The 57,671-nt window shown below is 40.7% G+C and carries 30 protein-coding genes and 4 tRNA genes (2 of these 34 cut by a window edge); 19 read left to right on the plus strand and 15 right to left on the minus strand.

What is annotated here, in order from left to right; translation table 11 throughout:
• Positions 1–629, plus strand: partial view of a M48 family metallopeptidase gene (locus BTO08_RS07770; RefSeq protein WP_105060557.1) — the 3' portion only. It extends 166 nt beyond the left edge of the window; only the last 629 of its 795 coding nucleotides appear in the window; the start codon falls outside the window, past its left edge; the stop codon is at positions 627–629.
• Positions 630–681: 52 nt separating this feature from the next.
• Here BTO08_RS07770 and BTO08_RS07775 read toward each other — a convergent pair whose 3' ends face one another.
• Positions 682–1,551 (minus strand): LysR family transcriptional regulator, encoded by an 870-nt coding sequence (locus BTO08_RS07775; protein WP_105060558.1) that lies wholly within the window; start codon positions 1,549–1,551, stop codon positions 682–684.
• Between the two features lie 98 nt (positions 1,552–1,649).
• On the opposite strand from BTO08_RS07775, the gene BTO08_RS07780 reads away from it, so the two are divergent.
• The 3 genes from BTO08_RS07780 (at position 1,650) to BTO08_RS07790 (ending at position 6,268) form a co-directional block, all read left to right on the plus strand.
• Complete coding sequence (locus BTO08_RS07780; protein WP_105060559.1) at positions 1,650–2,261, plus strand: LysE family translocator; 612 nt, start codon at positions 1,650–1,652, stop codon at positions 2,259–2,261.
• A gap of 329 nt (positions 2,262–2,590) precedes the next feature.
• Complete coding sequence (locus BTO08_RS07785) at positions 2,591–3,817, plus strand: NRAMP family divalent metal transporter (RefSeq protein WP_105060560.1); 1,227 nt, start codon at positions 2,591–2,593, stop codon at positions 3,815–3,817.
• A gap of 294 nt (positions 3,818–4,111) precedes the next feature.
• The gene (locus BTO08_RS07790) at positions 4,112–6,268 is read left to right on the plus strand and encodes a hypothetical protein (RefSeq protein WP_105060561.1); all 2,157 of its coding nucleotides are present in this window, start codon (positions 4,112–4,114) and stop codon (positions 6,266–6,268) included.
• A gap of 134 nt (positions 6,269–6,402) precedes the next feature.
• Here BTO08_RS07790 and BTO08_RS07795 read toward each other — a convergent pair.
• Positions 6,403–6,493: transfer RNA gene (locus BTO08_RS07795), tRNA-Ser, on the minus strand.
• Between the two features lie 29 nt (positions 6,494–6,522).
• A tRNA-Ser gene (locus tag BTO08_RS07800) sits at positions 6,523–6,610 on the minus strand.
• A gap of 223 nt (positions 6,611–6,833) precedes the next feature.
• On the opposite strand from BTO08_RS07800, the gene mscM reads away from it, so the two are divergent.
• From mscM to BTO08_RS07840, 8 genes are all read left to right on the plus strand, one after another.
• Positions 6,834–10,124, plus strand: a complete 3,291-nt coding sequence (gene mscM / locus BTO08_RS07805; RefSeq protein WP_105060562.1) for a miniconductance mechanosensitive channel MscM — start codon at positions 6,834–6,836, stop codon at positions 10,122–10,124.
• A gap of 331 nt (positions 10,125–10,455) precedes the next feature.
• On the plus strand, positions 10,456–23,268 hold the full coding sequence (locus BTO08_RS07810; RefSeq protein ID WP_431356669.1) for an Ig-like domain-containing protein: 12,813 nt from the start codon (positions 10,456–10,458) through the stop codon (positions 23,266–23,268).
• Between the two features lie 384 nt (positions 23,269–23,652).
• Positions 23,653–33,423, plus strand: a complete 9,771-nt coding sequence (locus BTO08_RS07815; RefSeq protein ID WP_105060564.1) for a type I secretion C-terminal target domain-containing protein — start codon at positions 23,653–23,655, stop codon at positions 33,421–33,423.
• A gap of 7 nt (positions 33,424–33,430) precedes the next feature.
• Positions 33,431–35,611, plus strand: coding sequence for a type I secretion system permease/ATPase (locus BTO08_RS07820; RefSeq protein ID WP_105060565.1), 2,181 nt, complete (start codon positions 33,431–33,433; stop codon positions 35,609–35,611).
• A complete protein-coding gene (locus tag BTO08_RS07825; RefSeq protein WP_105060566.1) occupies positions 35,601–36,920 on the plus strand; it encodes an HlyD family type I secretion periplasmic adaptor subunit in 1,320 nt (439 codons plus the stop codon). Before BTO08_RS07820 ends, BTO08_RS07825 begins: the two co-directional genes overlap by 11 nt.
• Before the next feature lie 67 nt (positions 36,921–36,987).
• Positions 36,988–38,298: a TolC family outer membrane protein gene (locus BTO08_RS07830; protein ID WP_105060567.1), complete on the plus strand. Its 1,311-nt coding sequence runs from the start codon at positions 36,988–36,990 to the stop codon at positions 38,296–38,298.
• A gap of 2 nt (positions 38,299–38,300) precedes the next feature.
• Entirely contained in the window at positions 38,301–38,909 is a 609-nt protein-coding gene (locus BTO08_RS07835; RefSeq protein WP_105060568.1) for an OmpA family protein, read from the plus strand.
• 10 nt (positions 38,910–38,919) lie between these two features.
• Positions 38,920–39,846, plus strand: coding sequence for a PstS family phosphate ABC transporter substrate-binding protein (locus tag BTO08_RS07840; RefSeq protein ID WP_105060569.1), 927 nt, complete (start codon positions 38,920–38,922; stop codon positions 39,844–39,846).
• A gap of 109 nt (positions 39,847–39,955) precedes the next feature.
• Here BTO08_RS07840 and BTO08_RS07845 read toward each other — a convergent pair whose 3' ends face one another.
• The 4 genes from BTO08_RS07845 to BTO08_RS07860 form a co-directional block, all read right to left on the minus strand.
• A complete protein-coding gene (locus BTO08_RS07845; protein ID WP_006646970.1) occupies positions 39,956–40,399 on the minus strand; it encodes an L-alanine exporter AlaE in 444 nt (147 codons plus the stop codon).
• 330 nt (positions 40,400–40,729) lie between these two features.
• Positions 40,730–41,941 carry an L-lactate MFS transporter gene (locus BTO08_RS07850; protein WP_105060570.1) on the minus strand — a complete coding sequence of 404 codons (1,212 nt, stop codon included), beginning with the start codon at positions 41,939–41,941 and terminating at the stop codon, positions 40,730–40,732.
• 182 nt (positions 41,942–42,123) lie between these two features.
• Entirely contained in the window at positions 42,124–42,858 is a 735-nt protein-coding gene (locus BTO08_RS07855; protein WP_277949261.1) for a LytR/AlgR family response regulator transcription factor, read from the minus strand.
• A gap of 10 nt (positions 42,859–42,868) precedes the next feature.
• Positions 42,869–44,494, minus strand: coding sequence for a LytS/YhcK type 5TM receptor domain-containing protein (locus BTO08_RS07860; protein WP_105061325.1), 1,626 nt, complete (start codon positions 44,492–44,494; stop codon positions 42,869–42,871).
• A 244-nt stretch (positions 44,495–44,738) separates the two neighbouring features.
• On the opposite strand from BTO08_RS07860, the gene BTO08_RS07865 reads away from it, so the two are divergent.
• The 6 genes from BTO08_RS07865 (at position 44,739) to BTO08_RS07890 (ending at position 50,960) form a co-directional block, all read left to right on the plus strand.
• Positions 44,739–46,388 carry an ABC transporter permease gene (locus BTO08_RS07865; protein WP_105060571.1) on the plus strand — a complete coding sequence of 550 codons (1,650 nt, stop codon included), beginning with the start codon at positions 44,739–44,741 and terminating at the stop codon, positions 46,386–46,388.
• Between the two features lie 18 nt (positions 46,389–46,406).
• The gene (locus tag BTO08_RS07870) at positions 46,407–47,057 is read left to right on the plus strand and encodes an ATP-binding cassette domain-containing protein (protein WP_105060572.1); all 651 of its coding nucleotides are present in this window, start codon (positions 46,407–46,409) and stop codon (positions 47,055–47,057) included.
• Entirely contained in the window at positions 47,047–47,652 is a 606-nt protein-coding gene (locus BTO08_RS07875; protein ID WP_105060573.1) for a CDP-alcohol phosphatidyltransferase family protein, read from the plus strand. The genes BTO08_RS07870 and BTO08_RS07875 overlap by 11 nt, the downstream gene beginning before the upstream one ends.
• 212 nt (positions 47,653–47,864) lie before the next feature.
• Positions 47,865–48,530, plus strand: a complete 666-nt coding sequence (locus BTO08_RS07880) for a hypothetical protein (protein ID WP_105060574.1) — start codon at positions 47,865–47,867, stop codon at positions 48,528–48,530.
• Positions 48,531–48,606: 76 nt separating this feature from the next.
• Positions 48,607–49,755: a hypothetical protein gene (locus BTO08_RS07885; RefSeq protein ID WP_105060575.1), complete on the plus strand. Its 1,149-nt coding sequence runs from the start codon at positions 48,607–48,609 to the stop codon at positions 49,753–49,755.
• A gap of 38 nt (positions 49,756–49,793) precedes the next feature.
• Positions 49,794–50,960, plus strand: coding sequence for a hypothetical protein (locus BTO08_RS07890; RefSeq protein ID WP_105060576.1), 1,167 nt, complete (start codon positions 49,794–49,796; stop codon positions 50,958–50,960).
• 318 nt (positions 50,961–51,278) lie between these two features.
• On the opposite strand, the gene BTO08_RS07895 is transcribed toward BTO08_RS07890, so the two are convergent.
• Positions 51,279–51,369 (minus strand) — tRNA-Ser (locus tag BTO08_RS07895).
• A 29-nt stretch (positions 51,370–51,398) separates the two neighbouring features.
• Positions 51,399–51,486, minus strand: a tRNA-Ser gene (locus tag BTO08_RS07900).
• Between the two features lie 260 nt (positions 51,487–51,746).
• On the opposite strand from BTO08_RS07900, the gene BTO08_RS07905 reads away from it, so the two are divergent.
• A complete protein-coding gene (locus tag BTO08_RS07905) occupies positions 51,747–52,319 on the plus strand; it encodes a UPF0149 family protein (protein ID WP_105060577.1) in 573 nt (190 codons plus the stop codon).
• A gap of 99 nt (positions 52,320–52,418) precedes the next feature.
• Here BTO08_RS07905 and nadA read toward each other — a convergent pair whose 3' ends face one another.
• From nadA to tolR, 6 genes are all read right to left on the minus strand, one after another.
• Complete coding sequence (gene nadA, locus BTO08_RS07910) at positions 52,419–53,480, minus strand: quinolinate synthase NadA (protein ID WP_045082665.1); 1,062 nt, start codon at positions 53,478–53,480, stop codon at positions 52,419–52,421.
• Positions 53,481–53,643: 163 nt separating this feature from the next.
• Complete coding sequence (gene ybgF, locus BTO08_RS07915) at positions 53,644–54,366, minus strand: tol-pal system protein YbgF (protein ID WP_105060578.1); 723 nt, start codon at positions 54,364–54,366, stop codon at positions 53,644–53,646.
• 21 nt (positions 54,367–54,387) lie between these two features.
• Positions 54,388–54,927, minus strand: coding sequence for a peptidoglycan-associated lipoprotein Pal (gene pal, locus BTO08_RS07920; protein WP_105060579.1), 540 nt, complete (start codon positions 54,925–54,927; stop codon positions 54,388–54,390).
• A 58-nt stretch (positions 54,928–54,985) separates the two neighbouring features.
• Positions 54,986–56,314, minus strand: a complete 1,329-nt coding sequence (gene tolB, locus BTO08_RS07925) for a Tol-Pal system beta propeller repeat protein TolB (RefSeq protein WP_105060580.1) — start codon at positions 56,312–56,314, stop codon at positions 54,986–54,988.
• Between the two features lie 35 nt (positions 56,315–56,349).
• Positions 56,350–57,438, minus strand: a complete 1,089-nt coding sequence (gene tolA, locus BTO08_RS07930; protein ID WP_105060581.1) for a cell envelope integrity protein TolA — start codon at positions 57,436–57,438, stop codon at positions 56,350–56,352.
• A 9-nt stretch (positions 57,439–57,447) separates the two neighbouring features.
• Positions 57,448–57,671 carry the 3' portion of a protein TolR gene (gene tolR, locus BTO08_RS07935; protein WP_105060582.1) on the minus strand. Its footprint extends 220 nt past the window's final position, so 224 of the gene's 444 nt are visible here — the last part of the coding sequence; its start codon lies beyond the right edge, outside the window; the stop codon is at positions 57,448–57,450.

The following is a 57,671-nucleotide window of genomic DNA, read 5'->3' on the forward strand; positions in this document are numbered from 1 at the left end:
AAGCCAGTATTTTTGGTAATGCCGTGCACGTTAATAAAAACCAATATACAAACTTAAATAATATGGCTGACGAAATAGCCACTGCGCTAGATATGAAAGAAAAGCCTGAAATGTTTATTGTAAACTCTCAAGGTTTAACCAATGCATTAGCGGTGAAATTTCTATCTCGTAAATACACGCTACTGTTTAGCGATTTAGTTGATTTATTATGGGAAGAGAAAAAACAAGATCAACTGCGTTTTGTTATTGCTCATGAACTTGCTCACCATGCTGCAGGTCACGTAAATTTCTGGATTAACTTATTAATGAAGCCAGCAATGTTTATCCCTTTCTTAGGTTCAGCTTATAGCCGTGCTTGTGAATTAACCTGTGATCGCATTGCTGCTGAAATTATTAATAATAAATCCGCCAGCATTAATGCCCTCATCACTCTAGCATCAGGAAGCCGAGAACTAGTGACTGCAACCAATAATGACAGTTTTGTACAACAAGAGCTGAGTGTGCCTACCGTATTTGGTTTTTTACAAGAAATTACCTCAAGCCACCCACGTATGACAAAACGTGTTATCGCGATTAATAACTATCAGCTTGGTGAGCAAGAATCGACTCTGATCGCTCGTGAAGCCTAACAAATCATTGCCATAGCCAAAAGCCGCTTTAAATTAGCGGCTTTATTCATTTTTAGCACTTCGGTATAGCCTGCGATAAATTATCCACTAACCAATCAGCAAACAATTTTTCTTCACCGACTAAATTTGCTTTATCACTCATCAGAATATAATCACACCCCGACGGCACAAAACCAAATGGCGCGACTAACACACCTCGTTTGATGTCATCCATGACAAAAGGATATGACCCCATTGCAGCCCCTAGTCCATCAATAGCCGCTTGAATACAAAAATAAAAATGACCAAATGTCTGCTGCGAGTGGTGAGTAAAATCAGTTGCTGTACCGCTCATTTGCTGCCAGTTTTGCCATGCGCTAGCTCGAGTTGCACTATGAATCGTCGTGATACTACCAAGATCGTGCTTCACTTTTTCCCAATAATCGGGCGAGAAAACGGGACCCACCCACTCTTCAACTAATGACGTTTTGTAGTAATCACGATGACACTCAAAATCATCACGACGTATCGCAAGCGATAAGCCATTTGTCCCTAATTGAACAGCCCCACCAGCTGTCGATAAACGCACATCAATACCTGACGATTCATAAAAGCCACTTAATCTAGGCATTAACCAACGCATGGTTAATGTTGGCTCACATGACACCTCTAACGTGTGAAGCCTTGACTGTCGCAACTCATTGACAGTGTTTTCCAATACGTTAAACACTTGACGGGTAGACACTTTTAACTTTTCACCTTCCTGCGTTAAAAAGACGTTACGCCCTTTTTTATAAAAAAGCGCAACGCCTAAATACGTTTCTAGCGTCTTGATCTGTTTGCTCACTGCACCATGCGTAATGTTCAATTGCTGTGCCGCTTCACTAAAACTTGAACACGACGCTGACACATCGAATACATGAAAAGCTTTAAGATGTCTCATCTGTGAATTTTTCTCACATGTTATTTCACTTCTTTTCGATTAAAACATAGCCATCGCACGCATACAATATCGCCATAAAAAACTTGCTGGAGAGACAAATGGAACTAATTAGCTTAGCTATTTTGGGATTATTGATTGTAATAAGTCCCGGTGCTGATTTCGTATTAGTGTTAAAAAACAGCCTCAATCACGGACGTTCCGCGGGGATCTGGACTGCAATCGGTATTAGCCTTGCGATCACCATACACATTTCTTACTCATTATTGGGGATCAGTTACCTTATCTCACAAAATGAAATGCTATTTAATGCCATTCGCTATGCAGGTGCTGCCTATCTAATTTATTTAGGGATAAAAGGGATCTTTTTTTCTGACAATAAAACCGATCTACAAGGTGCAACTAAGCCGAGTAAAAGTAGCCAACACTTTGTAGCACAAGGCTTTCTTTGTAACGCGTTAAATCCTAAAACCATGCTGTTTTTCTTAAGCGTGTTTAGCCAAGTCATTTCTACTGATACAAGTAATAACCATATCGCTTTGATATATGGTGGTTACATGATTGCGATGCACTGTTTATGGTTTAGCCTTGTTGCGATCCTATTTACATCAAAAGCACTGCAAACACGTTTATTGAATATGAAGAAGCGACTAAACCAACTCTGTGGCGTAGGACTGGTTACCTTCGGAACTGTGCTGACATTAAAATCTTAGCGCTTGAAACTCAACGTCGCCGATCATCATTCGGCGACTTTCTTTTTATCACCTCCAATATTTCTACAAAATCCAAACGACTTAGTGAAAAGTTCTCACTAAACACCTCTTACGGAAATAAATCTCGAAAAAATAAGTAAAGTCTCATTTTTATTCTAACTTTTCGTTGACATCTTTACTTCATATCACTAATATCCGCGTCAAAGCAAACGATTACATTTCGTAACTATCTGTTTTTACGTTTTTTTTCTTTTCTTTGAGTCAGCTGATCTCGGTCAGTTGTCTTTCTTTTTTCTATAAAAGAGAGAGACAACATTTTAGAGACCAACATGACAAAGATTACTTCTATAGCACCTACCAGTACTCAAGACACTTCTTGGCAAAACAAAGCAATTTTAAGTGTAGCTTTCCTAATGGCTACGACCTCTGTTGGTCCGGGCTTTTTAACCCAAACTGCCGTTTTTACTAACATCTATAAAATCGACATGGCATTTCCTGTTTTTGCATCCATGTTTATCACCTTCGGTATTGTGATGAACTTGTGGCGCATTGTAGGTGTATCTGGCTTACGTATCCAAGACATTGCTAATCGTGTTGCACCGGGGATGGGCTATGTTGTCGGTATTCTACTTGCGCTTGGTGCAGTGGCGTTTAACTTTGGTAACGTCAGTGGTGCTGCGTTAGGTATTAATGTTCTGACCGGTGTCGATACCACATGGGGCGCATTGTTCACAGGCGTTGTCGGTTGTTTACTGTTTGTCGTTCATAATGCCTCGAAGCGCATGGATCAAATGGCGCGCTACCTTGGCTTGTTTATGATTGTGCTGATTGCTTATGTGGCAATGACTAGCCTTCCACCTATGGATGAAACACTAAAAGCGGCTGTGATACCAACAGATATGAGTAACCTATTACTGCCAACGTTAACCATAGTTGGTGGTGCTGTCGGTGGTTACTACACAGGTGCGCAGCGATTAGTTGATGTTGGCTTACAAGGTAAAGAAAACGTAGGCGCAATTAAAAAAGCAGCATGGGCTGGCATTTCAATCGCCGTTGTTATTCGTATTCTGCTGTTTTTAGCAATATTTGGCGTGATTGCAACGGGCGCAGTATTAGAGACATCAAATCCAGCCGCTGATGCTTTCCGACAAGGTGCAGGTGAAGTGGGTTATTTTATCTTTGGCTTGGTGTTGTTTGTTGCTTCAATCACTTCAGTTGTTGGCAACTCTTACATGGCAATCTCGCTGATTAAGACCCTATTCCCTGTGGTTGCGCGCAATGAAAAAGCATGGTGTGTGGGCTTTATTATCATCACCAGCCTTGGCACTGTGACCATGAACATGCCTATTCTGCTGCTAATGTTGGCCGGTCTTATCAACAGTATTATTCTGCCAGTGGTATTAGCCATGCTACTTGCAGCGACTCGCCGCAAAGACATCGTGGGAGATTACAAACACCCGATGTACCTAACCGTTACAGGTGTCTTAATTGTGGTGGTAATGGCAGCGGCTAGCCTTTCAAACATCAGCAACTTTATGACAAAGTTTATGGGATAACCCCAACACTTAGTACCGCACAATAAAGGTCTAGTGATAGTGCTAGATCTTTATTAACTTAGCCATCATTAGAATAAATGCACTTAATCGAATGCAGATATAATTATACATAGTGACGGGGATTACAAATCAAGCATATCTTTCATTGACCACATTCATCCTACCCATCTATAACGCACAATAACCTTAAAAAATTAATGGTTGTTGAGACAGAAAAATGGCAACATGCCTAATATTTTGTACAGAAAATAGATAATAAATGATCTGTAATAACAGATACATTGAGGATAAATAATGAAACTTAAGCTTGATTTAAGCAATTGCTATGGGATTAACAAATTATCTAAAGAATTAGACTTTAATAGTGGCATTAACTCACTCTACGCTCCAAATGGAACTTTAAAGACATCATTAGCAAAAACATTCAAAGATATTGAAACAAACAAGAATACAAAAGATCTCATCTTTCCTGATCGCATTACTATAAGAAATATCAAAATTGATGGAGCCGATATTTCTGCTGATCAAGTAATGGTGATTGACTCTTATAATGAAAGCTACAGCTCTCAACAACTATCAACTTTATTAGTTAACGAGGAGCTGAAACAACAATATGATACGGCTCTAAAGGAAGTTGATGGAAAACGCACAGCTCTAATAAATGGGATTGCTAAAAAATCGGGCAAACGAGATGTACCGAGTCTATTTAAGGAAGCTTTTGGGATTCCTCAAAAAGAACTATTAGGATTACTTGTAACCCTTTCTGAGCAGGAAAAAGCTGACTATACCCAATATGGAGAATATAAGTACGATACTTTGTTTAATCCAAAAGTTCTTCAACTTATTACCTCGGAAGGATTCAGTAAAGATCTCGCAGACTATGTCGACACTTATGATAAATTAATTGAAAACTCTACCGTTTTATCAAAAACGTTTAATCATCAAAAGGCTGATGTCGTATCAAAAAGTCTAACAGAAAATGGTTTCTTCAATGCGTCGCACAGTGTCAATATTTCAGTCGACGGTTCTAAGCAAGAAGTTTCTTCAAAAAAAGAACTCAACGATTTACTTCAATTCGAGCGGGACAAAGTATTACAAAATACTGATTTAAAAGAAAAGTTTATCCGTATTGATAGCAAATTGAAAAACAAAGAAACTCAAGTTTTTCGAGATTTTATTTCAGAACATCAAGAGCTACTGGGTGAATTTTCGGCTGTTGCTGAATTTAAGAAAAAAGTTCTAATCGGGTACTTACAATCTAATCAAGCTGCTTGGGATGAATTAGTTTCAACATATAAGTCTAATCAGGAGCTAGTAGCAACTATTGTTCATCAAGCACAGCAACAAAAAACAACTTGGGAAACCGTCGTCGACACTTTTAATAAACGCTTCAAGGTTCCATTTAAACTTAGTGTAGAAAATCAGGATGAGGTGATTCTAAACAACGCAGCCCCAGCTATAAAGTTCGAATTTGATGACGGACGAGGTGAGTCAGAAATCGTTAGCCAATCAAGTTTGGTAAACGCTTTGAGTCAAGGCGAAAAGCGTGCACTTTATATTCTTAACGTTCTTTTTGAAATTGAAGTGAAACAAAATAATATACAGCCACTCTTGGTTGTAATAGATGATATTGCTGATTCTTTTGACTACAAGAACAAGTATGCAATTGTTGAGTATCTCCGTGATATTGCAAAAGTAACTCATTTCAGCTTGCTACTACTTACTCACAACTTCGATTTTCATCGAATTGTGAGTAGTCGACTCGGCGCGAAACGTCAGAATCGTCATATGGCAACAAAGTCATCAATTGAAATTGTTCTAAAGCCAGAAAAATACCAAAAAGACGTGTTTAATGCTTGGAAACAAAACTTAGCGACAAACGAAGCGTACCTATTAGCTAGTATCCCATTTGCTCGAAATCTTGCAGAGTATTGTGGTCATGAAGATCACTACAAGCGTTTAACTTCTCTTCTGCACCTAAAAACAGATACCAAAGACATCAAAGTTAGCGATATGCAAACGATGTATCGTGAGATCTTTAAAGATCAATCCACGCTAGAGCTGCCAAACAGTGACTCGTTGGTTTTTGATAAGATAATAGAGCATAGTGATGCGCTTGTAGTTGATCCTCAAGAATCACCCGAGCTTGAATGTAAAGTTATTTTGGCTATGGCTATCAGATTGCAAGCTGAGCACTTTATGATTACCAGAATAGCTGATCCTGCATTTGTTGAGGGAATTACTTCAAACCAAACTCGCGCACTTTACGACAAGTTCATTGAGCTACACCAAGCTGAGCAATCCACAATTAGCTTGCTTGATCAAGTTAACTTGATGACTCCAGAGAACATTCATTTGAACTCATTCATGTATGAACCTATTTTGGATATGTCAGCACACAGTCTTTATCAATTGTATTCAGATATAAAGCAACTGATAAACAGTTTATAAACGAACTTACTATCAGAACAATTTGATATCACCATCAAAGTATAATTGATGTTACAAGACACTACTGATGGTGTCTTGTAATAAAGCCAAACGCAAAAAAGCCGCTAACTTTCGCTAGCGGCTTTTTCTAAATATGGCGGAGAGATAGGGATTTGAACCCTAGATACGCTATAAACGTATGCCGGTTTTCAAGACCGGTGCTTTCAACCACTCAGCCATCTCTCCTAAATTGTAATCTCTTATTAAATAAGAGATGGCGGTGAGGGAGGGATTCGAACCCTCGATACGTTGCCGTATACACACTTTCCAGGCGTGCTCCTTCAGCCACTCGGACACCTCACCACATTGTTGCTGAACCGCTATGCGTTTCAACGGCGGCTAATGTAATCACTTATGCGATATCGGTCAAGGTATTTTCCTATTCTCTTATTCATTCGCCGACTTATAGATCAATTAGGTCTATTCTCATACCAATCTATTGTTTTTCATCAATTTCAATTACTGTAACATAACGCTGATATACCTTGCTGTTTATGCATCCGTAGTACTCAATTACAGGTTTTTTATGCGATTTTTCTCATTTTTTTATCTCTTCTTATTCTTTCTCATTTCCACCCCACTATCTGCTGAAGAGAACGCATCACACGAACATATTATTGCCAACAAGATCAGTCAGCTTGAAGCTCAACAAAAAACACCTGAAATAATCAAACAGCTTTCTGCCTATCAAACAGCGGAAAACCAGCTTGAGAAAACTAAAAACTTTAATCAAGCAACACGTAGTTATGAAAAATTAATGAACTCCTATCCAGAAGATAAGGCAAGAGTTCAAGATCAAATAGCGAATTTTAGCGCAACAGAATTTCCAGCATCTAACGACTGGGATCACGACCAGCTTACATTAGAAATTGCAGAGCAAGATACCAAGCTGATCCAACTAGAGATAGCACGCCAGTCATACCGCAATATTTTAATTGAAATTGAGCATGGTATTGACGATTTTTCATACCAAACCAATAAGTTAAGAACACAAAAACAAAGTATCACTAAAGAGCTAGCTCAAGCGCAACGAGGCAATAACACAGAAGCTATCATGCTGCTTCAAATCGCCGAGCAATATACGACTAGCCATTTATTTATGCTGGAAGCTGAACAGCTAAGTGCAGGTAATCGTCGTGCGTTAGCAAAATTAAACCTGCAATATGAAAACTTACAAATTGAAGCACATCAGGCATATCGTAATAACTTACAAAATACACTTAATCGTGTTTTACGCTCTAATGTTTCAGAAAATGATGAGCAAAACCAAGAGCTACAAGCCGATATTCAAAACCAGCCAGAAGTGATTAAACAGCAGTTAACGTTAAATAAGCATTTATCTTCTGAGTTAGCTGCGCTGACATCAAATATTGAGCAAACACAGCAATCTATTAGTACAACCAATGAGCAGATCGCTGAAACCACACAAACAGCAGATGCATTAAGAGTAATGGCTGATTGGCTTAAAATAAGCCCAATTATTAGTGAGAATCTTCGTAACCGATTACAAAGTTTACCGTCAAATCCACCGATTGATAAACTTAATCGTGATGTCGCCCGTAATCAAATTCGCCTCTATGATTATCAACAACAGTCTGATCTACTGAAAAATAACAAAGAAAAAATCAGTACAAGTAACCTATCACAGCAACAAATTGATCGTTTACATGCGCTGATACAAGATAATCTCAAACTATACAGCGATATTAATAAAGCGTCTGAAACGTTAATTTACCAACAAGCCAAGCTTAAAGTTATTTTCGATCGCTTAAATAGCATGCTGATCAAGATTAAAAATGAATCAGCAAAATTACTTTTTTGGGCACCCAATACTAACCCACTCAGCTTTGATGTCATCAAACAAATGGGTGAAAAGATCAAATGGTTCTTTTCTCCAACACAATGGATAGGTCTTGTTAAAGTACCGCATTTTATTAGCCCTTACTCATTGTTTGCTAGTGTTTTTGTCATTGCTTCACTGCTTGCATTTCTATATTTTGCCAAAAAACATTGGGTACTTTATTTAGAAAAAACCAGCAAACGAATTAATCGTGTCACTGAAGATAAATTCCGCTATAGCTACACCAATGTTGCTATTGCCTTCCTCCTTGCATGGCCAATCCCACTCATCATATTTATTGTTGGTTATACTTTAAGCCTTGCTTGGCAGTTACCCTTTGTTTTCCATTTAGGCCAAGCCCTATCGCTACCTTATGCACTGGTTGTCTTCTTTTTCATTAGAGAGTTATGCCGCAAAGATGGACTTTTCATCAGTCACTTTGGTTGGTCAGAAGAAATCACCAATAAAGCATTAGATAATTATCGACGTTTAATGATGGTGTTTATTCCTGCACTTATTTTGCAGCAATTCACTATGCTAACTAGCGAACTCGATACAACAGCGACCCTTGGGCGATTAGCTTTTATTATTTCTAATATCGCTATCAGTTTTTTCCATTGGCGATTGTGGAAGCTCAAGATGCCTATGACCTATGGTGAACTGCCTGAAGGAAAAGCCCATATTGGTCACCATATCTTTTGGTGGGTACTTATCATTACCCCACAGGTGCTCAACTATGCCGCACTCAATGGATACTTAGCTACATCACAAACCATCATGCTTCGTATTCAGCAAGGTGCCGTGATTGGTGTTGTAGTCTTACTGGTGTACTTCTTAATAAAAAGATTGATGTTAATACAAAAACGTCGATTAGCATTTGAACGCGCAAAAGCAAAACGCCAAGAAATCATTGCTCAGCGTCAGGCAGAAATGTTGGAAGATAAAGACGAACACCACATAAGTAATGATCTCAGCATTGATATTGAAGAGCCGAAAGTAGACTTAGATAAAATCAGTGCTCAATCATTACGTTTATTACGCTCGCTATTATCACTGATTTATCTGTTTATTTTAAGTTGGTTGTTTTCCGATTTTTATCAAGCAACGTCACTATTAGAAGGTGTTACGTTATGGGATGTAACCAATACCATCAACGGTATTGAAGAGCTACATACCATTACATTACAAAGTGTTTTACTGGCGGTATTTGCTTTTGGTTTAACGGTTATTTTGGCGCGCGATTTACCCGGTGCTATGGAACTGCTTATTCTGCAGCATCTTGATTTAAGCCCAGGTACGGGTTATGCGATAACTTCTGTTACTCGCTATCTAGCCATTTTTATCGGGATTATTGTTGGCTCTGCATTAATTGGTTTTGACTGGAGCAAAATGCAGTGGCTAGTCGCAGCCCTTGGTGTCGGTATTGGTTTTGGTATGCAGGAAATATTTGCCAACTTTATTTCTGGCTTAATTATCTTGTTTGAAAAACCAATTCGTATTGGTGATACAGTAACAATCCGTGAGCTCACAGGTGTAGTCGCGAAAATAAAAACCCGCGCAACTACAATTGTAGACTGGGATAGAAAAGAAGTAATCGTGCCTAATAAAGCCTTTGTTACTGAGCAATTTATTAACTGGTCATTATCCGATGCGATAACCCGAGTAAATCTTTCAATCAATGTGAAATTTAAAGCCGATCCTGAGCTAGTAACACAATTATTATTTGAGGCGGCAGAGGAATGTGAACTGGTACTCGATAATCCAGCACCTGAAGTATTCTTCTTAGGTTTAACCGCTAATTGCCAACAATTTGAATTGCGTGCTTATGCCGCAGAAACGGGGCATCGCTTAAGCTTAACCCATGATCTCCACTGCCGAATTAAGAACAAATTCATTAAAAATCATATTGATATAGCATCGCCGCAGTTAGAAGTAACAATGAAAGGCCAGCAATATCATCCCGCCAGTGGCAAATAACATTTAATCATATCTTCACGTACTGCTATTAAACCGATAGCAGTACGTCTATTAAGAACCTCTCTCGTTTCACTTCCCTTTTAGAACCCTCTTAATATATCTGTTAAAACAGAACAACATAATAACAATCACATTACCTTTTAGCGAAAAATCATGAACTAAGATCACAAAAAGTAGTTACTGATAAAACTATTATGTTAATTTAATGTTTTTAAGATATTTTTAACTCTAATATAGATATTTGTATCAATAGTTTTTTGATACAAATACTTATCAAAATATTGATTTTACAATAAGAATAAAAAGACAGGGGCCAAGGATGAAGCCAATGATGTATGTTGTTATTGAAGGCATTATCTGGAAAATTACAGATTCAGGTGAATGGGTTCAAATTCCACCTTCAGAAATTATTGATCAGTCGATTCCTTTCATTAAAGAAAGAGCCTACATCAATGACATTCTAAAAACACAAACCAACCAAGATGACGCCCCTGTTATCGAGAGCTCTTCGCATCGTACCCAGTTTTTTCTTGATGCCAACGTTGACCAAGAGCCGCTATCAAGCAACAGCGCTTCTTTTATTTCTCAGATAAAAGCCACATTAGCTGAAACCTTACCCAAAGCGGGATTTAGTACACGTTCAATAGCATCTGTTCAAAAAACAGAAAATGAATCTATTGCAGATGCTATCCCATCTCTTAAAGCTTCTGCGACGTTATCAGCCTCCATTATTGATGGTAACGATGGTTATAAAAGCCGATTTGAAACACCATCAGCAACGCTATTAGGTAACGCTATTGATATTGAAGATGGCAGAATTGTCATAGTTAATGTGACTGATATTAACGGCAAAGTATTCACTGCCAGTGCGATAGTACAAAATCAAAAATGGATAGTTAATAATCAAGACTTGAGCTCTCTTGCTGAAGGTGAGCTTTCTATTTATGCCTCTGTTACTGACTTCTACGGCAATGTTGTCGATGCTAAAGACACAACAATCAAAGATACCTTTGCTGAAATAAACGCAAAGATTGACGGCAAAGGTGATAATTACTTAAACCTATCTGAAATTACAAATAGTGATTTATTAGGTGAGATAAATTTTGTTGAAAGTGATCAACCAATATCAATCACAATCACCGACAGCCAAGGTAAAACGCTACGTTTTGAAACCGTCAATGATGCTGCTGCTTGGCAAATAAATAATGCTGATCTTTCTTCTCTTGCTGAAGGTGAACTCACTGTTCTGGCAGAAACTGTCGATATAGCGGGTAATCCAGCTTCCGCCACCAGCACTATTATTAAAGATACCTTAGCCACTATTACGGCTGATTTTGACGGCAACGGTGATCGCTTCCTCAATCAAGCCGAAGTCTCAACGACTGGGCTGTTTGGCAGTATCGCGAATATTGAAGATGGACAAACCGTTACTATTACTGTCACTGACAGCAAAGGCTTCGAGAAAACCTTTGAAAGTACTGTTAGCGTTGGGAAATGGACAGTTAGTAATGCTGACTTCACCGATTTAGCAGACGGTGAACTAACCGTTCTCGCTGAAACTACCGATATTGCTGGCAACCCAGCCTCTGCTACCAACACTATTATCAAAGATACTGCGGCAAATATTACGACCAGCGTTGATGGTAAAGGCGATGAGTACATCAACGCCGTTGAAACACCCATAACCGATTTATTTGGCGCTGTTGAAAATATAGAAGACGGACAAACAGTGACTATTGCTATCGCAGATAGCAGCGGTGCCGAGAAAATTTACACCGCCACTGTTAATAATGGTAAATGGACAATAAATGACGCAGATCTAACATCGCTCGCTGAAGGTCAACTCACCGTTACGACTACAGCCACCGATATTGCAGGTAATACAACATCGGCCACTAACACCATTATCAAAGATACCCTTGCTGAAATTACAGCGAACTTTGAAGCTAATGGCGATAGCTTTTTAAATAAAGCCGAAATCGACACTAAAACCACCCTGTTTGGTGACATTGATTTTGTTGAAGACAATCAACCAGTCACAGTAAAAGTAACAGATAGCAATGGTAAAACCATCACCCTGACTACTACAGTCATAAGCGGTGCATGGCAAATTGATGATGTTGATTTATCTGCACTTGCAGAGGGCGAGTTAACCGTTACTGCTGAAGTTATTGATGTTGCAGGCAACCCAGCGTCTACTACCAACACCATTATCAAAGATACCCTTTCTACCATTACGGCTAACTTTGATGGTAAGGGGGATGAATATCTTAATCGTGATGAAATCTCTGTGACTGATCTTTTTGGCTCAGTATCCAATGTTGAAGATGGTCAAACCGTTGAAATTAAAGTCACCGACAGTAACGGCCTAGAAAAGTCGTTTGAAACCACTGTGATTGATGGCAAATGGACAATAGAAGATGCCGACTTAACCAATTTCGCTGAAGGTGAACTGACGGTCATCGCTGAAACAGTTGATCTTGCCGGTAACACATCGTCTGCTTCCAACATCATTATTAAAGACACATTCACAGGTATTAGCGCCGATTTTGATGGTAAAGGTGATGAGTATCTCAACCACGTTGAAATTCCAATTACCGATTTATTGGGTAAGATCGAAAATGTCGAAGATGGACAGTTCGTTACCATTACCATCACCGATAGTAACAGATTAGAAAAAATCTATACCACGACCGTCATTAATGGCAATTGGACAGTTGATAATGCTGACTTAACAGGACTTAGCGAAGGTGAGCTCACTGTCATCGCTGATACTGTTGATATTGCAGGTAACCAAGTATCAGCCACAGACACCATCATCAAAGATACCTTAGCGACTATTACGGCGGATTTTGAAGGCAACGGGGATCGCTTCCTTAATCAAGCCGAAGTCTCAACGACTGAGCTGTTTGGCACTATCGCAAATATTGAAGATGGACAAAAAGTTACTATTACCGTCACTGACAGCCAAGGCTTAGAGAAAACCTTTGAGAGCACTATCAGCGCAGGTAAATGGTCAGTTAGTAATGCCGACCTAACCGATTTGGCTGAAGGTGAAATTACCGTTCAGGCTGAATCTACCGATATTGCTGGCAACCCAGCCTCTGCCACCAATACTATCATCAAAGATACTACGGCAAATATTACGACCAGCTTTGACGGTAAAGGCGATGAGTACCTCAACGCCGTTGAAACACCCATAGCCGATTTATTTGGCGCTGTTGAAAATATAGAAGACGGACAAACCGTGACTATTACCATCACAGATAGCAGCGGTGCCGAGAAAATTTACACCACCACGGTAAATAACGGAAAGTGGACAGTGAATGGCGCGGATCTAACAACGCTCGCTGAGGGTCAACTCACCATTACGACCACAGCCACCGATATTGCAGGCAATACAACATCAGCCACTGATACCATTACCAAAGATACCCTTGCTGAGATCACGGCGAACTTTGAAGCTAGTGGCGATAGTTTTTTAAATAAATCAGAAATCGACGCTAAAACAACCCTCTTTGGTGACGTTGATTTTGTTGAAGATAATCAAAACGTTGATGTTAGTGTCACAGACAAAGATGGGAAAAATCTCACCTTTAGCACAACTGTTCTTAATGGAGCATGGGTCGTTAAGGATGCAGATTTATCGACATTAGCCGATGGTGAACTGATCATTACATCAAAAACCAGTGATATTGCAGGTAATCCAGCGTCTATCACCAACACCATTATCAAAGATACCCTTTCTACCATTACGGCTAACTTTGATGGTAAGGGGGATGAGTATCTTAATCGTGATGAAATCTCTGTGACCGATCTTTTTGGCTCGGTATCCAATGTTGAAGATGGTCAAACCGTTGCAATTAAAGTCACCGACAGTAACGGTATCGAAAAGTCATTTGAAACCACTGTGATTAATGGCAAATGGACAGTAGAAAATGCCGACTTAACCGATTTCGTTGAAGGTGAACTGACTGTCATCGCTGAAACAGTTGATCTTGCCGGTAACACATCGTCTGCTTCCAACACAATTATTAAAGACACACTCTCAGGTATTAACGCCAATTTTGATGGTAAAGGCGATGAGTATCTCAACCGCGTTGAAACCCCAGTCACCGATTTATTAGGTAAGATCGAAAATGTCGAAGATGGACAGTTCGTTACTATTACCATCACCGATAGTAACGGATTAGAAAAAATCTATACCACCACCGTCATTAATGGTAATTGGACAGTTGATAATGCTGACTTAACAGGACTTAGCGAAGGTGAGCTCACTGTCATCGCTGATACTGTTGATATTGCAGGTAACCAAGTATCAGCCACAGACACCATCATCAAAGATACCTTAGCGACTATTACGGCGGATTTTGAAGGCAACGGTGATCGCTTCCTTAATCAAGCCGAAGTCTCAACGACTGAGCTGTTTGGCACTATCGCAAATATTGAAGATGGACAAACCGTTACTATTACCGTCACTGACAGCCAAGGCTTAGAGAAAACCTTTGAGAGCACTATCAGCGCAGGTAAATGGTCAGTTAGTAATGCCGACCTAACCGATTTGGCTGAAGGTGAAATTACCGTTCAGGCTGAATCTACCGATATTGCTGGCAACCCAGCCTCTGCTACCAACACTATCATCAAAGATACTACGGCAAATATTACGACCAGCTTTGACGGTAAAGGCGATGAGTACCTCAACGCCGTTGAAACTCCCATAACCGATTTATTTGGCGCTGTTGAAAATATAGAAGACGGACAAACCGTGACTATTGCTATCGCTGATAGCAGCGGTGCCGAGAAAATTTTCACCACCACGGTAGATAACGGAAAGTGGACAGTGAATGGCGCGGATCTAACAACGCTCGCTGAAGGTCAACTCACCATTACGACCACAGCCACCGATATTGCAGGCAATACAACATTAGCCACAGATACCATTACCAAAGATACCCTTGCTGAAATCACGGCGAACTTTGATGCGAATGGCGATAGCTTTTTAAATAAAGCCGAAATCGATGCTAAAACCACCCTATTTGGTGACGTTGATTTTGTTGAAGACAATCAACCTGTCACAGTAAAAGTAACAGACAACAATGGTAAAACTATCACCCTTACCACTTCGGTTATCAATGGAGCATGGCAAATTAATGATGCTGATTTATCAGCACTGGCTGATGGCGAGTTAACCGTTACCGCAGAAGTGATTGATATTGCGGGCAACACCAAAGAAACAAGCAATACCATCATCAAAGATACATCAGTACTTACTATTGATATTGATACAAGCAGTTACCAGCAAGGTGGCTTAAATGTCTCGGCAATAAAAAATGGTCAAGTGCCTTACTTGCAAGGTTCAACAACAGGTACCCAAGCTGGCGATAAGATAACCGTTACCTTCAGTGACGGTATAGATACTGTTTCTCTTACAACATCAGTAGATAGCTCAGGCAATTGGCGTATTGAAGACATTAAATTGTCTCAGTTAGATCCACAACAAATCTGGCAGATGATAGCCACAGTTACAGACACTGCAGGTAATACTGCCAGTGACGATATGCCCACATTCGCTAGCTCTAGCGACATGACTTTCTCTGAAAAAGCGCTAGAAACGGAATCTTCAATTGAATCAACCTCAACGATTAATATTGAGTTCGCCGAATTTACTTTTAACGCAGCACAGACCGCTTTAGAACAGTTAACTTCTAATGGTAAAGACGTTACCGTTACTATTTCTGCTGACGGCTTAACGCTAACCGTACAAACAGACACCACAACTGTGCTCACTGCGGTTATTGACCCTAGCACTCAAACAGTAAAAACAACATTAAGTGCTGCAATTGATCACTCCCCAGGCAACCCTAATACTGAAACATTGATCTTCATTGACGGTATTCAAACGGATAGTGATGGTACGAGTGAAACTGTCATCGTGCCAATCGAGATCAATATTCAAGATGCCGCACCTGAGATTGTCGATGATACAAGTGAAGTTATTGAAGGCAATGTTGTTACAGGTAATGTACTAACCAATGATGTGGATGTGGATGCTTCTCTTTTCGTTAAAAGTATCACCATTAATGGAGAGACAAAGGCACTGAATAACACATCGGTCACCTTTGATCTTCCTGAAGGAAAGTTCACCATCAATAGTGATGGCGAATGGACATTTACCGCCAATCGTAATCTTAATCATAGCCAAGGTGATATCAACCTTGTTATTGATTACGTTGCTTCAGATAAAGATCAATACGAGAACAATGCAAGCCTTACCGTTTCAGTCAAAGATGGTCTTGCCAATGTCATACTCGATAATAATGCCAAGACGATTGAAAGTATGATCACAGCAGGAAGCTCTACCTACAAGGGTGAGTTTACTGTACAAGCTGGAGCAGATAATCCTGATCCAAGTAGCCTAACATTTAATTCCAAGACAATAACGGCGCTTGAAGCACTAAATTTATATTCTGGTATCTCAACATCATCGCTTAGTTATACCGTCAGCTCCGATGGTAAAACAATCACAGCCAAAGCGGGTGGCGACACTATTTTTACCTTGAGTTTATCGGCAACCGCCTCAGGCGATAACGCGACGGGTACTGTCACCCTTGTACAACACTTCCCTCTCAATCAACAAGGTTTATCTGATGCTATCACCCTACCTCTGTTTATTGATGCAATTGACAGTGATGGGACTGCTATCCCGACAGGGAAATTTGATTGGGTTATCGAAGACGGTGCGAATCCAGTATTAGCAACATCTGAGCAATTAGAATTTAAAGAAACCGATCTATCTAATCCGTCAAATCAACCTAATCAACCATTGCAACAAACAGGCACGATCACCGTCACCATTGGCAGTGATGGTTTAAATGGCACCACAGAGCAAAGTCCGCTGTATTTTGATTTAAGCCAACTACCAACCGGTTTAACCAGCGGTGGAAAAGCGATCTCTTATGTGATCTCTGCTGATAATCAAACCATTGAAGCGAGGACAAGCTCAGGTAAAGTCTTTGAAATAAGCTTATCTGCTCGCCCAGATGCAGAAGCAAATTCAACCGTTGACTATGTTTTTATCCTTCATCAAGCACTGGATCAAACCAACGCAAATGATGAATTAACTATCTCTATTCCGGTCTTTATTAAAGATAACGACGGAGATATTAACCAAACTGCTATCGATGTTGTCATTGTTGATGGTAATGCCCCTGTTATTAATACAACGTCAATAGAAATATCAGAAACGCCGATGAGTGCTTCATCACCAGCAGGTAGTTCAAATCAAGCAGACGCCACAATCACAGTAACCGCAGGGCAAGATCCTATCGTCGATTTAAACCTTGTTTTATCTGGTACGGTAAAAAGTAGTGATGGCAATAACATCACCTACCAAGGTCAAACATTAACTTGGCAATTTGATGGCAGTAACACCTATAACGCATCATTGCCTAATGGCACAGTGATCTTTTCTGTCCATTTATCAGATATTGGTGCAGTTCCATCGGGTAGTGCAGCAAATGCAACAATTACAGTGACGCTCAATGAGTCTATCGACCATACCAATGGCAACGATACCGAACTTAATTTATTACTGCCCGTTGAAGCGAAAGACAGTGATGGCAGCTCGAGCACATCAAACGTAACGGTGAGTTTTTTAGATGGCTTAGTGCCTAGCATTACCGCCAACAGTAACCTTAACGTTCACGAAAATGACTTGCTGGATGATAATTTAGCCGCTGATGCATCAACCACGTCAGCACCAACACTCAGCTTTAACCAAAGTAGTGATGAGCTTGCTTCAGTACATCTAGATACTGCGCAGTTTAATAGTCAAAACTATACCAGTGGTGGTGAAAACATCACACTTAGCGCAGCAGATGCGAACGGTTGGTATAACGCAACGGCAAACGGTAATAATATTTTCCGTATTAAAGTCAATCTAGATGGTACCGTGCAATTTGAGCTTTTCGAAGCGATTGACCGCCCGTCATCATCAAGTCAAGGTGTGCTTAATTTAGAGTTTGGCGCCATTGCCACAGACGTAGATGGTGATATGTCAGCCACCACTCCTTTTGAAGTGGCAGTTACTGACGATATCCCTGTTGCAGGTCCTGATGAACAACTTGCTGTTGTTGAAGGTGTTGATAAGACACTACGCCTATTATCTAGAGGCGTTACTGGTGCTGATGGTGGTGAGGTCGTCAGTATCAACTATCGTGGCAAAGAATATCCAGCAGACGGTAACCCAATTGATTTAATTAATACTCAAACGGTTCCACACACTAAATATGGCACTATCTCTGTTAATGCAGATGGCACAGTCATCATTAAGACGATTGCCAGTGAGGAAAGTAGTGGCGAGATCAGTGATGATTTCAGCTACACCGTCAAAGACAGCGATGGTGACACTGCGGTAAGAACCAAGAAACTATCTTTTGCAGATGATCCTGGGCGTATTGAAGTTAATGCGGAACAGATCCTTGAAGACAGCATGAGTAACCCACTCACTATTCAAGTATTCCTTGGTGATATTGACCAGAATGAATCGCTTAGCACTATCACAATTAGTGAAAGCTCATTAGCGGGTGGACAGCTGTTTTTAAATGGCACATTACTAACAGCAACAAATGGCGTAATTACCCTTAGCGACTTTATTAGTGAAGGTGATTTTTATAAGCCAAATGGCGCCCTCACTTACCAGCCAGCATCAAATACTGCGGTTAATCAACAAGATACAGTTGTGCTTAAAATAACAGCGACGATATCAACGAATAACCAAGATAAAACACTGACCAAAGATCTCACTATCAAGGTGCTACCTGATGCTGATGCCGCAATTTGGGACGAGACTAAAGATTACGAATACACTGCTGTTGAAGATGATAGTAATGGCATTCAACTAAATGTTGCGGCGAATCTACAAGACACCGATGGTTCAGAAACCCTTAAATACCGTATTTCAGGGATCCCAGACGGCATTACACTCAAACTGGGTAACACCATAATTAGCGACGGTAAAATCATTAACGCTGATCAAATTAATGATGTGAAGATATTTTCTGATAAACACTCAGCAGGCATATTTACCTTTACCATTACTGCGCTCAGCACAGAAAAAGGTAATAAGTTCCTTGATAAAAGTACCGACCGAACAGAGGAATCGCAACGTCTTATCACAGTAAATATTACTCCTGAAGCAGATGCGCCAAAACTCTCGGTTAAAAATCTTAAAGGTCATGAAGATCAGCCTATTGATCTAAGTAAGGCCATTATTGGTAAATTAGCTGATAACGATGGTTCAGAAAGCCTCAGTTACCGAATTAAAGTGCAAGATGGTTGGTCAATTCAAGGTGGCGATGCGATAGAAGAGCCTGCCGGTTCTGGCATATATATTGTGAGTGCAGAATATATTGAAAGTGGTCAAGCACAGCTTCATCCAAAAGCTGATATCAGTTCACACTCTGAAAAACTCACTATTGAAGTAACGGCTATATCTACTGAAGCCGCTATTAACGGACTCACCTCTGCTACCAGTACAAAGGGTGCGACCAAGACTATTTCCATTAACTTAAAAGGCACCATTGACCGTCCAGACATTACAGACGGCGGCAATGGGCATTGGCAATACATTGCTAGTAGTACAGATAACACCACTGGGTTTAAAGGCACTATTAAAGGCATTAATGGTTTTTATGAAGATCAGCCACTACCGCTCGACTTTTTAATTACCACCAGTGATAACGATAAATCAGAAGAGATAACTATCTTAATCACCAACTTGCCTGAAGGTGTGAAGTTTATCGATATTAATGGCAATCCTTTAAACCTTGAAATTGTCGGTAAGGACGCTTCAACGGGGTTGATCTATCGGATCACATCCGATCAATTAACATCGACTTATTTATCAATACCTAAAGATATAAGTGGCAACTTAGCATTTGATGTCAATGTGATTTCTACCGAGCCTGACGGTGCGAGTGGTGAATTTAACTACAAGGTGGATATTGAAGTATTACCCGTTGTTGATGAGCAAGATGGTGCTTTATTGCAAAGCACTGGTTCTGAAGATCAACATATCTCATTCTTAGTTGAACCGACCATCAGAAAAGATAGCGACAACAGTGAAACGCTGACAGGTTATAAAATCACCAATTTACCTGATGGGTTAACCCTATTTATTGATGGTGTAGAAGTTGTTATTCCTGCTAATGGGCTCGATCTTGCCAACTACAAAGGCAACCAATCATGGGCTGAATTTATTAACAGTGGTCGCGTAACCATTCTTGCAGATGAAGATCTCAGTGGCATTTTTGATATATCCATCAGCTATGAAGTCACTGACACGTCAACTTCTGGACAAACCGCGAATAAAGATATCAATGCGACTGTTCAAGTCAATATTGCAGGCGTCGTTGAAGCTAATACGCGATTAGAATCTATAACAGATCTGCTCAGTAGTAACGATGGTAGCCCTATAGATTTAACCAATGCGGTTCACTTTATCGATGAAGATCTTGATGGCTCAGAATATCTAGATTACATCGTGATCGAAGTACCTGCTGGCATTAACCTCATCATCGATCACCCTAACGGTGCCAATATTGACGGTAGTGGAAATTGGATTATTCCTGCAGCAGGACTTACCAGCGATAGCATTAAAGAAGCGATGCAAGATCTCTTAGCTGGGGCTACCGTTAGCGCTAGCTTTAATACTGAGGTGATTGATCTTGTGGTTAAAGCCCGTGTGGTTGATGGCAACGATTCTCGCTTTTTAGAAGCGCCCGTTCAAATCCAGATCACAGGTAAAACTGGAGGCGGAGGTTCATGTCCTCCGACCGAAGCGCCAGATAAAATTCAAGGTGATGTGATTATTGCTAAAGAAGGCGAAGATATTAATTTATCAGGTCTACTTAATGGCGATATTGATAATAATCCAGAAATAGCCCTCTCCTTCTTTATTGACGTTAATGACTTACCTGACAATGTTGAAATTACAGGTATCGGTATCATTACCGAATATAACGATGCGGGTGAAATTATTGGCTATACCATCACAGAAAATGGTCTTTCCAATATGACATTCATTGGATTAGATGAAGCTTGGGCTGGATCTTTAGATATTCCGATCACTATCACTCAAACCTCTACCTGTAATGGTACAAAATCAACTTCCACACAAAACATCAAAATTGACGTTGTTCCGGTTGTTGATGACATCATTACAACAACTGATATCACCAGTGTTATAGAAGATACCGCAACCGCAATTAACCTAACGGTGCTGTTAGGCGATAGCGTTAATAACGGACAAACCATCACGGGTGAAGGTACTTCTGCTACTGGTAAAGAAACCATCAACTGGATGAAAATCACCTTAGTACCTGGTGGTGAATTGATTGGCGATTCTGCGATAGTAACCCAGAATCCCGATGGTAGTTGGCAAGTACTGGATCCAAGTCGTTTAGACGAATTGCTTTTAAAGCCGCCTCATAACTACAGCGGCGATTTAACCATTAACGTTGAAACCAACATCACAGATCAATCCGATTCATCATCGCAAACGGATACTCAGACCAAAACCTCTTCTGTGATTATTAACGTTGAGCCTGTGACTGATATCGCCACCATGCCGGATACCATCACCGAGCAAGGTGATGAAGATGGCTACATTCATATCGTTGGATTAGGCGCAATCTTATACGATGATGATGGTTCTGAAACTATTTCATTGAACCTATCTGGCGTTCCTGATGGTGCAGTGATGTTCTATTCACCAGACGGTGGCACTACCTTTATCCAATTGCCTAATAACGGAAAGTCATGGAGCTTTGATATTGCGCAAGCCGATAGTATCTATATTCGCCCACCCACAGATTTCAGTGGTGATATCACATTGAAGTTGGATGCGATCACGAACGAAATTGGTACAACGGAAATAATAACATCGACCTCTGAAGTTATTATTGGCGTCAATCCTATTGGTGATGATATTCAATTTATTGGTGTTCCAGAGAGCCTCTCTGGCGATGAAGGTGAAAGCTTCACGATTCCAGTCGATATTGAAAGTACCGAAACAAATAGTAATGAAACATTATTCTTAGAAGTGATCTTTAGTGCTGCAGACCAAACTCAGTTAGCAGGCCTAGATAAAATTCAAATCGGTGATCAAGAGATAAGTATCATTAAAAGTGGTGATATATGGCTTGCAACTGCAATAGTAAATAGCAGTACCTTAGACCAATTAACCCTTTTTAGCTGTGATGCTTTTGGTGATATTAATATCACACTCAAAGCCAGCAGTATTGATACCGACACTATCTTAGGATCAGAAATTACGCATTATGGTCAAACTGTTGAGAAGAATATCAGTTTAACTATTGAACCTATGCCTGATGCGCCAGAGCTTAATCTTCAATACAACAGCGTTATAGCTAAAACCGAAACGACGATTGCGCTAAATCTTGAGCTATCAATGTTTAATCCTGCGCCTAATGAGCAAGGGAGTATTATTATCACAGGTTATCCTAGTGATTTCGTATTCTCAGCAGGCCAAGCGAAAGGAAATGGTTGGGAAGTCGCATTTGACGATATTGCCGTTCTGACGATGACAGCCAATAGTGAGCAAGATTTCTCTCTTTCTATTGAGCCAATCTCAACTCTGAATGGACAAACGGCTACGGGGATTACGCAAACCATTGACGTTAGCATCACTGATAAAAATGATAATTCGCTTATCGGCACTGCAAATGATGATGTGATCTTTGGTACTGCCAATAACGATAGCATGACGGGCGGTAGCGGTAATGATAGCTTTGTATTCAAAGCAGAAGATCAAGGAACAATCACTAATCCGGCACAAGATACCATTGTAGATTTCGATATCACAGCTAATAGCGATAATATCGATTTACGCGCTATTTTAAATAGTGTCACTGATGGAATCACGGCTGATAACTTTATTGATATTACGGAAAATAACGGTTCAGTGACGTTACATATTAAGGAAAATGGCGAAGATGTTAGCCAAGAGATCACGTTAGAAAACGTGGACAAAAATGCGCTCTATGGTAGTGATTCAAGTTCAACAACAGATGCCGAGCTTTTACAAAAAATGATAGATGATAATAATTTATTAGCTGGCTAATACTTCTATTAGGATCTCCCCCTTCAAACTTAAGTGTTCTGGCGTATTGCTATCTATTTGATAGTAGTACGCCCACTTAACAGCTTAAAGTCATCCCTTACTACGCCTTATTAATAGACTTAATATAGTTTTATACAAAAACTATAAATATAACTATCAAGTAGTTAATGAGTAAACAATGACAGTTAACTCAACCTTATTAATAGTTTTGTTACAATGCTCACAAAAAAACAATATCAGTAACATTGTTTTGTAAATTTAATGTTCATTCTGACGATTGCTATCTAAAATTGATTAATGTTGCGAGATTATGCATTGGATTTAAAACATGCTCGCAATACTTCTCAATAATAATAGATATAGGGGCCAAGGATGAAGCCAATCATGTATGTAGTTGTTGAAGGCGTTATCTGGAAAATAACAACGGAAGGTGAATGGATACAAGTTCCTCCATCAGAAATCATCGATGACTCTGTTCCTTTCATAGCAGAGCAGGCACAAGTTAACGACATCATAAAAACTCAAAATAATGAAGACAATGTTGTTGACTTAGCACAATCTGATACTGCACCTCGTCACACACAAAACGCCTCAGAATCTACTGCCAATTCAAGTGATGGTATATCTTTTATTACCCGCATTAAGCCTACGCTTGCTGAAACCTTGCCTGAAGCGGGATTTACTACCCGTCCGACAACTTCCGAAGAAAGAAACGAACGAGATGAAATTGGTGATACCATTTTATCACTTCGTAATTCTGCCGCTTTAACAGTCACAATTGTTGATGGTGGTGATGGCTATGAGAACCGCTTTGAAGTGCCTACGGTCGATATCTTTGGTGACGCTATTGATGTTGAAAATGGCCGTATTGTGGTTGTGACTATCACTGATATTAATGGCAAAGTGTTCACAACAAATGCGGTTGTGAAAGATCAAAAATGGTTCATTAACGATCAAGACTTAAGTGAACTCGCTGAAGGTCCACTTGATGTTTATGCTTCTGTCACTGACTACTATGGCAATTTTGTTGATGCCACAGATAACACCATCAAAGACACCTTAGCTGAAATTACCGCTAAATTTGATGGCAAGGGTGATAACTATCTCAACCAATTTGAAATCGTTGTTAGTGATTTATTAGGCGATATCACCTTTGTAGAAAATAACCAACCCGTTACGATTACCGTCACCGATAGCCAAGGTAAAACCATCACCTTTGAAACGACTAACACTGATGGTACTTGGAACATTAACGACACAGATCTGTCCTCCCTCGCCGAAGGTGAACTCACAGTAGTTGCAGACACGGTCGATATTGCAGGTAATCCAGCCTCTGCCACCAGCACTATTATCAAAGATACCCTAGCAAGTATAACGGCAAATTTTGACGGTAAAGGCGATGAATACCTTAACCGTGTTGAAATCCTTGTAACCGAACTTTTTGGCTCAGTATCTAATGTTGAAAATGGTCAGACTGTCACAATTAAAGTTACCGATAGCAACGGCTTAGAAAAAGCGTTTGAAACCACCGTAATTGATGGCAAATGGACAATCGATGATGCTGACTTAACCAATTTAGCCGAAGGTGAACTCACTATTTTGGCTGAAACTGTTGATATTGCGGGTAACCCAGCTTCAGCGACCAACACCATCATAAAAGACACATTGGCAGACATTAACGCTAATTTTAATGGTAAAGGCGATGAATACCTCAACCGTTTTGAAATTCCTGTCACCGATTTATTTGGTAATGTCGAAAACGTAGAAGATGGACAACCCGTTACCATTACCATCACAGATAGCAACGGTATAAAACAAACCTTCACCACCACTGTTATTAGTGGTCAATGGACAATTGATGATGCTGACTTAACCGATTTAGCCGAAGGTGAACTCACGGTTATCGCTGATACCATTGATATTGCAGGCAACCCAATCTCAGCCACTGATACTATTATCAAAGACACCCTTGCTGACATTACCGCTAACTTTGAAGGTAATGGTGATGAATATTTAAATGAAGCTGAGATTGCCGCTAAAACCAAGTTGTTTGGTGATATCGACTTTGTTGAAAATAACCAGAAGGTTGACGTTACAGTCACCGACAAAAATGGAAAAACCATTTCTTTCACCACAACCGTTGTTAATGGCGCATGGGTCATTGAGGATGCAGATTTAGCCACATTAGCTGATGGTGAGCTAACCATTACAGCAGAAACTAAGGATATCGCAGGTAACCCTGCTATCGCCACCGATACCATCATTAAAGATACCTCAGCACTATCTATTGATATCGTCACTGACAACTACGATTTGGGCGGATTGAATATTACCGCACTCAAGCTTGGTTATGTCGAGTTTTTAGAAGGGACAACAACGGGCACTCAGACGGGTGATAAGATCGAAGTCACGTTTAGTGATGGCACTGAAACCGTTATCTTAACAACCACTGTAGATAGTGCAGGAAATTGGCGTATTGAAGATTTCGATCTTAGCCAACTCAATGTACAAAAAACATGGGAAATGTCAGCAACTGTTACCGATGTGGCAGGTAATACGGCGACTGATGATATGCCGACATTAAGACATCCTGATTCTTCAGTTTTTTATGAGACGACATTAGATTATCAAGGTTCAGCAACAGCAACGGCTTCTATCAATATCGAGTTTGCTGAGTTTACTTTTAATGCCAATCAAACATTACTAGAAAAGCTGACCTCTAACGGTAACCCTATTACAGTGACCATCTCACCGGACGGGCTCACACTAACTGCGGTAAGTAATGGCGTCACCGTTTTAACGGCAACCATTCAAACCGCCTCTCAAGACATTAAAATTAGTTTATTTGAACCTATTGATACTAAACTTGGTTTCAATAGCACTCAATCTGCAATATTGATTGATGGTGTCCAAACCGATAGCGATGGCACAACAGAAACGGTTGTTGCACCCGCGTTAATTTATATCCGAGATTCAGAACCAGCGATTCTTGATGACTATAGCAATGTGATTGAAGGCAATATTACCTCTGGCAATGTACTCAACAATGATAGTGATCTTGATTCCCCTCTCTCTGTTATTCGTGTCACGATTAACGGTGAAACCAAAGATCTAACAGGTCCTTCTGTAACGTTTGATCTTCCTGAAGGTCAACTGACCATAAAAGAAAATGGTCACTGGATTTTCACCGCCAACCGCAATCTCGACCATAGTGCGGGTGATATTGACCTCGTAGTTAACTATATCGCTGGCGATAAAGATAATGACAACGGAAGTGCGGATCTCACCATCACAATTAAAGATGGTGAAGCAAATACCATCATCAATAACAATGAAAGCAATGTTGAAGGACTGATTTCTAATCCAACAGATACCTTTACGGGTGATTTTATTATTCAAGCGGGATCAGATAACCCCGATCCTAATAGCATCACATTTAACGCCCAAACCATTGCTACTTTAACTGCTTTAAATCTAACTTCAGGTATTTCAGTTAATTTACTTGAATACACATTAAGTAGTGATGGAAAAACCATTACAGCGACATCTGGTGGAGAAACCATCTTTACTTTGACCCTAACAGGTGTCGCTAATGGCGATGACGTAACAGGTACTGTCACTTTTGTTCAATATCGTCCTTTAAATCACACCAATGCCAGTAATGTGATCAAATTACCACTACTGATTGATGCTACCGATCTTGATGGTACGAAAACCCCAACAGGACAATTTGATTGGTATATAGAAGATGGCGCAGATCCTGAATTAATCGTCAACCAAGCACTCGACTTTGATGAAGCTAACCTCTCTTCAAACCAACCGATATCCAAAACAGGCACTATCGATATTGTTGTTGGCAGTGATGGCTTAGATACTACTCTTACTAATAACCCGCTGTATTTTGATGTATCCCTATTACCATCAGGACTCACCAGTGGCGGTGAGCTTATCACCTATACAACCGATCCATTAGGTCAAACTATTGTGGCATCCGTTAATGGTGATAAAGTCTTTGATATCATCATTACTCAACAACCTGATGCAGAAGGTAACTCGACGGTTGAGTACACCTTCAACCTATATCAATCTATCGACCAAACCGATCCGAGTGGCATTGAAACCATTACCATTCCAGTCTTTATTCGCGATAACGATGGTGATATCAATCAAGCTAATATCACTGTCACCATTGCTGATGGTAACAACCCTGTCATTACTAACACCACATTAGAAATTACCGAAAACCCAATTGCTGTAGCACCCGATGCGCCACCAGCAGGCACGACAGAAACAGCAAGCTCAACAATTTCTGTTACCGCAGGGCAAGATCCGATTGTCGATTTACAACTGGCTCTAACAGGTGCAGTTCAAACCAGTGATGGTGATGCGATCACTCATAACGGTGAAGCACTGACGTGGCAGTTTGATGGCAACAATACCTATGATGCGGTTTTAGCTAACGGTACGGTGATCTTTTCAATCAACCTTTCCGACATTGGTACTATCGCGGCTGGTGGCAGTGCAGATGCAACCATTACTATTGTTCTGAATGACTTTATTGATCACCTCAATGGCAAAGATACCAAACTCGATATCACCCTTCCGGTTCAAGCCATTGATAGTGATGGCAGTGTTGGAACCTCCAATGTAACAGTCACAATTTGGGATGGTTTGAAGCCAGAAATCATCGTTAATGGCGCTTTAAATGTCCAAGAAAATGATTTACTTGATGATGGTGTAGACAGTGATACATCAAATACTAATGCACCAACAATGAGCTTTAATACTGGCAGTGATGATGTGGTATCCGTTACCTTAGATACCGCCCTCTTTAATGGTAAAAACTACACCAGCGCAGGCAAGAACATCACGCTTGGCGCACCTAATGCTGATGGTTGGTATATCGCAACAGCCGCAGGTAAAGAAATCTTCCAAATCAAAGTTAATCTTGATGGTACGGTGCAATTTGATCTGTTTGCCCCTATTGATCACCCAGACGCTACATCACAAGATACGCTTAACCTTGAATTTGGTGCCATTCTGACTGACAGCGATGGTGACACCTCGCCTGCCACTATCTTTGATGTGAATATCTTAGATGATGTTCCCAAAGGCGGTACTGACGGCACATTGGTTTTAGTTGAAGGACAGAGCCAAACATTACAACTATTAACCGATGAGATCACAGGCGCTGACGGCGGTGAAATTGTTAGCTTCATTTACAACGGTACAACTTACTCTATTGATGGTAATCCGATTGATTTAATCAATACTACGGTTTCGCCGGCGAAAAAATACGGCACCATGGTTGTTAATGCTGACGGTACAATTGAAATAACGACTGTCTCTACTTCTGAATTTAGTGGGCAGATTATCGATAACCTGACATATACAGTCAAAGACGGTGACGGCGATACCGCAGATCGAACCGCAACAATGGCATTGGGTGATAATCCAGGTCATATCAACGTTGAACTAATGGAAGTCTTGGAAGACACATTGACTGCCCCGTTAACAATCAAAGTCTTCCCTGGTGATAATGACCAAAATGAAACCCTTACCAGTATCACTATTAGTGAAAGTTCATTGGCAGGTGGACAACTTTACTTGAATGGCACGTTACTCACGGCAGTCGGTGGTGTCATCACGATTACCGATTTTATTCAAGACGGTAACTTCTATTCTCCAAACGGTGAACTCACCTATCAACCAGCCCCTGATGTTGCAATTAATCAGCAAGGTATGGTGAACCTTGAAGTCACAGCAACCATTTCAAAAGATTCAGGCATTACATCCTTAGAGAAGAAGTTACCTATTAAGGTATATCCAAATGCTGATGCACCAGTATGGGACGCCCCTGAAACTGAATACACAGGCGTTGAGGATGATAACGGCAGCATTAAACTCGACCTTGCTGCCAATCTTACCGATACCGATAGTTCAGAAAAATTAACATATCGAATTTCAGGTATTCCAGATGGCATTACATTAAAACTTAATGGCAATGTCGTTAAAGACGGTGATGTATTAAATCAAAATCAATTGAATAAAATCACTATAGTTTCAGATAAAAACCTTGCAGGTAAATTTGAATTTACCGTAACCGCTATAGCGACCGAAAAAGGTAATCAGTTCATTGATAAAAATGAGCATCAAACCGAAGAAACACCACACCAAGTTATCATTAACATCAAGCCAGACGCTGATACACCTACCCTATCGGTGAAGAACATTAAAGGTATTGAAGATCAACCGATTAACTTAAGCCAAGTATTAGTCGGTAAGCTTACCGATACCGATGGTTCTGAAAGTTTAAGCTATCAAATCAAAGTCCAAGAAGGCTGGTCGATTAAAGGTGGTGGTGCTATTGAGCAACCAGCAGGCTCAGGTGTTTATATTGTCAGCGCCGAAGATATTGAAAGTGGCGAAGCCCTACTTTATCCAAAAGAAGATATTAGCTCATGGACAGAAACGCTGACCATTGAAGTCACGGCGGTATCGACCGAAACCTCCATTGATGGACTTGATCCCGTTAATATCAACGCGGTGAGTGACACCAAAACCATTACCATTGATTTAAAAGGTGTGATTGATCGCCCTGATGTTGCAGATGGCGGTAATGGTCATTGGGAGTATGTTGCAGATAGCACAGATAATTCCACAGGCTTTAAAGGCACAATCAAAGGTACGGCAGGCTTTAACGAAGATAGTCCATTACCTTTAGATTTCATGATCACCACCAGTGATGATGATAAATCGGAACAGATCACTATTATGATCACCAACCTTCCTGACGGAGTGATGTTTGTTGATAGTAACGGTGATCCGATCACACTAGAGATCGTGGGCGAAAGTGCATCGACTGGCGTGATCTACCAGATCAGCAACGATCAGCTTAAAACCACCTTCTTAAAAACACCGAAAGACTTCAGTGGGCAACTTAATTTTGATGTTAACGTGATTTCAACTGAGCCTGATGGTGACAGCGGCGAATTCAATTACCAAGTAGAAATTGATGTGCTTCCTGTCGTTGATGAAAAAGATGGCGCTATCCTTGAAACAACAACGCTTGAGGATAAATCAGCAAACTTCTTAATTGAGCCCGTAATTAATAAAGATATCGATCACAGTGAAAGTTTAACCGGTTATAAGATCACTGGATTACCTTCAGGCTTAACACTCTTTATTGATGGAATAGAAGTTAACGTTCCTACTGGTGGATTAGACCTTGCCGCCCACAAAACCAGTGGCGAATCATGGACTGACTTCATTAACAGCGGTCGTGTTACCGTGCTTGCTGATGAAGATTTAAGTGGTTTATTCAATATTTCAATTAGCTATGAAGTCACTGACACCTCACCTACAGGACAAACAGCGACAAAAGACATTAATGCAACCATTCAGCTTGATGTGAATGGTATTGTTGAAGGCGATACCCGTTTAGAATCAACATCAGAAGTGCTCACCAGTACCGATGGAAGCCCTATCGATTTAACCAACGCGGTTCACTTTTTTGATGAAGATCTCGATGGCTCAGAGTACCTTGATTACATCATCATCGTCGTTCCAAATGGTATTAACTTAATCGTTGAACACCCAAATGGTGCGTCCATTGATGGCAGTGGTAACTGGATTATTCCCGCAACGGGATTAACCAGTGACACCGTAAAAGAATCGATGAAAGATATCTTGGCAGGTGCAACCATTAGCTCTAGCTTTGATACTGACATTATAGATTTACGTGTTGTAGCCCACGTTATTGATGACGAACATTCACGCTATATTGATGCTCCTCTTCAAGTCCAAATTACTGGTCACAGCGGCGGTGGTTCTTGTCTTCCAATTGACGATCCAGATAGCATTCAAGGTGACGATGCCATTATTGCCAAAGAAGGTGAAGATATTGATTTATCAGGGTTGCTGGATGGCAACATTGACGACAACCCTGAAATAGAAATATCGTTTTTTATTGATATCAATGATCTACCTGCAGGTGTTGAAATTGAAGGCGATGGTGTTATTCCTGAATACAACGCTGTTGGTGAAATTCTTGGCTATACCATTACACCAAGCGGCTTAGAAAATATGGTCTTTGTTGGACTCGATGAAGATTGGGCTGGCTGTATTAATATTCCGATTGAGATCACTCAAACGTCCACCTGTAACGGCCAGTCGTCCAAAACAACGCAGAATATCAAGATTGAAGTTATCCCTGTTGTCGATGACATCATTGTTAATGCAGGACAAACCACGATTCAGGAAGACACCGAATCTGCTATCAACTTAGAATTAATCTTAGGCGATAATATTTTCGCGGGACAAACCATCAGCGGCGAAGGCGAATCAGCCACAGGTAAAGAAACCATTAACTGGTTGAAAATTTCTTTACCTGCCGGGGCAAAACTCAACGGCGATCCCGCCATTTTACAAGACAACGGCGATAACACATGGACGATTAAAGACCCAACGCGTTTAGGTGAATTAACCCTAACACCACCACTTAACTTCAGCGGGGAGTTGACCATTAATGTTACAGCCAACATCACTGATGAAGCTGATTGCCCAACCCAAACCGATACCCAAACCAAAACGGCATCAGTGGTAATCAATGTTGCACCAGTAACTGATTTTGCTGAAATGCCCGATAAAATCGAAGTTCTAGGTGACGAAGATAGCTACATTAATATCACAGGCCTAGACGCAATTTTATTTGATGATGATGGTTCAGAAACACTATCACTGAGTATTTCAGGACTACCTGAAGGTGCTGTGCTGTTCTATTCACCTGATGGCGGAAATACATTCGTCCAGTTACCTAACAGCGGTCAATCATGGACTATCAGTGCCAGCCAAATGGACGGGGTTTATATACGTCCACCGCTAGATTTTAGTGGTGATATGAAGCTCAAACTAGAAGCCATCACCAACGAAATTGGTACCAACGATATTAAAACCTCGACCACTGATTTAGTCGTAGGCGTTAAACCTATTGGCGATGATGTTCAGTTCTTTGATGTACCAGAAAGTCTTGCTGGAACTGAAGGTGATAGTTTCACTATTCCAGTGAATCTAGAAAGCTATGAAACAAACAGTGATGAAGCATTACGACTCACAGTAACGATCAGTGCGAATGATCCTGCTCAGTTACAAGGGTTAGATAAAATCGTTATTGGCGGTCAAGAAGTTACCTTTGGGCAAAAAGGAAATAATTGGTTTGCTACCGTCGTCATTAATGCCAATACACTGGATGAATTCACACTTTATCCAGGTGATGCTTATGGCGATATGAAGATCACATTAGCTGCCAATACTGTTGATACAAATATCGTATTAGGCACTGAGTACACTCATGAAGGTGTTATCGCTACCGAAGAGATCAAATTAACCATTGATGCGCTACCTGATGAGCCTGAATTAACGGCGCAATACAACAGTATTATTGCTGAAACAGATTCAACGATCGCCTTAAATCTTGATCTCATGATGCAAAATCCAGCACCTAATGAAAAAGGTAGCATTATGATCACAGGCTTCCCAAGTGATTACACTTTCTCTGCTGGTAAAGCAAAAGATGGTGGTTGGGAAGTCGATCTCGCTGATATTGCCAACCTCACCATAACAGGCAACAGCGCACAAGATTTCACTTTATCTATTGAGCCAAGTGCCAGTATCGGCAACCAAACTGCAACGGGCACAGCGCAAACCATCGATTTCAAAGTCGCAGAGGCTGGTGATAATACCCTAGTAGGTACAGCCAATGACGATTTAATCATCGGCGGTAAAGGCAACGACATAATGTCAGGTGATAGTGGTAATGACAGTTTCGTCTTTAAATCTGATGATCTTGGTTCAATCTCTGCACCAGCACAAGATACTATTTTAGATTTTGATACCACAATTAATAGCGACAACATCGACTTAAGCGCTATTTTATCAAATGTTACTGGTGGTATTTCAGCCGATAACTATATTGATATTACTGAAAATAACGGTTCCGTCACATTACATGTTAAAGACAATGGCACAGATGTTACACAAGAGATAACGTTAGACAATGTGAGTAAAGATGCGCTTTATGGCGCAGATACGAGCTCTGCAACGGAAGCAGAGATTCTACAAAAAATGATAGATGATAATAATCTAATTACTGGCTAGGGATGGTATGAGTAGTAAAAATCCGCCGTTAGATAATGACCTCTGGCTAGCTGCTATATTGTGGCTATGCCAGCATTACAGCATTCGCTGTCATCGTCTAAAAGTCACCTCTGGTTTACCCTTAATAGAGGGTAAACTTGACGATTCTCTGTTTGAACGTGCAGCCAACCAAGCTCAGTTGGACGTTGGCTTACACCCGAAAAAAAAGCTAATCACAGCAAGCTTACCAGCCGTAGGGATAACTGATGCTGGCGAGCCAATCATTATTAGTGAGCACGTTGATGGTGTATTTAAAATCGTCCAGTTTAAAACTAATGATGATCATACCCCAACTCCCGTTGTATCTCAGCAATCAAGCGATGAGCTAACACATCTGCTCAACGGAGATGTTTGGCAGGTTTCGCCGATCCAAGTTGCTGACCCCCGCGTGGATGATATTAAACCTAAGCCGAAAAAACATTGGTTACGTGCAGCGATTTCAGAGGTAAAACCTTGGTATCGTGATCTGCTTATTGCCTCTATTTTTATCAACCTACTCGCTCTTGTCGTGCCGTTATTTACTATGAACGTATACGATCGCGTGGTACCCAACCAAGCCTTTAATACCTTATGGGTGTTGGCGGCTGGGGTATCAATTGCGTTGATATTTGATTGGTTATTACGCGAAGCACGAAGCGCTATCACCGATATGGCTGGGCATCATATTGATACCAAACTATCGGCAATTTTAATGCAAAAAGTATTGGGGATGAAACTTGAACATCGCCCCCAATCAGCCGCTGCATTTGCGCGTCAAATTCAAGACTTTGACAGTGTGCGAGAGTTTTTCACGTCAGTCACTTTAGTTACCTTGGTGGATTTACCTTTCACCTTGTTCTTCCTTGCATTAATTGGTTGGCTTGGCGGACCTATGATGTTTGTTCCTATCGCTGTTATGGTGGTGCTATTGCTCCTAAGCACCATTATGAAAGGAAAAATTGGTCAAACATTGGATGAGTCAGCTCGCTTATCGACCCAGAAACAAACCCAATTATTAGATAGTTTATATAATCTGTCCGATATCAAACAAAACAATGCTGAAGGCATCATCCAACGCCGTTGGGAGCAAACCGTCTCTGCACTCTCTGATTGGCATATCAAATCACGAAAGTACACCAATGTGGTGTCTCATTCGGTAATGAGTAGTCAGCAAATCGTAACCATTGGATTAATTATCATTGGTGTTTATCGTATTTCAGAAGGCTTGCTCAGTATGGGTGGCTTGATTGCTATTGTTATGCTGAGCGGGCGTGCCGCGAGTTCAATCAACCAGTTATCGATGTTAATGCTACGATATCAGCAAAGCCGCTCTGCTATTACAGGGCTTGATCAAGTGATGGCATTACCGCAGGAAAGTAATGAGCATCAGGTCATGGATCGCGGCGAGTTTAACGGTAATGTTCAGTTAGATGATGCGAACTTTGCCTATCCTGAGCAGCAATTCAATGCCCTCAGTAATATAAAATTAGCGATCCGCCAAGGTGAGCGTGTTGGTATTATTGGCGCGGCAGGCTCTGGTAAATCGACCCTATTAGCCCTACTTTCTTATCAATATCGTCCAAGTTCAGGACAATTGTATTTTGAAGGTATTGATGCTCAGTTATGGCCACCCGCCGCCCTTCGTAACAACATCGGTTGGGTTGGACAGCAGCCAGCTCTTATTTACGGCACTATTTATGAAAATATTCTATTTGGCTGTGATGAAGTCGATGAAAAGCGCCTAAGTCATGCCATAACCACCTCGGGCTTAAATAGCTTTATGGATCGCCTTGCCAACGGATTAGAAACCCAAGTCGGTGAAAATGGCCGTAATTTATCAGGCGGTCAACGCCAAGCAGTCGCACTGGCTCGCGCACTGTATCGCTCACCTAGCCTATTGTTGATGGATGAGCCAACTAGCGCTTTAGATCAACAAGCAGAAGAGCGTTTTCGTCAAGCCCTGCATAAATTACCGCTTGATATCACCATGGTAATTAGCTCTCACCGCCAGTCTATTTTGGCGCAATGTGATCGCATTATTGTGCTAGAGCGTGGGCAAATAGTGGCTGATGGTGATGCAAAAACCATTCTTGCTAAACAAAAACCACAACGTCCTGTTAGCCGTGTTCGATCCGTCAGTATTGTTCAAGGAGGCGGTAATGAGCAGTAATTTAAAATGGGCAAATCAAAAACACGCCTATCGTTCTCGTAAAATCGTTTGGCTTTGTTCGCTACTAGTTATCTCTATTATCACTTGGTCTGCTTATTCCAAATTGGAAGAAGTGGTCGTAGGTGATGGCAAAGTTGTACCGACCCTCGCCATTCAAAAAATTCAGAGTTTAGAAGGCGGTATTATTGAACAAGTCTTAGTTAAAGCAGGCGAACAGGTAAAGAAAGGTCAGCCTTTAATTATTTTAGATGACACCCGTTTCCGTACCGCTTTCCAAGAGTCTGATGAGCATTACCGTACTTTACAAGCACAAATCAAACGCCTGAAAGCCGAATTAGACACAGTAAAAGTCAATACCAAGGAAAAAGATTGGAAAAAACAAATCACGATTTCCCATCAAGCTATCGCTTTTGATGATTTAAGTAAGCGTGCCCAGCTTAATGCTAAAGCCAACTACAACGAACGTATTGGACAAATTGAGTCACAACTTGAAGAAGCACAGCTTACGATTGAACAACAAACTGAAGCGTTACGTGATGCGAAAAGTAATACATCCACACTTTATAGCAGTCTTCGTTTAGTCAATAAAGAAGCCAAAATGCTCGAAGGGGCGGTAAAACGAGGCGCTGTTGCGGAAGTAGAATTGATCCAAACACGTCGCGATCAGGTCAAATTACGCGGCGAAATTGCCAGTTCAAAAGTTGCACAACAAAAAACGTCAGCAGCATTACGTGAAGCGATTGTGATGCGCCGCAATCTTGCGTTGGAATTTAGAACCTCAGTCCAAGCACAACTCAATGAATTGACCAATCAGTTTGCCCAATTAGAAGATAGTCAAGAAGGGTTAGCCGATCAGTTAAAACGAACCGAAATCACCGCCCCAATGGATGGCACTATTAAAGATATTTTAGTGCGCTCATTAGGCGGTGTTGTAAAACCCGGTGAACCTATCATGGAGTTAGTGCCCAATGACAGCAAGTTAATCGTTGAAGCGCGAATTTCGCCGCAAGATATTGCTTTTGTACAAACAGGATTAGAAGCCACCATTAAATTTACTGCTTACGATTTTGTGGTTTACGGTGGACGCAAAGGCACAGTGACATATGTCAGTGCTGATGCCCTACAAACAGAAGACGGTACCGCCTATTACCGCGCCCATATTCAGCTCCATGATGATCCCGAGACACGTTTGCAAGTCATTCCCGGCATGCAAGCCATGGTGGATATCTTAACGGGAGAAAAAACCGTTTTGAGCTACTGGTTAAAGCCGTTATTACGCGCCAAAGCAAGTGCATTAAGAGAGCCATAACATTTAGCTAATTAGTCATGCCGTTTTACACAAGACGGCATACAGAATAAGAGATAAAGGAAAAGGAATGCGTTTATCATCATTAATAGCAGCTGCGCTATTTTCATCAAGTGCTGCGCACGCGCTCTCTTTAGAAGAGTCTGTTGCCTCAGCCATTGATTACAGCCCACAAATTGCGGGGCAATATGCCCGTTTTCAATCAGTACTTCGTGAAGTCGATGGCGCACAGGCTGATTACTTGCCACAGGTAAATCTATACGCTGCTGCGGGTTATGAAGAAACCCGTTACAACAGTGGCAATAAAATCCCAAAAGACGATCGTGGTATGAACCGAACTGAAATTGGTTTAAAAGCCTCGCAGTTAATCTTTGATGGCTTTAAAACCTCAGCCAATACTGATCGCCTGAGCTATGAAGCAGAATCTGAGCGGTTAACCTTGTTATCGGATGCAGAGGATATTTCATTAGATACCACACGCTTGTACATGGAAGTACTGAAAGCCAAAACCATTCATGAATTAACCCAACGTAACGTCCGTGAACATGAAGCGATCTATCAAGATATTCTGGACAAAAATTCAAAAGGCTTAAGCAGTAATTCTGACTTAGCCCAAATCGCAGCACGCGTTGCGACAGCGCGCTCATCACTCATTGCCGCTGAAAATAACCTCTATGATCTCGACGCCCAATTCATGCGTTTAGTTGGAAAACCGGCAACAGGTTTAGTCGATCCTGTGGTCGATACTGCCCTACTGCCAAGCAGCAAAGAAATTGCTATTAAACAAGGCATTAAGCAGCACCCTGAAATTCAAGCAGCCATGGCTGATATTAAAGCGGCACGTGAAGAAATTCGCCGTGAAAAAGGCAATTACTTCCCTGAATTTAAGTTAGAAGTACACGCAAATGCCAACGACAACGTGGGTAATACACTTGGTCCGGATCAAGATGCCCGTGTCATGCTGACCATGAATTACGACATCTATAACGGTGGAAAAACCAATGCTGATACAGAAGCCTCTGCATGGCGTCATGAAGAAGCGCGTACGATCCGTTTGCGTGCAGAACGTGAAGTCGTAGAAGGAACGACCCTAGCGTGGAATGCCTACAACATGTTAGAGCAACAGAAGAAATTGTTAAAACAGAACGTTGATGCAGCAAAAGCCGCAGAAATGGGTTATGAAGAACAATTTCGTTTAGGCCGTCGTAGCTTACTTGACGTACTTGATGCAAAAGTAGAAGTGTTCCTTGCCCGCAAGAGCTACATCAATACTGAATATGACCACACCCTAGCGGCATATCGCATTCTTAATGCTATGGGTAAATTGACCTATGCGTTACGTGTTGAATACCCAGAACAATGGCAGGCGAAGGAGCAATAATCATGAAAAAATCACTACTTTCTCTCATTTTATTGCCTTTGCTTTTAACTGGCTGTGCAAACATGCCTGATACCCAAGTCACTCGCCACCAGATTGATGATCTTCGCGATCATGATAAAGATGGCGTGATCAACCAACGGGATATGTGTGCAGATACGCCTGCTGGTACTCAGGTTGATATTACAGGCTGTGCTCCTTGGGAAGTGAAGCCCAAATACGACATCCAGACAGTTTACTTTAACTTTGATGACGACCATATTCGCTTAGATCAAAATGAAACCTACACTCAACTTTTTGATTTATTAAAACAAAAGCCACAGGCAAAAGTGATCCTTGTTGGTGATACTAGCCCTGAAGGTACAAACGAATACAACAAAGCATTAGCGCAACGTCGTACAGGTGTGATTAAAGATGCATTGATTGAAAATGGTATTGCACCTGAGCGCATCTCAGAGCAAGAGTTTACGCAGGTGACCGAATTAACCAAGCACCTAAAGAAACGTGAGCGACGCACCATTGCTGTTATAACCAGCAACCAAATGGAGCCTGTAAAAAAATGGACAATTTACAGCTCTGAGCAGTCAGCGCAACATGCATCAACAGCACAGTGAGGGAATACTCGTGAATAAATCAACTTTAACTTACATGTTACCACTGGCGCTGTTTGCTTCTTCTGCTTATGCCGATAGCAGTAAAACCATTGCGGTTGAAAATGAACTCAATACCGTTGTCAACGAGCTAATTTCAACGGCAACGTTGAACAATCATTTACTCACAGAACAAAGCAATGACATTCAAAAAGTCATGATTGAAGATGGCGTAAAAATTGGTATTAGCTCTCGTCGTTGGTTAGATAGCGAAGTCGCCGTTTTTAAAGATAAATACGGTTATAAACCAACCGAACTGTACTTTACATCCGATGCCATCGCCATTTTAGTTAATGATGATAATCCAATTAAGTCTATTTCAATCAATGCGCTGGCTGATATCTTTGGCTGCCAATCATCATTAAAATCAATTCAATGGCAGACAGTAAGTCCTGTACTTGCCAACAATACTGAACTGACACAAGTACACGCTTATTCAGTTAATGGTGATTTATCAGCACACCGTAATTTCACCAAGATGATCACCTGCTACGATGGCCAAAAAACGGCAACTAAATCGTTAAACAGCCGTAAAGATTTAATCGATACTATTGAATCAAAAGAAAACGCCATTGGTTACACCGTATATCAAAGCCAAGACAAAGATATTAAACGTATTGATATTATTGATAAAAATGGTGAGATGTTTGGATTAGATCATGAAACAATTTTATCAGGCCGCTATCCGCTTGCTAACGTTTATTACATGTATCTGAATTTAGAACCTACAAATAACTCTCTATCGCCGCAGCAAACGGCTTTTGTTAATTACGTAATGACACCAGAAGCGCAGCAGACACTCACTGACAACGGCTTTATCGATTTACCTGCAGCGGCAATTACGCGCAACAAAGTCGTATTAAAACAACAGCAACCTGAGATTCAGGGCGGTTATAAATAACTAAACAATTGCTTTAGAGCAACCATAATTTGCTATCTATCGCTATCAAAGCAAAAGGGGCGTAAAGTTAAACTTTACGCCCCTTTTTTATTCTATTGAATATTGTTGATCATGCAGCATTTGGTACACGGAACATGCGGCGACACATTTCTAAAAACTGACCATAAACAATGCCCAACGCACCAGAAACCACGATATTACTGGTTACCGCAGTAACAATCTGATCAAAGTTCGCCCCTACAACAAATAATATGCAAGCATAGATCGGTGATTGAAATAACACATAGGCCACCATATCAGAGAAGCCTTTCATCCAACGTTTTGTTGAAAAGCGCATACCTGTTCGGATCATGTAATCTCTAAACATCCCATAAGGCCAAGCAATCGCAATATTAACTGGGATAGATAATGTTCGTGATGCTAACGACTGCTCAAACGACATACCTGAAATAAAGATCTCAATCATCATGCCAGCGGCAAAGCTAAACACAACCATCGCAAAAGTATCTGCTGCGGCATTTCTATACTTTAAAGGAAATTTAATCACAGACATGGCTATCTCTTACCAAACAATACACTAATTAAAACACTGCATAGAGTGACCTTCACTGCCTTTAAATTATTAAGCAGTTTATTTGCGTATTAAACCAGAGTTTAACTAAAATAAGACACCATATTTTAATGTTATTTTCATTTTGGTAACTAACTTTCAATATGAAAATAGTGTTTTAAACTGCCTTTATACAAACCAGCCAGTGTAATCATTTATTTATATAGAGATTAATTATGCTGCGCCCTTTCTCCCCTAGATACAGATATAAAAAATCCGAGAACTTATTATAAGCGCTCGGATTTATAGATATTCTTTTCGCGAATTATCCCGTTAGTGATTTACAACTAATTGTGCATCACTTTCACCGTTAGGTAACTGAATGGTTAATGCAATCACCAGAGAGACAATCAATAATGCGAACATCAAGTAGAAAGTTGCAATAAAGCCACCAAAAACGGATGCGACAATTGAACCAATCAAGCTACCAACACCGAAGCCTAGGTAAATAACACCGTAGTTTTTAGTTAGATTATTCAAACCAAAGAAGTCACTCACTAATGATGGGAACACGGTTAATGTGCCACCAAAACTAAACGCGATACACGCTACAGCGGCATAAAATACCATCATATTCAAATGCGCAAATAACAATGCACATACACCCACTAAACAGATCGTCAACGCAATCGCTATTACCTTAGTACGTGCTATTTTATCTGACAGAATACCAAGAACTAAACGACCACTGATGTTGGCTACGGCAATGATAGTTACTGCAGATGCCGCAACGCCAGCAGTTAAGTGTACATAAGATTGACCAATATCTTTGGCAACACCGATAACATATAAGCCGCTCATACATAAGGTTAAGAAGATCAAAGCAAGCATCCAATATTGTGGGTGTTTCATTGACTCAGCTAAGCTGTAATCACGAGCGCCCTCTGCTGCTTGCTCCGCTGAGATCTCTTGTTTAGGTGCATCAGTCATTAACAATCCACCAAGAATAACCATGATCATGGCAACAACACCCCAAATATCAAATGTCGTTTCAAGACCGCCATGCTGAAGGAAATACATGTTAATGAATTTAAAGCCTAAACTACCAAGGCCGTAAGCACCAATAGCACACGCTGAAATTAAGCCTTTACGCTCTGGGAACCACTTCACACAGTTAGATAGGGTCATTAAATAGCCCGTACCATCGGCAAAGCCAATTAAGAAACCCGCAAACACATAAAGCAAAATAAGGTTAGTAGCATGAGCTGTTAGCAATAAACTTGCACCTAGTAGCACACCTGCGCCAATGGTCACTTTACGTACACCAAAACGCTCTTGCATTTTACCAGCCATAGAAGAAGCAACAGCCAACGCTAAACTCAATATACCAAATGAAAATGCAACACGACTAACAGGCTCTGATAACTTGTCGGCAAGTTGGGCATTGAACAAACTCCATGTGTAAACCGAACCCAATGCAAACTGGGTAATGATGGTGCCAATTAAGGTTAGAACACGGGTTCTATTCGTGCTGTGAGTGCTCATTGTCGTACTCTCCAAGGGGACTTATAACGCTGGCAATAACCTGTTCAGTTATCGCTTCCTGTTCCCAACATACGACTATTTATAAAGATAACAATAGCATTGAAAAACTATAAAATGAGCTGCCTGCTCAGTGGAATAAAATGCAATATATCAGCATGAAATGCATTTTATAGCTTTACCTATTACAGCTTCATCCGTTCACGGAACTGCTTAATATTACTGCGACTAACTGGCACCTGTTGTTCATGATGCTGTAGTTTCAGCATGTAAGTACTGTTTACCCAAGGAATGATTTCCTGCACCCGTGAAAGATTAATACAGTACGAGCGATGGCAACGGAAGAAGTCAGATTCAGGTAATTTCGCCACCAGCTCACTAATCGCCATTGGCGCAACAAAGCGACCATCAGCAGTATAAACTGTGGTGATTTTTTCGTTGGCTTCCGCATAATCAATCTCGCAAACAGGCGTTATAACAATACGGTTATCTTTCATTAAATTTATGGTATGACTGCGCGATGGTTCAGACACTTGTTGTTCTTGTTGGTTAACCTCTTGATGTTGCTGTTCTAATTTCGCTAACAACCCTTTCATCCTTGTTTCACTAATGGGTTTCAGCAAATAATCAAACGCTTCAAGTTCGAAGGCATCAACCGCATGATCTTTATAAGCGGTGGTAAATACAATATGAGGCTTATGTTTAAACTGAGAAATATTACGTGCGAGTAACATGCCATCAATCGACGGAATATTAATATCAAGAAACACAATATCGACTTGGTTAGTTTGGAGAAACTTAAAGGCTTCCAATCCATCTTCAAAAGCAGCCTCAATATGAATATGGCTATGAGTTTGAATTAAATATGTTAACTCTTCGCGGGCTAAATATTCATCTTCAACAATTAGCGCTTTCATCATGGAATAACCTTTATTTTACGTAAAACAACATTTCAGTGCCTTTTTCTAGGCGGCGAATATGCAAGCCTTCTCCGTAAAGCAGTAACAAACGCTGATGGACATTATTTAAACCTATACGATGCGAATCAACATTACCTGTATAAAGTTGGTCGATGATGTTTTGCGAGATCCCAATGCCTGTATCTTGGATCATAATAGCAATTCTCTCACCGACTGTTTTCACTGCAATCGTCACCGTTCCCGGCTCTCGGGATGGCTGAATACCGTGCAGAATGGCATTTTCAACGATCGGCTGAATGAGTAAACATGGGATCAGAGGATGAACATCTTCAATATCAAAAATAACGTCGAGTTTATTACCAAATCGGGCTTGCTCGATAGCGACATAATCGCGTACTTGTTGTAACTCTTCTTGGATATCGATCAATTCAACATCACGTTCTAGGTTATATCTCAGAAAATCCGCTAAATTAGCAATCAATTGCCTTGCATGATCAGGACGAATACGGATCAACGTTGAAATCGCATTTAACGCATTAAACAAAAAATGAGGGTTAATTTTACTCTGTAAGGCAGAAAACTCGGCTTTGCTTGCCATCGTTTTTAATTGTTCAATTCGGGATACTTCCATTTGAGTCGAGATAATTTGCGATAAACCAATCGCCATTTCACGTAACGACAAACGTATTTGATCGGGCTTACAATAGAAGATCTTTAACGTACCGCTCACTTCACCGTTTTCCCATAATGGGATAATTAACAAAGATCGAAACTCATGCACATTTAGGTTATTACTGATAATTTGCTTACCTGTTGTGACCGCTTGGCGTGTCATACCACTAATTTGATGGTGAGCATCCAGAAAGTTCTCTTCGCCACTCCCCGCATAAGCACGAACATCAACCGTATCAGTAATGGCCACCGCATCAGCATAAGTATATTCACGAATAATATTACATACCTTTTGTAGTGATTCTCGGCTATTGATCCGAAAATGCGGTAAGGTTTTATTGGCAATATCTAACGCCAGTTTGGCTTGCCGAGCAGCCACAATGTCTTTTTCTTCATCCAGTCCTTGGACTAATTTAATAATCAAACCGATACACAGCGTTCCTGTTATCATCGGAAAACTAATATGAGAGACGATGTTATAGGCAAGTGCTTTATTATTCGATAAAGCCACAATAAGCAGCATAGTTAAAATTTCGCATACCATGCCTGCTAATATCCCCAACTGAGCATAATGCTTTTTCTGACACGATACGTGGATCCATGTTGCTAATACCCCAGCAAAAATACTTGTGATCAAACATGCCACGGACGTTGGACCATGGATATCAATCAAATAGCGATGAACACCGGCAATGATCCCCGCAGGGATCCCCACCCAAGGGCCAAATAAAATTCCACCTGACACCACCGCAATGATCCGCACATTAACTAAAGAACCATCAACTTTCACGCCTGTATAAGTACTTAAAACTGCAAAAAGGATAAATAAAAGGGAAATCATGGCAGTTTCAGCAGGTCGACGATGTTGTTTTTTAACAATCGACTGAAAGTGCTGGGTTTGTGTTAATAAAAACAGTGCCATTAATAGTAAAGCTGCACGTTCAAATACTGCTAGCAACATCATTAATTGGTCGTTATACACAAGTAACCTACTAGTAAGGAAATAAACGCAATTATACGGAATATAATTTTAGTCACTGGTTATGAAAGAAAAGTTTGCAAAAACGGGTCATAGTTATCGTCACGGGTAATTTATTGATTAAATAATTAAAATCGCATTGCTTATTGCATAATTATAATTACTATCAGCATCGTCTTACGTCTCTTATTTGTTATGACGGCAACCTTTTTAACCATGAGAACACGGTATGTTACCTGCGTTTTACTTTCTTTTAATTGCCGTGTGTATTTTACCGACATTGCCAGGGCTACTCGGTGTAGTGATCACTGCATTGGGGTATATGCCACCACTAGGGTTAACTCAATTCTCATTCAACGGTTTTAGCCAAGTATTACAATGGCAAGGTGTCGAACACTCCATTGCCTTAACATTTTATACAACGGCGGCTAGCTGTTTTCTTGCTGGTTTATTTACTTTTGCAATCATCCAAACCTGTTGGGGCACCCGCCTGTGGCAGCGAATTGAATCAGCATTAAGCCCTCTTCTCGCTATTCCCCATGTTGCTTTCGCGATTGGCTTTGCCTTTTTATTTGCGCCAACAGGTATGGGCGTTCGTTTATTGTATTCAGTACTTCCAGCCAATCTCAGTACTCATGCTGTCAGTGAAACCGCGTTACTGATCAATGAGCCTTATGGCTTAGGGCTTATCGTTATGCTCGCCTTAAAAGAAACGCCTTTTTTAGTGCTAATGAGTATTCCGGTTCTCCAACAATTAAATATTGAGCAAACCCAAAAAGTATCAACATCTCTGGGCTATAACCGTGCTCAAACATGGTTAAAGTGTATTTTCCCTCAGTGGTTACCTAAGATGCGTTTTCCACTATTTGCTATCGTGGCTTATGGTGTCTCTGTCGTCGATGTTGCACAAATTATAGGGCCAACCAATCCTCCCACCTTTGCCGTTTTAGTCTGGCAATGGTTTATAGATCCAAACCTACAACTCATGCCGCGAGCTGCCGCTGGGGCAATCATGCTATTTGTTATCGGCACAATATTGTTAGGTATTACGGTGGCTATAGAATGGCTACTCACCCAATTTTTTAAACAGTGGCAATGGTCGGGCAGATATGGCTTTGCATTACCAGGAAAATCACTTTTTACCCTATTGCTGGCATTAACAGCGTTGATTATCCCAATATTAAGTCTATGGTCAGTCGCACTGCGTTGGCGCTTTCCTGATGTACTTCCAAGTCGTTATAGCTTGCGCTTTTGGCAACTAGAATGGAGTCATATTCTTAGTACAATCAACATCAGTGTGGTGATCGCACTGATCAGTGCATCGCTTGGATTATGTTTTGCCATTGTCGCGCACGAATATCGTATAAAACATAAATGGCATATTCCTAACTACATTATTGCTATTCCGATGCTGATCCCACAGCTATCGTTGCTCTTCGGTTTGCAAGTACTAACTTTATTTTCCTCACTGAATACTTATCTACTATGGGTCTGTTGGGCACATCTCTTTTTTGTTTTCCCTTATGTCTATCTCGCACTTGATGGCCCTTATCGCAGTTATGATCAACGTTTAACTCAAATTGGATTAAGTTTAGGGAAAACACCTTTTCAGGTATGGCTTAGAATAAAGCTGCCGCAATTATCATCGGCATTTATTTTTGCATGGGTTATTGGCATTAGCGTCAGTTTGGCACAATACCTCCCAACATTAATGCTGGGTGCCGGCCGAATAAGTACGTTAACGACAGAAGCCGTAACCCTTGCCAGTGGATCGGACAGGCGAGTTACCGCTATTTACGCCTTATGCCAAGCGCTGCTCCCGTTAGGCTTTTTTATTTTAGCTCGACGAATAAACCGACGAAAAACAATAAACGTTTAAAAATAGAGTCAACTAATCATGAGTCTACATATCAACAACGTCACAATATCAATGCCTAATAGTGATGTTTTACTGTCTTCTTTTTGCTTACAAATCGCAAAAGGAGAAATCGTGACCTTAATGGGAGCGAGTGGCTGTGGAAAATCCACCTTATTAAATTACATAGCAGGCCATTTAAGTGATGCTTTTCAGGCACAAGGTAACCTTATATTAAATAATAACGATATCACCGAAGTACCTGCTCACTTACGTCAGATAGGCATGCTATTTCAAGATGATTTGCTCTTTCCTCATCTATTAGTCTGGGAAAACCTTGCGTTTGCACTACCCAATCGCATTAAAGGTAAAGATCGCCACAAGCTGGCTCTTAATGCTCTTGAAGAGTTGCAGCTATCAGCGTTAGCAAATGCTTACCCTCATCAAATTTCAGGCGGGCAACGTGCGCGAATTAGCCTTACTCGACTGTTATTAGCCCAGCCTCAATTAATCTTATTGGATGAGCCATTCAGTAAATTAGACAGTGGCCGCCGTGCACAATTTAGAGATTGGGTTTTTAACCAAATTCAGCAAGCACAAATACCCACTTTAATGGTGACGCATGATAAACAAGACATCCCAAACAATAGCCGTGTGATCAATTGGCAAACGGAGAGCCATTATGCTCGATAGTGTAAGTATTAAGCTTATTAAAGCCCCGCTGAATATTATTGCAGCCCGTCTACATCCCTATGGTATTACTGCAAATCAAGTCACCTTTACAGGCTTTCTTATCGGTTGCTTAGCGTTTCCAGCTTTAATTACAGAGCACTATTTCATAGCCCTGTTTTTTATCTTGCTCAATCGTATTTGTGATGGTGTTGACGGGGCCCTTGCACGTATTCAAGGTATTACTGATGCGGGTGGCTTTCTGGATATTAGTTTGGATTTTGTATTCTATTCCTTAATACCTTTCGGCTTTGTACTCGCCAATCCAGAGCAAAATGCCATTGCTGGCGCATTTTTAATCTATGCATTTATCGGAACGGGCAGCAGTTTTCTTGCTTTTGCTGTTATGGCCAGTAAGCGAGGTATTGAAAACCCCGTATATCGTAATAAATCATTGTATTACATGAGTGGATTAACAGAAGGCACAGAAACAATTGCTTGTTTCATCCTCTTTTGTTTGTTCCCTCAACACTTCGCTGTCATAGCCTATATTTTTGCGTCAGCATGCTGGTTTACCACTTTTACGCGTATTTATGGTGGTTTTAACACATTGAAATAAAACAATATAAGATGCTAACAAATGTAAAGTTAGCATCTTATGACTTCCCTCATTCTCATTTCTTATATCTGTCTTAGTTTTTTAAACGCCGTCTCATCTTTTATACTGAACAAAAGAACAACCACTAATGACAAATATATCAACTAAACTTATTCAGAGCTTTGTGTTTTTAAAGCGTATTAAAGTCTTATTTCTTAGCATAGGAAATAACAATGTATACATTTAAGCAGACAAAAAAGCTGTTTATAAGTGCGATCATCCCTTTAAGTTTAGGGCTAGTATCGTATGTCCATGCAGAGCCATTAACCTCAGAGGATTATGCCAAAGCCAAAAGCCTTGATGGCAATAATAGCCGTAGCCTACACCCAGTAACATCAAGAGTGATCAAAGTTTCAAAACATCGCTCCAATCTCATGACTCACGGTAGTAAGTGGATAAATGTTTATCGCTATCATTACCCAACCGACACTACAGAACGTTTAGTTTATGATGTCGTCAATGAGAAAGTCATTGAATCAAAACAATTCAAAAACATTCAATTTTCTGCTACTCGTGATGAAATCGCTTATGCAAAGCATCTTCTCGTGCATGATCCTGACTTTATGGAACAATTAGCGACTGAATATTACGACCGATATCATCATCCACTACCCGCTCAAGATCCTTTATCTAACCTCAATATAAAAGCCATTGTGTTAACGACCGACAACACTCACAGCCTGCCTGTCTATCCGGAAACTAAAAACTGCGGATTACATCGCTGCGTGTACTTTTTCTTGGCCTCATTAGAGGCACCTTATGAATATGTAACATTAGAAACCAAAGCGATCGTCAATTTATCTAAACAAACCATTACCCCTTTTAGTCACAATCGCTAGGTAAGTGAGCACGTAGATCATCATTAGTACCTGATGATTATTCTCATCTCTATACAATGACTTAGGTGGAAGAGTGATGAAAGACTGTAAACTAATTTATGCACTACTTATGCTGTTAGGTTTATCCGCGAGTATTTCCGTACATGCGGTAACAACATCAGAAAAGTATCAATGTCCTACTCAGCAACAATATGAATACCAATTTGAGTCAGGTAATCTCTGGCAGTTTTGTTGGCAATGGGACAGTCGTTTTGGTATCAGCCTACACGATGTTGCATTCAAAACCGTAAGAGAGCGACTTAATACCTATATCGCTTCATCAATTGCTCTCAATCAAATCGAGTTAGTCGATGCACAAAACACCAGTAATACTCTTAAAATTAACCAATTAGATAAATCACAATCAATATTAAGTGGTAACTGTCTAAACGGAACATTGCTATCTGATAGTGAAAATAACCCACTATTATGTATTAAGCCTGCAACATCTGATTATGCCATGCATTATGATGACGAATCTCGCCGTAAAAACTCTGTCGATATACTTAGCCTTGTCACCGTGAATAACAACCAATTTATTTCCCGCTTACGTTTACACGATGACGGTAGCTTTACTCCTTCAGCGAGCCTCGTTACTGATGACAGCAACAATACTCACTACATCGTCAATTACTTCTGGCGTTTAGATTTAGACATAGGTGCAACCGCCACTAACGATCATGTCGAAGAGTTTCGTACCCATATTCGAAAAGGTCGAAATAAACGTGAAATCAGAACCAACACAGTTCTACAACCTGCTGAATTTAAAAAACAATATGATCGTAAAAAGATGAAAAGCTGGCGTATTTACGATGGGCAAATTACTAATCAATACAATATGCCTTCGTCTTATCACATTTTCCCATTAAGCCATGCTGCGATTGAACGTGATGCACAACGTCCGTGGACTGAATCTGACGTTTACTTCACGAATTACCACCCTTGTGAGCATAAAGCGATCATAAATAATGAAACTGATTGTGCTGAGAATGTGGTTCAAATGGTTGATCAAGAAACGATAACTGATGTTGTAGCGTGGATTAAATTAACAGCACATTATATTCCGCCTTACACCAGTAGTGACGATCTCGCGCTGCTATGGCAAGAGTTTACTGTTTATCCTCGAGATGTCTTTAGCAAAAACCCTAATGTTCCCGATCCAGAATATCCAACTCCCCTTGACTAGAACATGAAATCAATCGACTTAAATGTAGAGAGGATAATATGTTTACAGTAAAAAGATGGTGGAAAATATACTTGGCTCTTGCATGTTTTTACTCATCTAGCGTATTTGCATGTAGCCCAGATGACAGTAACTACGTTCAAGAGAACTTCAGCAATGGTGCAAAATGGTCAATGTGTTGGGAGTTCGATAGTGATGAAGGTATCTACCTTACAGATATTACTTATACACCACCTAATAGCACCACGCCTTTTAGAGTAATAAATGAAGTTATACTTTCTCAAATTTTTGTGCCTTATGATAATGGTAAAGATCGCTTTCATGATGTAACCGACTACGACTTTGGCGGTAGCATGATTGAAATTAAACCACAAAACTGCAAAAACGGGTTCATTGAACGTATAGACACCCTTTATGAAGATAACCTTCCTAGTCTATGTATTAAAACAGCTAGCGATACCACATTACATGATCTAACGGGTGCGCCTGCAAGCAGTGAGTACCTACAACTTTTTTCTTCTCACCAAGTCGGCGCCTATAATTACATTCCTGATTGGCGTTTCTATAGTAATGGCATGATTGAATTTGCAGTAGGTGCAACAGGTGCATTGCAAACTACCGTCAACATAAACAATAACCCTGCAAGAGAAGATCGTTATCGTAAATTAGGATGGAAAATCGGACACAATACTGTGGGTGTATCCCATATCCATAATTACTTTTGGCGTATCGATTTCGCCGTAGGTGATCAGGAAAACGATGATGTTTTTAAAGTGCTACGTTATACAAAAGACGGGAATAAAACGGTAGAAAATGCGACCCAGATAACCAAAGAAGGACGTTTTAATCATAAAGAAAGCAATTTTAAAACGTGGTTTGTACAAGAAAATGTCAACTCCAATAAAGGCTACATTCTTCAGCCTGGGGATTCTGGTCACCGCTTTAAAGGCATCAAAAAAGAGAAATTCACCCGTAACGATCTTCACATCTCCCGTGATATTGCTTGTGAACGTTACGCCTCACATAACAAAATGTGTAACGGTAAAAAACAACTTGCTGACTTTATTCAAGATAATAAATCTATAGAAAACAGAGACTTTGTTGTTTGGTACAACTTAACCTTGCACCACATTCCACGCGGTGAAGAATCACCTGAAATGGATATACACCGCAATAGCTTTAAGCTTGTGCCTAGAAATTTATATTGAGGATAGGTTTTATCTAAACGTAAAAAAGCCGCTAACTTTCGCTAGCGGCTTTCTTTTATATGGCGGAGCAGTTCTGGGGATTTGAGGATTTGAACCCTTCTAATACAAATATCAGATTAATTTTAAAATATAATCATTCTTCCAGATGCAAAAAAGCCGCTGACTTTCGCTAGTAGCTTTCTTTAATATGGTGGAGCAGTTCTGGGTATTTGAGGATTTGAACCCTTCTAATATAAATATCAGATTAATTTTAAAATATAATTATTCTTCCAGATGCAAAAAAGCCGCTAAGGGTTAACTTAGCGGCTTTCTTTAATATGGCGGAGAGATAGGGATTTGAACCCTAGATACGCTATAAACGTATGCCGGTTTTCAAGACCGGTGCTTTCAACCACTCAGCCATCTCTCCTAAATTGTTATCTCTTAAAAAATAAGAGATGGCGGTGAGGGAGGGATTCGAACCCTCGATACGTTGCCGTATACACACTTTCCAGGCGTGCTCCTTCAGCCACTCGGACACCTCACCACATTGCGTTAATAGGCACTGCCTCTTAACGGACGGCTACTATATTGTGCTAAAGGTATTAGGTCAAGATAAAACTGAAAGCATCGCATTAAGTGTCTACTTTTAAAACAAATCTGATACTTATACGAAAATATCTCATCGTGTCTCTATTTTGACCTAACGAGGCTGTTACAATAAGTAACTAATACTTGATTACTCTTTCGTTGATCGTTAAATAGGTCAAGGAATATCCTAACAATGATTAAATAGAGACTCTTTATATGTCTTCAAAACTTAGCGTCATTTTGCAAGATCAACAGCTTGCCGAACTACTGCTCAACGAAGCGCAAACACGTGGCTTTGTCACTGCAATGGCAGCAGCACCTAATATTATTGCCCCAACAGAATGGCTAGCTTTTTTATGGGGTGGAGAAGAAACCTCTCCTTTTAGTACGCATGAAGAATTAGAAAACTATGCCAATGCAATCATTGATATTTTAAATGAAGCACGTACAACTCTCTATGACAACACATGGCAATGGCCTGAAGGCTGTGCACTAGACGATAGCCAAATTGTCACCGAAGCAACCAGTAACTTCTGTGAGGGTATGCTTCAGGGTTGGCAACTTGCGCGTGATGATTGGGAAACCATTATGCCACCAGAAAGTGAAGATAATGCTCTACTGGGTGGCGTATTGCTTTCTTTCAGCCTACTGTTTGATCCTGAAACAGCACTTGAAGCATTAAAAGAACAAGATGCTGATGCCTTAGCGCAATTTGAAGAGATCTTTAATGCCATTCCTGTAATGCTATGTGGCTTAACACAACGTGGCGCAATGTTAGTTCAAGACTAATAATCAACACATTCCCCTAAAACAAAGAAGGCGAACATCTCTGTTCGCCTTCTTTTTTATGCTCGTTTGTTATTAATTGCCGCTGATTCAACAAAAAGCTTAAGCATTACCTTTTACTTTTAATTGCAATTCAGCCGCAAAATCTAGCATTCGGTTTAACGGGATCAGTGATTTTTCACGTAGCGATTCATCAACAAAAATTTCATGCTGCTCACCACCATCATTTAATGCGGTGTAAATCGCTTTCAAACCATTCATTGCCATCCACGGACAATGTGCGCAGCTACGACATGTTGCCCCAGCCCCCGCTGTTGGAGCCTCTACTAATTCTTTCTCTGGCACCATTTGCTGCATCTTAAAGAAAATGCCTTTATCAGTTGCTACAATAAGCTTCTGATTCGGTAGCTCTTTCGCGGCTTTAATAAGCTGGCTTGTTGAACCCACAGCATCAGCTAATGCGACAACACTCGCAGGTGATTCAGGGTGAACAAGAATAGCAGCGTCAGGATATAGGTGCTTCATGTCGCGTAGGGCTTTAGCAGAAAACTCGTCGTGAACAATACATTCACCCTGCCACAACAGCATCTCTGCACCTGTTTTCTTCTGAATATAAGAACCTAAGTGACGATCTGGTCCCCAAATGATTTTCTTGTCTTCGCTATCTAAATGCTCAACAATTTCAAGTGCAATACTCGATGTTACAACCCAATCAGCACGTGCTTTTACTGCAGCAGACGTATTGGCATAGACAACAACTGTATGATCGGGGTGAGCATCGCAAAACTCGCTAAATGCATCAATAGGACAACCTAAATCAAGCGAACATTCAGCATCTAAGGTTGGCATCAATACATGCTTTTCTGGTGTAAGAATCTTGGCTGATTCACCCATAAAGCGTACACCACAAATAATTAAAGTAGTGGCTGGATGTTGATTACCAAAACGAGCCATTTCTAGTGAATCACCAACAAAACCGCCAGTTTCTTCAGCCAATGCCTGTATTTCAGGATCGGTATAATAATGCGCCACTAATACTGCGTCTTTATCCTTTAGCAATTGTTTGATTTGCTGAATATATTGCTGTTTTTCAGTATCAGTTAGTCGGGCAGGTTTTGGTGGAAACGGATATACCATCTCTGATGGATCAAATGTAATACTCATTTTTCACTTGCTCATTAGCATTCCTTTAGTGTCCGAACATTATACGCTGGATTTTCCAAATTTCACCTTTAACCAACACTGCTTCGACTTCGTAGTAACAAAAAAGCCCACAACAGAAATAACCATTTCTTTGTGGGCTTTTAAAATCAAACCGTAACTGCGTTTATTTTAACTTCGTAAGCGCTGTTTTAGCTTGATTAGCAGACGTTGAATTCGGGTATGCTTTGATCACTTCTTGATAATATGTTTTTGCCGTAGCTATATCATTACCACGTTCTGCAATCACACCAAGTTTCAGCAACGCATCAGCGCGCTTACTTGAGTCTTTGGTATCTGCAACCACTTTAAAATTCGTTGCAGCATCTGCTAGCTGATTCTGAGCAAAGAATAATTGCCCCAACCAATAACTAGCATTCGGCTTATAAACCGAATTAGGGTAAGTCGTTAGGAAGCTTTGGAACGCTTTTGTTGCGCCTTTATAATCTTTCTCTTTTAAGATCAGATTAACCGCTTTTTCATAGGCCGTATTTTCATCGGTATTACTTGAAAAAGCTTCGCTTGATGCCGCTTCTTTTTTAGCGTCCGTAGGCTCGGCTTTCGCTGGTTGGCGGCTCAAGTTATCAACTTCTCTATAGATGTCGCGTTGACGATCTACCACTTTTTTAATTTCATAACTATTACGTTCAACGTTGCCACGAAGCTCATCAATATCTGATGACATCTGTTCTAAGCGACGCTGCATTTGTAGCTGCACCTGCCCTTGCGCTTCAAGCATACGCTCTAAGCTATCTAAATTCGCTGCCGATACAGGCGCGGCGACCACTTGGGTCGCCGCGCTCATCAGCAACACTAATGCAAGTTTTCGCATTACTTTGTTACTGCTCATATTGGGTTTACCTACATTAGATTAGTAAACTAAAACCGCACGACGGTTTTTCGCATAATCAGCATCAGTGTGACCTAATACTAATGGTTTTTCTTCACCGTAGCTCACAATTGAAAGTTGAGATGCAGGTACACCTAATGCTTGCAGGTATTGTGCTACCGCATTGGCACGACGCTCACCTAATGCAATGTTGTATTCTGGCGTACCACGCTCATCAGCATGACCTTCAACGATGACTTTAATACTTGGGTGGTCACGTAAGTACGCTGCATGTGCTTCTAAAATTGCTTGATACTCAGGTTGAATCTCTGCGTTATCAAACTTAAAGAAAACAGTTTGTTCTTGACGTAACTGCTGCAGTTGCTGCTCAAGCAATTGTTCTTCACTCATGCTTCCTGATGGATCAACAGGAGTAACAATTGTTTGATCAGGCGAAGTGCCGCCATTAGTGCCGTTTTGGTTAGCAGCAGAGCTGTCTGCACTATCTGTTGAACTACATGCAGCCAATGTCATCATTGGTAGCGCAATCGCTAAACTTTTTAAAATTTTGTTCAGTTGCATCTATATTTCCTTTTTAAACTCAATCGTGCCTCAAAAGGCAAATGAGAACTAACTCAAATTATAAAAATGGGCCCCAAGATGGCGCTCGTACACGTTTACTTGTTGATGGTAAGCGTGCTTGGAAACGGCCATCGATGGATACCAAAGAAAGTTCGTAAGTACCATTATTTTGCGCTGAGCTATAAATAATCATACTTCCATTAGGAGCAATACTTGGTGACTCGGCAAGGCGTGCTTTTGTCAAAATTTGCATTGCACCTGTTTTAAGATCTTGTTTCGCAATGTTGTAACCACTATCTGAACGGTTTACGACAACAAGGTAACGACCATCAGGTGTAATTTGTGGTCCCATGTTCTGAGCACCTTGCCAAGTTACACGTTGCGTATCACCTGTTGCTAAATCTAAATGGTAAACCTGTGGGCGACCGCCACGATCAGAGGTGAAGTAAAGAGACTGACCATCAGGTGCCCATACCGCTTCCGTATTATTAGCACGGCCGTGAGTAATTTGGCGTAATTGATTGGTTTTCAGATCTTTAATATAGATCTGCAAGCTACCTGTTTTAGAAAGTACCATCGCTAATTTAGTACCATCAGGTGAAAACTGTGGTGAACCATTATGGCGAGGGTAATCCGCCACTACTTCACGCTTACCTGTGTAGATATCTAACACGAAGATTTGTGCTTTACCGCTTTCAAAACTTACATACGCCAGTTTGCTGCCATCTGGAGACCATGCAGGAGACATTAGCGGCTGTTTGGACTTCAATACCACACGTTCGTTGTAACCATCGTAATCAGCAACACGCAATTGATATGGAAACTTCGATGAACGATTATTATCAACGTATGCAATACGCGTTAAGAATGCACCACGTTCACCCGTTAGCTTCTGGTAAATTAAATCAGAAATACGGTGAGCATATTGACGCATGCGGTTAGGCTTCACTGACGCTTGATTATTCAATAGTAAATAATCACCTTTTGCAGCCCCTTCAGTACCTGCTGCTAGTTTGCCTTTAACAATATCGACTAACTGATAATTAACGGTGTAATTGCCATCTTGATTCTTAACAATTGTACCTGTTACAACCGCATCAACGCCCATCTTACTCCATGCAGAGTAATCAATTTGGCTTTCATTGTGAGGTAACTGTGGCAATTTATTTGTCGGCACTGGGCTAAACTTACCACTTCGTTGTAAATCTGATGCAATAACTGCAGAAATATCAGTGGGTAGTTTACCTTCACCTTCCCATTGGAAAGGAACAACACCAATTGGGCGTGCAGAATCCACACCATCAGTGATCACTAATTCAAGTTCAGCATGTGCAAATTGGCTAACGCTTAATAGAGCTAAACATAAGCCCATTATCCAACGTTTCATCCATCGCTCCTATTTTATGTTGCACCACAAATCATTTACTGTGGCGTGACTGCAAGTTTGATATCTCTTAATTTTTTCGCAATTTCTGGATCATCAGGCATTGGGAATTGGCTAACTTTTACTACAGCAGATTTTGCCGCGCGACATAATGCACCATCACCACCAGATTGAGTGACATCCAGTACTAAACCATCTGCAGATAAACGCATAGTCAAATTACATTCTTGGCCTTTAAAACTTTGATCAACCAATAAATTTTGTTGAATCATTTGTTTATATATTGCGCCATAACGTGCAACTTCATCAGCAATATGTTGCCCTTTCGCACCACCACGCTGCTCACTTTCCGCTTCAAGGCCTGCAAACATATCGTTCAATGCTGCTTCTTTTTGCTGCTGGAGTTTCTTCGCTTCAGCTGCTTTGCGTTTAGCTTCTGCTTCTGCTTTTTTCTTAGCTTCTGCTGCCTTACGCTCAGCCTCAATACGTTTTGCTTCTGCTTCTTTACGTTTAGCTTCCGCTTTCGCTGCCTCTTCTTCGGCTTTCTTCTTCGCTGCTACTTGCTTTTGACGCTCAAGTTCAGCTTGTCGACTTGCTTCTTCCGCTTTACGTTGTTCTTCAAGTTTTTGTTGACGCACTTGCTCCGCTTTTTCTGCAGCTTCTTGTTTCGCTTTACGCTCAGCTTCTGCTTTTGCTGCTTGTGCTTTCGCTACTTTTGCCGCTTCATCAGCTTTACGTTTTTCTTCAGCCGCTTGCTTTTGTTGCTCTGCGACTAACTTGCGTTGTTTCTCTGCTTCTCGTGCTTCTTTCTCAGCTTTTAGCTTATCGGCTTTTAACTGTCTAACACGTTCAGCTTCATCTTTTCTCTGCTTTTCAAGCGCTTCCGTCTGCTCTTCTAGCCTTTTTTTACGTTCTTGCTCAGCACGTTTAGCCGCTTCCCGTTGCTCTCGAATTTGCGTCGCTTGTTGATGAATCATTGCAGGATCGACAACCACAGCTTGAATGGTATTGCCGCCCACATCTGATTTTTTCATCGTAAAATCAGCGCCCCAGAACAATAATCCAATCAACAGCGCATGAATAAATAACGATATAACGGTGGAACCTGTGTAATTGTTATTTTTCATTCTTTAACCTTATTGCTCCAGAGGCTCAGTCATTAAGCCAACAGAGCCGACACCTGCTTGGTTTAAGGCGTCCAATGTTTCGATAATATGTGCATAAGGTGTACGACCATCACCACCTACCATCACTAACGTTTTAGGCTGCGCTGCCATTTGTGCTTTCACACGTGCGAGCACTTCTTGCAGCGATAAGCCCCGTTGCATGTCTGCATTGTCGATACTGACACCAAGGTGGC

Origin of the sequence: Photobacterium angustum (genome assembly GCF_002954615.1) — a bacterium.
In the GTDB taxonomy this organism is placed as follows: Bacteria; Pseudomonadota; Gammaproteobacteria; order Enterobacterales; family Vibrionaceae; genus Photobacterium; species Photobacterium angustum_A.

What these genes read in the sequence shown, in the direction of transcription:
- BTO08_RS07775 (WP_105060558.1), bottom strand. Translation starts at nt 1,551, where the DNA reads ATGAGACATCTTAAAGCTTTTCATGTATTCGATGTGTCAGCGTCGTGT.
- BTO08_RS07780 (WP_105060559.1), top strand. Translation starts at nt 1,650, where the DNA reads ATGGAACTAATTAGCTTAGCTATTTTGGGATTATTGATTGTAATAAGT.
- BTO08_RS07785 (WP_105060560.1), top strand. Translation starts at nt 2,591, where the DNA reads ATGACAAAGATTACTTCTATAGCACCTACCAGTACTCAAGACACTTCT.
- BTO08_RS07790 (WP_105060561.1), top strand. Translation starts at nt 4,112, where the DNA reads ATGAAACTTAAGCTTGATTTAAGCAATTGCTATGGGATTAACAAATTA.
- mscM (WP_105060562.1), top strand. Translation starts at nt 6,834, where the DNA reads ATGCGATTTTTCTCATTTTTTTATCTCTTCTTATTCTTTCTCATTTCC.
- BTO08_RS07810 (WP_431356669.1), top strand. Translation starts at nt 10,456, where the DNA reads ATGTATGTTGTTATTGAAGGCATTATCTGGAAAATTACAGATTCAGGT.
- BTO08_RS07815 (WP_105060564.1), top strand. Translation starts at nt 23,653, where the DNA reads ATGTATGTAGTTGTTGAAGGCGTTATCTGGAAAATAACAACGGAAGGT.
- BTO08_RS07820 (WP_105060565.1), top strand. Translation starts at nt 33,431, where the DNA reads ATGAGTAGTAAAAATCCGCCGTTAGATAATGACCTCTGGCTAGCTGCT.
- BTO08_RS07825 (WP_105060566.1), top strand. Translation starts at nt 35,601, where the DNA reads ATGAGCAGTAATTTAAAATGGGCAAATCAAAAACACGCCTATCGTTCT.
- BTO08_RS07830 (WP_105060567.1), top strand. Translation starts at nt 36,988, where the DNA reads ATGCGTTTATCATCATTAATAGCAGCTGCGCTATTTTCATCAAGTGCT.
- BTO08_RS07835 (WP_105060568.1), top strand. Translation starts at nt 38,301, where the DNA reads ATGAAAAAATCACTACTTTCTCTCATTTTATTGCCTTTGCTTTTAACT.
- BTO08_RS07845 (WP_006646970.1), bottom strand. Translation starts at nt 40,399, where the DNA reads ATGTCTGTGATTAAATTTCCTTTAAAGTATAGAAATGCCGCAGCAGAT.
- BTO08_RS07850 (WP_105060570.1), bottom strand. Translation starts at nt 41,941, where the DNA reads ATGAGCACTCACAGCACGAATAGAACCCGTGTTCTAACCTTAATTGGC.
- BTO08_RS07855 (WP_277949261.1), bottom strand. Translation starts at nt 42,858, where the DNA reads ATGATGAAAGCGCTAATTGTTGAAGATGAATATTTAGCCCGCGAAGAG.
- BTO08_RS07860 (WP_105061325.1), bottom strand. Translation starts at nt 44,494, where the DNA reads ATGATGTTGCTAGCAGTATTTGAACGTGCAGCTTTACTATTAATGGCA.
- BTO08_RS07865 (WP_105060571.1), top strand. Translation starts at nt 44,739, where the DNA reads ATGTTACCTGCGTTTTACTTTCTTTTAATTGCCGTGTGTATTTTACCG.
- BTO08_RS07870 (WP_105060572.1), top strand. Translation starts at nt 46,407, where the DNA reads ATGAGTCTACATATCAACAACGTCACAATATCAATGCCTAATAGTGAT.
- BTO08_RS07875 (WP_105060573.1), top strand. Translation starts at nt 47,047, where the DNA reads ATGCTCGATAGTGTAAGTATTAAGCTTATTAAAGCCCCGCTGAATATT.
- BTO08_RS07880 (WP_105060574.1), top strand. Translation starts at nt 47,865, where the DNA reads ATGTATACATTTAAGCAGACAAAAAAGCTGTTTATAAGTGCGATCATC.
- BTO08_RS07885 (WP_105060575.1), top strand. Translation starts at nt 48,607, where the DNA reads ATGAAAGACTGTAAACTAATTTATGCACTACTTATGCTGTTAGGTTTA.
- BTO08_RS07890 (WP_105060576.1), top strand. Translation starts at nt 49,794, where the DNA reads ATGTTTACAGTAAAAAGATGGTGGAAAATATACTTGGCTCTTGCATGT.
- BTO08_RS07905 (WP_105060577.1), top strand. Translation starts at nt 51,747, where the DNA reads ATGTCTTCAAAACTTAGCGTCATTTTGCAAGATCAACAGCTTGCCGAA.
- nadA (WP_045082665.1), bottom strand. Translation starts at nt 53,480, where the DNA reads ATGAGTATTACATTTGATCCATCAGAGATGGTATATCCGTTTCCACCA.
- ybgF (WP_105060578.1), bottom strand. Translation starts at nt 54,366, where the DNA reads ATGAGCAGTAACAAAGTAATGCGAAAACTTGCATTAGTGTTGCTGATG.
- pal (WP_105060579.1), bottom strand. Translation starts at nt 54,927, where the DNA reads ATGCAACTGAACAAAATTTTAAAAAGTTTAGCGATTGCGCTACCAATG.
- tolB (WP_105060580.1), bottom strand. Translation starts at nt 56,314, where the DNA reads ATGAAACGTTGGATAATGGGCTTATGTTTAGCTCTATTAAGCGTTAGC.
- tolA (WP_105060581.1), bottom strand. Translation starts at nt 57,438, where the DNA reads ATGAAAAATAACAATTACACAGGTTCCACCGTTATATCGTTATTTATT.